58 protein-coding genes and 1 pseudogene (2 of these 59 only partly in view) are annotated in these 55,495 nt (G+C 69.5%); 35 read left to right on the top strand and 24 right to left on the bottom strand.

Annotation, left to right across the window (positions count from 1 at the left end; genetic code table 11):
- The 3 genes in view from iniA to PGN37_RS03520 are tightly spaced (at most 48 nt apart) and all read left to right on the top strand, a layout consistent with a single transcriptional unit that may run on beyond the window.
- Positions 1-842, top strand: the end of a protein-coding gene (gene iniA / locus PGN37_RS03530; RefSeq protein ID WP_335329630.1) for an isoniazid-induced dynamin-like GTPase IniA. 988 nt of this gene lie to the left of the window's left edge; 842 of the gene's 1,830 nt are visible here — the last part of the coding sequence; its start codon lies beyond the left edge, outside the window; its stop codon occupies positions 840-842.
- Between the two features lie 28 nt (positions 843-870).
- Positions 871-2,352: a dynamin-like GTPase family protein gene (locus PGN37_RS03525; protein ID WP_335329778.1), complete on the top strand. Its 1,482-nt coding sequence runs from the start codon at positions 871-873 to the stop codon at positions 2,350-2,352.
- A 48-nt stretch (positions 2,353-2,400) separates the two neighbouring features.
- Entirely contained in the window at positions 2,401-4,152 is a 1,752-nt protein-coding gene (locus PGN37_RS03520) for an Hsp70 family protein (RefSeq protein ID WP_335329629.1), read from the top strand.
- On the opposite strand, the gene PGN37_RS03515 is transcribed toward PGN37_RS03520, so the two are convergent.
- The 6 genes from PGN37_RS03515 to PGN37_RS03490 are packed head-to-tail and all read right to left on the bottom strand — an operon-like array spanning position 4,085 to position 8,682.
- Positions 4,085-4,603 carry a hypothetical protein gene (locus tag PGN37_RS03515; protein ID WP_335329628.1) on the bottom strand — a complete coding sequence of 173 codons (519 nt, stop codon included), beginning with the start codon at positions 4,601-4,603 and terminating at the stop codon, positions 4,085-4,087. The genes PGN37_RS03520 and PGN37_RS03515 overlap by 68 nt on opposite strands.
- Positions 4,604-4,628: 25 nt before the next feature.
- Positions 4,629-5,075, bottom strand: coding sequence for a hypothetical protein (locus PGN37_RS03510; protein WP_335329627.1), 447 nt, complete (start codon positions 5,073-5,075; stop codon positions 4,629-4,631).
- A 40-nt stretch (positions 5,076-5,115) separates the two neighbouring features.
- A complete protein-coding gene (locus PGN37_RS03505; RefSeq protein WP_335329626.1) occupies positions 5,116-6,048 on the bottom strand; it encodes an LLM class F420-dependent oxidoreductase in 933 nt (310 codons plus the stop codon).
- A gap of 14 nt (positions 6,049-6,062) precedes the next feature.
- Positions 6,063-6,686, bottom strand: coding sequence for a TIGR03085 family metal-binding protein (locus PGN37_RS03500; RefSeq protein WP_335329625.1), 624 nt, complete (start codon positions 6,684-6,686; stop codon positions 6,063-6,065).
- A 9-nt stretch (positions 6,687-6,695) separates the two neighbouring features.
- Entirely contained in the window at positions 6,696-8,105 is a 1,410-nt protein-coding gene (gene zwf, locus PGN37_RS03495; protein WP_335329624.1) for a glucose-6-phosphate dehydrogenase, read from the bottom strand.
- 37 nt (positions 8,106-8,142) lie between these two features.
- Positions 8,143-8,682, bottom strand: a complete 540-nt coding sequence (locus PGN37_RS03490; protein ID WP_335329623.1) for a hypothetical protein — start codon at positions 8,680-8,682, stop codon at positions 8,143-8,145.
- A gap of 425 nt (positions 8,683-9,107) precedes the next feature.
- Between PGN37_RS03490 and dnaK the strand changes: the two genes are divergently transcribed.
- The 5 genes from dnaK to PGN37_RS03465 all read left to right on the top strand — a co-directional run bounded on the left by dnaK (position 9,108) and on the right by PGN37_RS03465 (position 14,518).
- The gene (gene dnaK, locus PGN37_RS03485; protein ID WP_335329622.1) at positions 9,108-10,973 is read left to right on the top strand and encodes a molecular chaperone DnaK; all 1,866 of its coding nucleotides are present in this window, start codon (positions 9,108-9,110) and stop codon (positions 10,971-10,973) included.
- Positions 10,970-11,593 carry a nucleotide exchange factor GrpE gene (gene grpE / locus PGN37_RS03480; protein ID WP_335329621.1) on the top strand — a complete coding sequence of 208 codons (624 nt, stop codon included), beginning with the start codon at positions 10,970-10,972 and terminating at the stop codon, positions 11,591-11,593. The genes dnaK and grpE overlap by 4 nt, the downstream gene beginning before the upstream one ends.
- Before the next feature lie 39 nt (positions 11,594-11,632).
- A complete protein-coding gene (gene dnaJ / locus PGN37_RS03475) occupies positions 11,633-12,817 on the top strand; it encodes a molecular chaperone DnaJ (protein ID WP_335329620.1) in 1,185 nt (394 codons plus the stop codon).
- Entirely contained in the window at positions 12,799-13,188 is a 390-nt protein-coding gene (locus tag PGN37_RS03470; RefSeq protein WP_442932841.1) for a heat shock protein transcriptional repressor HspR, read from the top strand. Before dnaJ ends, PGN37_RS03470 begins: the two co-directional genes overlap by 19 nt.
- A gap of 70 nt (positions 13,189-13,258) precedes the next feature.
- Positions 13,259-14,518, top strand: coding sequence for a DoxX family protein (locus PGN37_RS03465; RefSeq protein WP_442932840.1), 1,260 nt, complete (start codon positions 13,259-13,261; stop codon positions 14,516-14,518).
- On the opposite strand, the gene PGN37_RS03460 is transcribed toward PGN37_RS03465, so the two are convergent.
- The 3 genes from PGN37_RS03460 to PGN37_RS03450 are packed head-to-tail and all read right to left on the bottom strand — an operon-like array spanning position 14,511 to position 17,305.
- Positions 14,511-15,413: an aldose 1-epimerase gene (locus tag PGN37_RS03460; protein ID WP_335329617.1), complete on the bottom strand. Its 903-nt coding sequence runs from the start codon at positions 15,411-15,413 to the stop codon at positions 14,511-14,513. The genes PGN37_RS03465 and PGN37_RS03460 overlap by 8 nt on opposite strands.
- Positions 15,414-15,437: 24 nt before the next feature.
- A complete protein-coding gene (locus PGN37_RS03455) occupies positions 15,438-16,598 on the bottom strand; it encodes an FAD-binding oxidoreductase (RefSeq protein ID WP_335329616.1) in 1,161 nt (386 codons plus the stop codon).
- 35 nt (positions 16,599-16,633) lie between these two features.
- Positions 16,634-17,305: a GAP family protein gene (locus tag PGN37_RS03450; RefSeq protein WP_335329615.1), complete on the bottom strand. Its 672-nt coding sequence runs from the start codon at positions 17,303-17,305 to the stop codon at positions 16,634-16,636.
- 33 nt (positions 17,306-17,338) lie between these two features.
- Between PGN37_RS03450 and PGN37_RS03445 the strand changes: the two genes are divergently transcribed.
- Genes PGN37_RS03445 through PGN37_RS03435 form a run of 3 tightly spaced genes read left to right on the top strand, consistent with a single transcriptional unit; the run spans position 17,339 to position 19,173 of the window.
- Positions 17,339-18,298 carry an antibiotic biosynthesis monooxygenase gene (locus tag PGN37_RS03445; protein WP_335329614.1) on the top strand — a complete coding sequence of 320 codons (960 nt, stop codon included), beginning with the start codon at positions 17,339-17,341 and terminating at the stop codon, positions 18,296-18,298.
- Between the two features lie 35 nt (positions 18,299-18,333).
- Positions 18,334-18,687, top strand: a complete 354-nt coding sequence (locus PGN37_RS03440; RefSeq protein WP_335329777.1) for a VOC family protein — start codon at positions 18,334-18,336, stop codon at positions 18,685-18,687.
- A 57-nt stretch (positions 18,688-18,744) separates the two neighbouring features.
- On the top strand, positions 18,745-19,173 hold the full coding sequence (locus PGN37_RS03435) for a GtrA family protein (protein WP_335329613.1): 429 nt from the start codon (positions 18,745-18,747) through the stop codon (positions 19,171-19,173).
- Here the strand turns inward: PGN37_RS03435 and PGN37_RS03430 are convergent.
- Positions 19,170-19,788: pseudogene (locus PGN37_RS03430) on the bottom strand (CYTH domain-containing protein). The gene PGN37_RS03435 and the pseudogene PGN37_RS03430 overlap by 4 nt on opposite strands.
- 172 nt (positions 19,789-19,960) lie before the next feature.
- Here PGN37_RS03430 and clpB point away from each other — a divergent pair.
- Positions 19,961-22,507: an ATP-dependent chaperone ClpB gene (gene clpB, locus PGN37_RS03425; protein WP_335329612.1), complete on the top strand. Its 2,547-nt coding sequence runs from the start codon at positions 19,961-19,963 to the stop codon at positions 22,505-22,507.
- A 72-nt stretch (positions 22,508-22,579) separates the two neighbouring features.
- Here clpB and PGN37_RS03420 read toward each other — a convergent pair whose 3' ends face one another.
- Complete coding sequence (locus PGN37_RS03420) at positions 22,580-23,251, bottom strand: SDR family NAD(P)-dependent oxidoreductase (RefSeq protein ID WP_335329611.1); 672 nt, start codon at positions 23,249-23,251, stop codon at positions 22,580-22,582.
- A gap of 108 nt (positions 23,252-23,359) precedes the next feature.
- Here PGN37_RS03420 and ttfA point away from each other — a divergent pair, with 108 nt between their 5' ends.
- The 4 genes from ttfA to PGN37_RS03400 are packed head-to-tail and all read left to right on the top strand — an operon-like array spanning position 23,360 to position 26,468.
- On the top strand, positions 23,360-24,133 hold the full coding sequence (gene ttfA, locus PGN37_RS03415) for a trehalose monomycolate transport factor TtfA (RefSeq protein ID WP_335329610.1): 774 nt from the start codon (positions 23,360-23,362) through the stop codon (positions 24,131-24,133).
- A 14-nt stretch (positions 24,134-24,147) separates the two neighbouring features.
- Positions 24,148-24,924, top strand: a complete 777-nt coding sequence (locus tag PGN37_RS03410) for an SDR family NAD(P)-dependent oxidoreductase (protein WP_335329609.1) — start codon at positions 24,148-24,150, stop codon at positions 24,922-24,924.
- A 6-nt stretch (positions 24,925-24,930) separates the two neighbouring features.
- Positions 24,931-25,818: a hypothetical protein gene (locus PGN37_RS03405; protein WP_335329608.1), complete on the top strand. Its 888-nt coding sequence runs from the start codon at positions 24,931-24,933 to the stop codon at positions 25,816-25,818.
- Positions 25,815-26,468, top strand: a complete 654-nt coding sequence (locus PGN37_RS03400) for a TrmH family RNA methyltransferase (protein WP_335329607.1) — start codon at positions 25,815-25,817, stop codon at positions 26,466-26,468. The genes PGN37_RS03405 and PGN37_RS03400 overlap by 4 nt, the downstream gene beginning before the upstream one ends.
- On the opposite strand, the gene PGN37_RS03395 is transcribed toward PGN37_RS03400, so the two are convergent.
- Both PGN37_RS03395 and PGN37_RS03390 read right to left on the bottom strand, forming a co-directional pair.
- Positions 26,361-27,953, bottom strand: coding sequence for an MFS transporter (locus PGN37_RS03395; protein WP_335329606.1), 1,593 nt, complete (start codon positions 27,951-27,953; stop codon positions 26,361-26,363). The genes PGN37_RS03400 and PGN37_RS03395 overlap by 108 nt on opposite strands.
- A complete protein-coding gene (locus tag PGN37_RS03390) occupies positions 27,950-28,486 on the bottom strand; it encodes a TetR/AcrR family transcriptional regulator (RefSeq protein WP_335329605.1) in 537 nt (178 codons plus the stop codon). The genes PGN37_RS03395 and PGN37_RS03390 overlap by 4 nt, the downstream gene beginning before the upstream one ends.
- A 72-nt stretch (positions 28,487-28,558) precedes the next feature.
- Between PGN37_RS03390 and PGN37_RS03385 the strand changes: the two genes are divergently transcribed.
- Together PGN37_RS03385 and nhaA are read left to right on the top strand one after the other, a co-directional pair.
- Positions 28,559-29,665, top strand: a complete 1,107-nt coding sequence (locus PGN37_RS03385) for a glycoside hydrolase family 76 protein (RefSeq protein WP_335329604.1) — start codon at positions 28,559-28,561, stop codon at positions 29,663-29,665.
- Complete coding sequence (gene nhaA / locus PGN37_RS03380) at positions 29,662-31,506, top strand: Na+/H+ antiporter NhaA (protein ID WP_335329603.1); 1,845 nt, start codon at positions 29,662-29,664, stop codon at positions 31,504-31,506. The genes PGN37_RS03385 and nhaA overlap by 4 nt, the downstream gene beginning before the upstream one ends.
- Here the strand turns inward: nhaA and PGN37_RS03375 are convergent.
- Entirely contained in the window at positions 31,481-32,905 is a 1,425-nt protein-coding gene (locus PGN37_RS03375) for an MFS transporter (RefSeq protein ID WP_335329602.1), read from the bottom strand. The genes nhaA and PGN37_RS03375 overlap by 26 nt on opposite strands.
- Positions 32,906-32,954: 49 nt before the next feature.
- Between PGN37_RS03375 and PGN37_RS03370 the strand changes: the two genes are divergently transcribed.
- The gene (locus PGN37_RS03370; protein WP_335329601.1) at positions 32,955-33,563 is read left to right on the top strand and encodes a TetR/AcrR family transcriptional regulator; all 609 of its coding nucleotides are present in this window, start codon (positions 32,955-32,957) and stop codon (positions 33,561-33,563) included.
- Here PGN37_RS03370 and PGN37_RS03365 read toward each other — a convergent pair.
- Positions 33,560-34,234, bottom strand: coding sequence for a DedA family protein (locus PGN37_RS03365; RefSeq protein ID WP_335329776.1), 675 nt, complete (start codon positions 34,232-34,234; stop codon positions 33,560-33,562). The two genes, PGN37_RS03370 and PGN37_RS03365, sit on opposite strands and share 4 nt — an antisense overlap.
- A gap of 57 nt (positions 34,235-34,291) precedes the next feature.
- Here PGN37_RS03365 and PGN37_RS03360 point away from each other — a divergent pair, with 57 nt between their 5' ends.
- Complete coding sequence (locus PGN37_RS03360) at positions 34,292-35,305, top strand: alcohol dehydrogenase catalytic domain-containing protein (protein ID WP_335329600.1); 1,014 nt, start codon at positions 34,292-34,294, stop codon at positions 35,303-35,305.
- A gap of 51 nt (positions 35,306-35,356) precedes the next feature.
- Entirely contained in the window at positions 35,357-36,391 is a 1,035-nt protein-coding gene (gene fbaA / locus PGN37_RS03355) for a class II fructose-bisphosphate aldolase (protein ID WP_335329599.1), read from the top strand.
- Positions 36,392-36,394: 3 nt separating this feature from the next.
- Here the strand turns inward: fbaA and PGN37_RS03350 are convergent, their stop codons facing one another.
- The gene (locus PGN37_RS03350; protein WP_335329598.1) at positions 36,395-37,144 is read right to left on the bottom strand and encodes an Rv0361 family membrane protein; all 750 of its coding nucleotides are present in this window, start codon (positions 37,142-37,144) and stop codon (positions 36,395-36,397) included.
- Positions 37,145-37,231: 87 nt separating this feature from the next.
- Between PGN37_RS03350 and PGN37_RS03345 the strand changes: the two genes are divergently transcribed.
- Positions 37,232-37,648, top strand: coding sequence for a DUF3151 domain-containing protein (locus PGN37_RS03345; protein WP_335329597.1), 417 nt, complete (start codon positions 37,232-37,234; stop codon positions 37,646-37,648).
- Here the strand turns inward: PGN37_RS03345 and PGN37_RS03340 are convergent.
- Genes PGN37_RS03340 through PGN37_RS03325 form a run of 4 tightly spaced genes read right to left on the bottom strand, consistent with a single transcriptional unit; the run spans position 37,645 to position 41,507 of the window.
- The gene (locus tag PGN37_RS03340; RefSeq protein ID WP_335329596.1) at positions 37,645-39,213 is read right to left on the bottom strand and encodes an FUSC family protein; all 1,569 of its coding nucleotides are present in this window, start codon (positions 39,211-39,213) and stop codon (positions 37,645-37,647) included. The genes PGN37_RS03345 and PGN37_RS03340 overlap by 4 nt on opposite strands.
- On the bottom strand, positions 39,192-40,091 hold the full coding sequence (locus tag PGN37_RS03335; RefSeq protein ID WP_335329595.1) for a cation diffusion facilitator family transporter: 900 nt from the start codon (positions 40,089-40,091) through the stop codon (positions 39,192-39,194). Before PGN37_RS03335 ends, PGN37_RS03340 begins: the two co-directional genes overlap by 22 nt.
- 42 nt (positions 40,092-40,133) lie before the next feature.
- Positions 40,134-40,925, bottom strand: a complete 792-nt coding sequence (locus tag PGN37_RS03330) for a site-2 protease family protein (RefSeq protein WP_335329594.1) — start codon at positions 40,923-40,925, stop codon at positions 40,134-40,136.
- Positions 40,926-40,934: 9 nt separating this feature from the next.
- A complete protein-coding gene (locus PGN37_RS03325) occupies positions 40,935-41,507 on the bottom strand; it encodes a peptidase M50 (RefSeq protein ID WP_335329593.1) in 573 nt (190 codons plus the stop codon).
- Positions 41,508-41,597: 90 nt separating this feature from the next.
- Between PGN37_RS03325 and PGN37_RS03320 the strand changes: the two genes are divergently transcribed.
- From PGN37_RS03320 to PGN37_RS03305, 4 genes are read left to right on the top strand one after another with little or no spacing between them, the layout of a single operon-like run.
- Complete coding sequence (locus tag PGN37_RS03320; RefSeq protein ID WP_335329592.1) at positions 41,598-42,887, top strand: adenylosuccinate synthase; 1,290 nt, start codon at positions 41,598-41,600, stop codon at positions 42,885-42,887.
- Positions 42,884-43,492, top strand: a complete 609-nt coding sequence (locus PGN37_RS03315) for a PaaI family thioesterase (RefSeq protein WP_335329591.1) — start codon at positions 42,884-42,886, stop codon at positions 43,490-43,492. Before PGN37_RS03320 ends, PGN37_RS03315 begins: the two co-directional genes overlap by 4 nt.
- A 19-nt stretch (positions 43,493-43,511) precedes the next feature.
- A complete protein-coding gene (locus PGN37_RS03310; RefSeq protein WP_335329590.1) occupies positions 43,512-44,606 on the top strand; it encodes a GGDEF domain-containing protein in 1,095 nt (364 codons plus the stop codon).
- Positions 44,603-45,235: a hypothetical protein gene (locus tag PGN37_RS03305; RefSeq protein ID WP_335329589.1), complete on the top strand. Its 633-nt coding sequence runs from the start codon at positions 44,603-44,605 to the stop codon at positions 45,233-45,235. Before PGN37_RS03310 ends, PGN37_RS03305 begins: the two co-directional genes overlap by 4 nt.
- Here the strand turns inward: PGN37_RS03305 and PGN37_RS03300 are convergent.
- The 3 genes from PGN37_RS03300 to PGN37_RS03290 are packed head-to-tail and all read right to left on the bottom strand — an operon-like array spanning position 45,177 to position 48,666.
- The gene (locus PGN37_RS03300; RefSeq protein ID WP_335329775.1) at positions 45,177-45,335 is read right to left on the bottom strand and encodes a 4Fe-4S domain-containing protein; all 159 of its coding nucleotides are present in this window, start codon (positions 45,333-45,335) and stop codon (positions 45,177-45,179) included. The two genes, PGN37_RS03305 and PGN37_RS03300, sit on opposite strands and share 59 nt — an antisense overlap.
- Before the next feature lie 50 nt (positions 45,336-45,385).
- Entirely contained in the window at positions 45,386-46,612 is a 1,227-nt protein-coding gene (locus PGN37_RS03295) for a cytochrome P450 (RefSeq protein WP_335329588.1), read from the bottom strand.
- 29 nt (positions 46,613-46,641) lie between these two features.
- Positions 46,642-48,666 (bottom strand): MMPL family transporter, encoded by a 2,025-nt coding sequence (locus tag PGN37_RS03290; RefSeq protein WP_335329587.1) that lies wholly within the window; start codon positions 48,664-48,666, stop codon positions 46,642-46,644.
- A 60-nt stretch (positions 48,667-48,726) separates the two neighbouring features.
- On the opposite strand from PGN37_RS03290, the gene PGN37_RS03285 reads away from it, so the two are divergent.
- From PGN37_RS03285 to PGN37_RS03260, 6 genes are read left to right on the top strand one after another with little or no spacing between them, the layout of a single operon-like run.
- Positions 48,727-49,209 (top strand): MarR family winged helix-turn-helix transcriptional regulator, encoded by a 483-nt coding sequence (locus PGN37_RS03285; protein WP_335329774.1) that lies wholly within the window; start codon positions 48,727-48,729, stop codon positions 49,207-49,209.
- A 24-nt stretch (positions 49,210-49,233) separates the two neighbouring features.
- On the top strand, positions 49,234-50,358 hold the full coding sequence (purT, locus tag PGN37_RS03280; RefSeq protein ID WP_335329586.1) for a formate-dependent phosphoribosylglycinamide formyltransferase: 1,125 nt from the start codon (positions 49,234-49,236) through the stop codon (positions 50,356-50,358).
- A complete protein-coding gene (locus PGN37_RS03275) occupies positions 50,355-50,795 on the top strand; it encodes an Rv0361 family membrane protein (protein ID WP_335329585.1) in 441 nt (146 codons plus the stop codon). Before purT ends, PGN37_RS03275 begins: the two co-directional genes overlap by 4 nt.
- 19 nt (positions 50,796-50,814) lie before the next feature.
- Positions 50,815-51,228, top strand: a complete 414-nt coding sequence (locus PGN37_RS03270) for a rhodanese-like domain-containing protein (RefSeq protein WP_335329584.1) — start codon at positions 50,815-50,817, stop codon at positions 51,226-51,228.
- Positions 51,229-51,255: 27 nt separating this feature from the next.
- Positions 51,256-52,431: an O-succinylhomoserine sulfhydrylase gene (locus PGN37_RS03265; RefSeq protein WP_335329773.1), complete on the top strand. Its 1,176-nt coding sequence runs from the start codon at positions 51,256-51,258 to the stop codon at positions 52,429-52,431.
- Complete coding sequence (locus PGN37_RS03260) at positions 52,432-52,836, top strand: hypothetical protein (protein ID WP_335329583.1); 405 nt, start codon at positions 52,432-52,434, stop codon at positions 52,834-52,836.
- Here PGN37_RS03260 and PGN37_RS03255 read toward each other — a convergent pair.
- Entirely contained in the window at positions 52,800-53,660 is an 861-nt protein-coding gene (locus PGN37_RS03255) for an alpha/beta fold hydrolase (protein WP_335329582.1), read from the bottom strand. The two genes, PGN37_RS03260 and PGN37_RS03255, sit on opposite strands and share 37 nt — an antisense overlap.
- Positions 53,661-53,721: 61 nt before the next feature.
- On the opposite strand from PGN37_RS03255, the gene PGN37_RS03250 reads away from it, so the two are divergent.
- From PGN37_RS03250 to PGN37_RS03240, 3 genes are all read left to right on the top strand, one after another.
- Positions 53,722-54,354, top strand: a complete 633-nt coding sequence (locus tag PGN37_RS03250; RefSeq protein WP_335329581.1) for a TetR/AcrR family transcriptional regulator — start codon at positions 53,722-53,724, stop codon at positions 54,352-54,354.
- A gap of 225 nt (positions 54,355-54,579) precedes the next feature.
- Positions 54,580-55,254, top strand: coding sequence for a hypothetical protein (locus PGN37_RS03245; protein ID WP_335329580.1), 675 nt, complete (start codon positions 54,580-54,582; stop codon positions 55,252-55,254).
- Positions 55,255-55,267: 13 nt separating this feature from the next.
- On the top strand, positions 55,268-55,495 hold the 5' portion of the coding sequence (locus tag PGN37_RS03240; protein ID WP_335329579.1) for a hypothetical protein. 651 nt of this gene lie beyond the right edge of the window; 228 of the gene's 879 nt are visible here — the first part of the coding sequence; the start codon lies at positions 55,268-55,270; its stop codon lies beyond the right edge, outside the window.

Below are 55,495 nucleotides of genomic sequence, written 5' to 3'. Positions count from 1 at the left end.
CCGCGCTGTGGCAGCAGGTGCTCTCCGACGGGATCGCCGACCTGACCGCCGACGTGGATCACGATCTGCGACAACGGTTTCGAACCATCACCTTCCACACCGAGGCGGTGATCGACGCCGGCGATCCGACTCTGCAGTGGGCCGAGATCGGTGCCGAACTCGAAGACGCGGTGGCCACCGCGGTCGGCGACAACTTCGTCTGGGCCTACCGGCGTGCCGAGGCGCTGGCTGCCGAAGTGGCCCGCACGTTCTCCGAGGCCGGGCTCGACGCCGTCCGCATGCCCGCCCTGGACCCGCGCGCCATGGGCGCGGAGTTCGCCGAGTTCTCCTCTCTGTCGCACCTCGAGGCGAAGCCCATCAAGTTCGGCCACAAGGTCGTCACCGGCATGCGCGGCTCCTACGGCGGCGTGCTGATGTTCGGCATGCTGACCTCGTTCGCCGGGCTGGGCATGTTCAACCCGCTGTCGCTGGGCGCCGGCTTCGTGCTGGGCCGCAAGGCCTACAAGGAGGACATGGAGAACCGGATGCTGCGGGTGCGCAACGAGGCCAAGAGCAACGTGCGCCGGTTCGTCGACGACGTCGCGTTCGTCGTCGGCAAGGAGTCCCGCGACCGGCTCAAGGCGATCCAGCGTCAGCTGCGCGACCACTACCGCGACATCGCCAACCAGACCAGCCGCTCGCTCAACGAGTCGCTGCAGGCGACGCTGGCCGCGGCCAAGGTTGCCGAGACCGAACACGCCGGCCGGGTCAGGGAACTCGAACGGCAGCTCAACATCCTGCGCCAGGTCGTCGAGCACGCCGACAAACTCGCCGCCGAAGGGTCACTAAGCTCGAGGAGCTAGACAGTCGGGCGAGCAGGACGGGACGGCACTGAGCACCAGCGACCGCGTGCGGGCGATCCTCGGCGGCACCATCGCCGCCTACCGCGCCGACCCTGCCTACCGTGAGCATCACGCGCTGCATCACGAGCTCGCTCGCGTCGGCCACCGGCTCAACCAGCCGATGCGCATCGCGCTGGCCGGCACCCTCAAAGCCGGCAAATCCACGCTGGTCAACGCCCTCGTCGGGGACACCATCGCGCCCACCGACGCGACCGAGGCCACCCGCATCGTCACGTGGTTCCGGCACGGGCCCACCCCGCGGGTGAGCGCCAACCACCGCGACGGCCACCGGTCCAACGTGCCGATCACGCGTGACCCGACCGATCGCGGTCTGACCTTCGACCTGGCCCGGCTCGACCCGGAGGACGTCGTCGACCTCGACGTCGAGTGGCCGGCGGCCGAACTGGTCGACGCGACGATCATCGACACCCCCGGCACGTCATCGCTGTCGCGCGACGTGTCCGCCCGCACGCTGCGGCTGCTCGTCCCCGCCGACGGGATACCGCGGGTCGACGCGGTCGTGTTCCTGCTGCGCACCCTCAACGCCGCCGACATCGCGCTGCTCCAGCAGATCGGTGACCTGGTCGGAGGCTCGGCCGGGGCCCTCGGCGTCATCGGGGTCGCGTCCCGGGCCGACGAGATCGGGGCCGGCCGCATCGACGCGATGATGTCCGCCCGCGACGTCGCCCAGCGGTTCACCGCCGAGATGGACCGCACCGGGATCTGCCAGGCCGTGGTGCCGGTGTCGGGCCTGCTCGCGCTGACCGCGCGGACGCTGCGGCAGAGCGAGTTCGTCGCGCTGGAGAAACTGGCCGGGGTCGAGGGCGCAGAGCTGGCGAAGGCGATGCTGTCGGTCGACCGGTTCGTCCGCGAGGACAGCACGCTGCCCGTTGATGCCGCCACCCGCGCCGCGCTGCTCGACCGCTTCGGCATGTTCGGTATCCGGATCTCGATCGCGGTGCTGCGCGCCGGGGTCAGCGACTCGGTGGCCCTGGCCGACGAGCTGCTGGAGCGCAGCGGGCTGGTCGCGCTGCGCGAGGTGATCGACCAGCAGTTCGCCCAGCGCTCGGAGCTGCTGAAGGCGCACACGGCGCTGTTGACGCTGCGGGAGATCGTGACCCGCAACCCGATCCCCGCGACGCCGCACATCCTCGCCGACATCGAGCCGCTCCTGGCCGACACGCACGCCTTCGAGGAGCTGCGGTTGCTCAGTGCGCTGCGATCCCGCCCGACGACACTGAACCCCGACGAGATGGCCTCGCTGCGACGGCTGATCGGCGGCTCGGGCGCGGACGCCGCAAGCCGCTTGGGCCTGACGCCCGAGACGGCCGACGACGGTCCCCGGGCCGCGTTCGCCGCGGCGCAACGCTGGCGTCGCCGCGCCGAGCACCCGCTCAACGATCCGTTCACCACGCGTGCCTGCCGGGCCGCGGTGCGCAGCGCGGAGGCGCTGGTCGCCGGGTATTCCTGAGACCGCTTCGGGGCTTAACGTTTCGGCCCCGCCGAGCGATGGACAGGTATGCGTTCTTCTGTGGGGATTTCGCTGGGTTCGGCGATCCTCGTCGCGGTGGCCGACGGACGGCCGATCGTCCGGCCCACGGCGGTGACGGTCCGACCCGGCGTGACGGTGACCGGTTTCCTCGACCGTGTCGGTGACCCGGTGCCCATGCTGGCCGCCGACGGTTCCGCGCACCACCCCGACCGCCTGGCTGCCGCCGCGATCGAGGCCGCCACCCGGCGGGCAGCTCCTCGGCAGCGCCCGCAGGTCGGCGCCGTCGCGGTGCCCGGGCACTGGACCGCCGGGGCGGTCGCCGCGCTGAGCGCCGCCGCCCCACACCTGCGTGTCGTGCCCGACACGACCGCCGCTCTGACCGCGGTCGCGGCCGGTGCCGGCCTGCCCACGCGAGGCGCGGTGCTGCTGTGCGACCTCGGCGCGGGCGGCACGAACATCACGCTCGCCGACGCCGGTGCCGGGTTCGCGCCGATCGGGCCGACCGTGCGCAGCGACGACTTCTCCGGCGACCTCATCGACCAGGCGGTGCTGCGCCACGTGCTCGCCGACCTGGAGGTCGACCCGGCCGGTACCGCTGCTGTGGCCTCGCTGCACGACCTGCGCGTCGAGAGCCGGGCCGCCAAGGAGCGGCTCTCTCAGGTGACGGCGACCGCGCTGGCCGGTGCCCGCGGCCCCGTCCGCATCACGCGCGGCGAACTCGAAGCGCTGATCGCCGAGCCGCTCGACCGCCTGATCGCGACGATCGTCGACATCGTGCACCGCGCCCGCATCGTCCCGGTCGCCGTCGTCACCGTCGGCGGCGGAGCACGCATTCCGCTGGTGACACAACGGTTGTCCGAGGCGTTGCGCTGCCCGGTGCGCACCACTGCCCACCCGCAGATCGCTGCGGCCGCCGGCGCTGAATTGCTGGCTCTGCGCGGTGTCGAGCAGCAGGCCGCCACCGTTGCGGTGCCGGCCGCCGCCACCATGCTCGCGCCGGCCGTGCCCGCGCTGGCCTGGTCGGCCGAGGAGGACGACGCTGCCGAGACCGAATTCGCCATGCCCGCTGCGGACACCGGGGCGGCGCGACCTGTCGTGCAGTTCAGTCACGAGGGCGCGGAGGAGAGCCCGGCGAAGAAGCGGGTGGGCGCACCGGTGTGGCTCGCCTGTGCGGCGTGCGCCGCGGCGATCGCGACGGCGGCGGTGATGCTGACCACGCAGATCGCCCGCAGCGACGAGACCACATCGGCGTCGGGCATCAGCACGCCCGTCGCCATGCACGCGCTGGAACCGTCCGCGGCACCCCCGGCGGCGGCACCGCCGGCCGACACCGTCACCCAGACTGTCGAGGCGGCCGCACCGGCCCAGCAGCCCGTTGTCGTCCAAGCCGCCCCCGCGCCGGCGGCTCCGCAGGGTCAGGTGGTCGCCAAGGAAGCCGCGCCCGCGCCGGTTCCCGCTGCGCCCGCCCCGGTTCCCGCCGCGCCCGCGCCCGCCCCGGCTCCCGCTGCGCCCGTATGGCCGCGAATACCGTTGCCGCAGTTCACATTCCCAGCACCGACCCCGAAGGCGAGCCCCGCGCCGTCGTCGGTGCCGTCGTCAACTCCAGAACCGACCCCGACCCCGACCCCGACTCAGACGTCGACGCAGGCGCCGGAGCCGTCGACCCCGGCCCCTTCCAGCGAGGCGCCCTCCAGCGAGGCGCCCGTGACGACTACGGCGTCGCAGGCGGCGGAGCCGACGACTGCGTCACCGTCTGTGTCTGAGTCTCCGTCTGCGTGACGGTGCTCGTACTGGTACTCGTGCTCACCGACGTCGAGGGCGTCGTCGTTGCCGTGGTGGTCGTCGGCGGGGTGGTTTCGGTGGTCGTCGGCGTCGTTGTGGTCGTCGGCGCGGTGGTCTCGGTGGAGGTCGCGGTGGTCTCGTCCGCAGTCGAACTCGGCGCGACAGCCGGCGCGGAACTCGACGTCAGCGGGGTCAGCGACGTGTTGGTCGGCTCCGACGGGGCGTCCCCGGTGATGGCTTTGGCCAGCCCGTAGATGATCAGCGCGACGATGACGGCGCCGAGCGCACCGAACCCGACCAGCGCGGCGGGCTTGCGGTACCAGGGTGTCGGCTGAGCGTATTCAGCCTGGTAGTCGTCCTGATAGCCGGTCTGGCCGTAGTTGCTGAGCTGGGTCGCATCGTCGTCGGAGTAGTAGTTGTCGTCGTCACCGGATCCGTATCGCGCCACGGATCCCGATAGTAGGCTCTCGCCGCTACGTCCCCGGGTACAGCGTGCGTGTCACGTTGGTCCTCGGCCGTTTGCGCGTCGTCGTGGTGTCGCCGTCGTCGTCCTCGTCGCGGGTACGTGAGGTGCGGGGTGGCCGGGATGTGCTCGACGTATCGGAATCCGTGGTGGTCGGCGGCGTGGATTCCGGGTTGATGTCGGTGGTCATCGGTGGGCTGGTGCTGGTGATCGTCCCCGTGGTGGTCGGCGTCGACGACGCCGGCGCGGAGTTCGACGAGAACGTCGGGTCGACGTAGTTCAGCGGTGCCTGGGCGGGCTCGGTGAACTGCCGGCCGAGCCACAGTCCCCCCGCGACCAGCGCCGCGATGACCGCCAATCCCACGATGCTGACGCCGAGCAGCGTCGAGGTGCGGTTGTGCCACGGAACGTCCGACGGATCGCGATTCGCGCCCTCGTCTCGATCCGGCCTGGTCACGGCCACCGATAGTAACCGCGGGCCGCCGTGATCCGCTGGGTCAGCCGAACTGGGGGATGACGGACTCGGCGAAGAAGTCGACGTGCTCGAGGTCGGACATGTCGAGGAGCTGCAGGTACACGCGCTGAACGCCGGCCTCGACGAAGGGGCCGAGCTTGTCGACGATCTCGTCAGGGGAGCCCACGGTGGGGGAGTTACTGCGCAGTTCGTCGACCTCGCGGCCGATGGCAGCGGCCCGCCGGGCCACCTCGTCGTCGTCGCGGCCTGCGCACACCACGAACGCTGCGGAGTACACGATCGAATCCGCCGGGCGCCCCTCCGCCTCGACCGCATCGGCCACGCGCGCGAACTGGGTGGTCACCGTGTCGAGCGGCGAGAACGGGATGTTGAACTCGGCCGCGAAGCGTGCCGCCAACGCCGGTGTCCGCTTGGCGCCGCCGCCTCCGATGATGATCGGCGGATGGGGTGACTGCACCGGCTTGGGCAGAGCGGGTGAGTCCGTGATGCTGTAGTGCGTGCCGCTGTAGTCGAAGGTCTGGCCGGCCTCGGTGGTCCACAGACCGGTGATGATTTCGAGCTGCTCGGTCAGCCGGTCGAACCGCTCGCCCAGCGGTGGGAACGGGATCGCGTACGCCTTGTGTTCGGCCTCGAACCATCCCGCTCCGATGCCGAAATCGACGCGCCCACCGCTCATTTCGTCGACCTGGGCGACCGAGATGGCCAGCGGTCCCGGGTGGCGGAACGTCGCCGAGGTGACCATCGTGCCGAGCCGGATCGATGTCGTCTCGCGGGCCAGCCCCGCGAGCGTCACCCAGGAGTCGGTGGGGCCGGGCAGCCCGTCGCCGCTCATCGCGACGTAGTGGTCGGATCGGAAGAAGGCGGAGTAGCCGGCGTTCTCGGCAGCCTGAGCGACGGCGAGTTGATCGGCGTACGAGGCGCCCTGCTGGGGTTCGACGAAGATGCGGAAGTCCACGATTCTCTCCTCTGTCACAGACCGCCGCGGGCGGCCTTCACGGTGGCCACCAGCTCCGGCGGCCCGTCGAACTCGACCTGGGCCTCGTCGCGGCCGGTGATGAACAGCAGAAGCTCACCCGGCTCCCCGATGACCGTCAACGTGGGGCCGCGCCCCGCCGTGGCGAGCCGGTCGCCCTGCGTCGTCTTCAGGACCACGTTCGCGGGGGAGCGGCGCAGCGTCATCCGCGCCATCATCGCGACGGGTCGTCGCAGCGCGGAGACCGTCTGATCGTCGAGGGGACGCGGCTCCCAGCCCGGGTGCGCCCGGCGGACGTCTTCGTGGTGGATGAACATCTCGGCGACGTTGGCGATCGGGTCCAGCAGCTTGAACGGGGAGTAGAGCGGGGGACCTTCCGCCACCTGGTCGACCAGCGCATCCCAGTCCGTCGCCGCGGACACCTGCTTCTGCACCCGGTCGGTGTATCCGGCGAGAGCGGGGATGAGGATGCCCGGCGCGGCGTCGAGACGGCGTTCCCGCACCACCAGATGGGCGGCCAGTTCCCGGGCGTCCCACCCGTCGCAGAGCGTCGGGGAGTCCGGTGACAACGTGCGGAACGTGGACACCAAGGCGGCGCGTTCTCGCTGGGCGACGGTCATGGGTGCAGCCTAACCGTCGCTCTGATCAGGTAGCCGCCAACCGCGATCACCAGGCAGTTTCACCGCGGATTCCGGCCCCCACGAACCCTTTTCGTAGGGCTGCACCTTCGGGGGATTGTCCAACAGGGGTTGGCACACCTGCCACAGCCGGTCGACCTCGTCGGAGCGGGCGAACAGTGTCTGATCGCCCCGGATGACATCGAGCAGAAGGCGTTCATAGGCGGCGAGCGAGTCGTCCGCGTGGTCAGACGGGGTGAGCTCGAGTCGCGAGCTGAGCCGCTCGGTGGCGAGCTCAGGACCCGGGCGCTTGACGTTGACGTCCAGCGTCGCGACGGGAGTGTCGGTGAGATCGAGTGCGAGCTCGTCAGGTTCGGGACGTTCCCCAGGAAACGGCGACGGTGGCGTTCGAAATGTCAGGGTGACGGTTCTGCGCTTGTCCGCCAACGCCTTTCCGGTACGCAGATAGAACGGCACACCGCGCCACCGATCGTTGTCGACGTAGGCTTCCGCGGCGACGAACGTCTCCACCTGTGAATCGTCGTCGACGTCCTCCTCGCCGCGGTATCCGTCGAATTGGCCGAACACGACCCGCTGCGGATCCAGCGGGCGCATCGCGTCGAACACGGCGGCCTTGGCCTCGCGGAGATCTCGGGCCTCCAGTGTGGCGGGCGGTTCCATCGCGACGAAGCCGAGCACCTGGCACAGATGCGTGGACACCATGTCGCGCAGGCACCCGGTGGCCTCGTAGAAGCTGCCCCTGCCCTCCAACCCGAGTGTCTCGGGGACGTCGATCTGCACGGACTCGACATGTGTTGCGTTCCAAGCGGGTTCGAGTAGGCCGTTGGCGAAGCGCAGCGCCAGGATGTTCTGCACGGCCTCCTTGCCGAGGAAGTGATCGATCCGATAGATGTGGTCCTCGTCGGCCACCGACGTGATGGTCTCCTGCAGCGCTCGCGAGCTCTGCAGGTCGATGCCGAACGGCTTCTCGACCACCAGACGCGCACCGTCGGCGAGACCTTCGCGGCCCAGCATCGCGATCATGGACTCCATCGCCGTCGGCGGCACCGACAGGTAGATCAGCGTCGTCGCATCCGGCCCCAGTTTCTCCCGTGCCTGCCGCACTGTGTCGGCCAACTCGGACCCGTCGTCGGCACTGGATGACTGGAAATCCAAGCGTTGCAACAACTTCTGGACGACGTCGTCATCCAGATCGTCCACGGACTCGGCCAGCGCGTCGCGTATGGAGTCGCGGAACTCGTCGACGCTGTCCGGTGCGGTGCGTCCCGATCCGATGACCGCGTAGTCGTCGGGCAGCCGCCCCGCCGCGGCCAACCGGTAGAGGCTCGGGAACAGCATGCGGCGGGCCAGGTCACCGCGGGCGCCGAAGAGCACCAGCACGACGGGATCGGGTGAGGTCATCCCAGCGCTGTTCCCGGCGCACCGGGCGAGTCAAACCCTAGAAGCTCTGGACGCCCTCGGTGCTGATCGTCATGCCGTGCCCGGTGCCGTCGTTGGTGAACGTGGTGCCGTCCTCGGTGGCGTCGATCGTCCAGCCGAGTGCGGAGTAGGTGCTGTAGTCCAGGGTGACGGCGGGAATGGCGCCGAGATTGCCCAGCACCCAGCTGACCCGGCCGTCGGCGGTCAGGCGCACGCCGTTGGCCGGCTCGCCCTCGACCTCGGGCGCATCGGTGAACGCCGACTCGCAGCCGACCTCCTGCTCGTCGAGCTGGCAGCGGGTCTTGCCGGACTTGGTCTGGATGAACACGTAGCCGTTCTGCGGGCTGAGTACCTCGCCCGATGGCGCGCGAGTGGTCGTCGACGGCGGCGCAGGTGGGGGCGTGCTCGGCGGCGGCGTGGAGCGGCTGGGCCGGGGGGTGGGGAAGTTCGGCTCGATGCCGGTGTCGGGGCTGCGGGTGGCGGTGCCATCGATCGAGGACTGGCAGCCGCTGAGCGCGGCGACGGCCAACATGCCTGCCGCCACGAGCCGCGTGTTCACCTGCCCCAGGGTACGCAGCATGTGACCTGTGTGACGGGAGTGACTCGCGGACGCGCGCAGCCTTCGCGAAAGTGCCCTGGCGGTAGCGCAAGGCGCCTCGGGACGACGCTGAGTGCACTTTCGCGACGGCGTGCGCCCGGTGAGAAGCCATGGTCGTGAATCGCGTGCGATCGCAGCCGTGAGTGCGCCCGTGATGGCAGGGCTTCCGCGAAAGTGCCCTGTCGGTAGCGCAACGCGCCCCGGGACGACGCTGAGTGCACCTTCGCGACGACCCCGGGGAACAAATCCCGCAACCGCCCCGTTGACCACTTCGACAGTTGAGTGACACAGACTCAAGTTCTGCTTGACAGGCCCCGCCTCCAGAGAGCAGTCTTGAGCCCGGTGCACTCAGTACACACGTTTCGTCTAATCAGGAGGCAGTAACTATGGCTCGTGCGGTCGGCATCGACCTCGGGACCACCAACTCCGTCGTCGCAGTTCTGGAGGGTGGCGACCCCGTCGTCGTCGCGAACTCCGAGGGCTCCCGCACCACCCCGTCGGTCGTGGCGTTCGCGCGCAACGGCGAGGTGCTGGTCGGTCAGCCCGCCAAGAACCAAGCGGTGACCAACGTCGACCGGACCATCCGTTCGGTCAAGCGCCACATGGGCTCCGACTGGAGCGTGGAGATCGACGGCAAGAACTACACCGCGCAGGAGATCAGCGCCCGCGTGCTGATGAAGCTCAAGCGCGACGCCGAGTCCTACCTGGGCGAGGACATCGCCGACGCGGTGATCACCGTGCCCGCGTACTTCAACGACGCTCAGCGCCAAGCCACCAAGGAAGCCGGCCAGATCGCCGGCCTCAACGTGCTCCGCATCGTCAACGAGCCGACCGCGGCCGCGCTGGCCTACGGCCTGGACAAGGGCGAGAAGGAGCAGACCATCCTGGTGTTCGACCTCGGCGGCGGCACGTTCGACGTGTCCCTGCTCGAGATCGGCGAGGGTGTCGTCGAGGTCCGCGCGACCTCCGGTGACAACCACCTCGGTGGCGACGACTGGGACGACCGGATCGTCGAATGGCTCGTCGACAAGTTCAAGAGCTCCGCGGGCATCGACCTGACGAAGGACAAGATGGCCATGCAGCGGCTGCGCGAAGCGGCCGAGAAGGCGAAGATCGAACTCAGCTCGAGTCAGTCCACCTCGATCAACCTGCCCTACATCACCGTCGACGCGGATAAGAACCCGCTGTTCCTCGACGAGCAGCTCACGCGCGCCGAGTTCCAGCGCATCACGCAGGATCTGTTGGACCGCACCCGCAAGCCGTTCCAGCAGGTGATCAAGGATGCCGGCATCGCCGTCGGCGACATCGATCACGTCGTGCTGGTCGGCGGTTCGACCCGCATGCCCGCGGTGTCCGAACTCGTCAAGGAGATGACCGGTGGCCGGGAGCCCAACAAGGGCGTCAACCCCGACGAGGTCGTCGCCGTGGGCGCCGCGCTGCAGGCCGGCGTGCTCAAGGGCGAGGTCAAGGACGTGCTGCTGCTCGATGTCACCCCGCTGAGCCTCGGTATCGAGACCAAGGGTGGCGTGATGACCAAGCTCATCGAGCGCAACACCACGATCCCGACCAAGCGGTCGGAGACGTTCACCACGGCCGACGACAATCAGCCCTCGGTGCAGATCCAGGTGTTCCAGGGTGAGCGCGAGATCGCCTCGCACAACAAGCTGCTCGGCTCCTTCGAGCTGACCGGTATCCCGCCGGCCCCGCGCGGCGTGCCCCAGATCGAGGTCACGTTCGACATCGACGCCAACGGCATCGTGCACGTCACGGCCAAGGACAAGGGCACCGGCAAGGAGAACACGATCAAGATCCAGGAAGGCTCTGGCCTTTCCAAGGAAGAGATCGACCGGATGATCAAGGACGCCGAGGCGCACGCCGACGAGGACCGCAAGCGTCGCGAAGAGGCCGACGTCCGCAACCAGGCCGAGTCGCTGGTCTACCAGACGGAGAAGTTCGTCAAGGAGCAGCGCGAGGCCGAAGGTGGGTCGAAGGTCTCCGAGGACACGCTGACCAAGGTCGACGGTGCGATCGCCGAGGCGAAGTCCGCGCTGGCCGGCACCGACATCTCGGCGATCAAGTCCGCGATGGAGAAGCTGGGGACCGAGAGCCAGGCCCTGGGCCAGGCGATCTACGAGGCCACTCAGGCCGAGCAGGGCTCCGCGGGCGGCGACGCCCCGGGTGGCTCGAGCTCGAGCTCCAATGACGACGTCGTCGACGCCGAGGTCGTTGAGGACGATCAGGAGCGCAAGTGAGTGACGAGCAGGAACCGATCACCGTCACCGACAAGCGCCGGATAGATCCGGAGACCGGCCAGGTGCGCGACGCACCTGAGCCGGCCTCCGGCCCGGCCGGGGAGGTGCCGACCGTGTCGGAGGAGTCGCAGGGCCAGGCGGCCGAACTGCTCGCCGACTTACAGCGGGTGCAGGCCGATTTCGCGAACTATCGCAAGCGGTCGTTGCGCGATCAGCAGGTGGCCACCGAGCGGGCCAAGGCTCACGTGGTGACCCAGCTGCTGCCCGTGCTCGACGATTTCGAGCGTGCCCGCGCACACGGCGATCTCGACTCCGGGCCGCTCAAAGCCGTTGCGGACAAGCTGGTTTCGACCCTCGAAGGGTTGGGGCTCAAGCCGTTCGGCGAAGAGGGTGACGCCTTCGACCCGTCGCTGCACGAGGCTGTGCAACACGAGGGCGACGGCACCCATCCGGTGGTCGGGACGGTCATGCGGCGCGGTTACACCGTCGGTGATCACGTGGTCCGCCACGCGATGGTCGGCGTCGTCGACACCGTGCCTGACTCGGGGCCGGACTCGGCACCCGACGCGGCCGGATCGGCGAATGCCGACCAAGAGCCGCAAAACCCATCAGAATCATAGGAATTGACCACCGCGACAAGCGTGAGGAGGTGACGCGGTATGGCCCAGCGTGAGTGGGTTGAGAAGGACTTCTACAAGGAGCTCGGCGTCGCCTCCGACGCCGCCCAGGACGAGATCAAGCGGGCTGCCCGCAAGATTCTCGCCGAGAACCACCCCGATAGGAATCCCGGCAATGCCGCGGCCGAGGAGCGGTACAAGGCCGCCTCGGAGGCCAAGGAAGTGTTGACCGATCCCGCCAAACGCAAGGAGTACGACGAGACCCGTCGACTCTTCGCGGGCGGCGGGTTCGGCCGGGGTCGCTACAGCGGCGGTGGTGGCGGATACGGCGGGTTCGGCGGAGGCGACGGTCAGGACTTCAACCTCAACGACCTGTTCGACGCCGCCGGCCAGACCGGCGGTGCGAACATCGGTGACCTGTTCGGTGGGCTGTTCGGTCGCGGTGCACAGCAGCCGCGGCCGAGCCGCCCCCGGCGGGGCAACGACCTCGAGACCGAGACCGAGCTGAGTTTCCTCGAGGCGACCAAGGGCGTGGCGATGCCGTTGCGGCTCACCAGCCCTGCCCCGTGCACGAACTGCCACGGCAGCGGTGCCCGCCCGGGCACCAGCCCGAAGGTCTGCCCGAACTGCAACGGCGCCGGCGTGGTCAGCCGCAACCAGGGTGCCTTCGGATTCTCCGAGCCGTGCACGGAATGCCGTGGCAGCGGGTCGATCATCGAGCACCCCTGTGAGGAGTGCAAAGGTACCGGCGTGACTACCCGCACCCGCACGATCAACGTGCGGATTCCACCGGGAGTCGAAGACGGACAACGCATCCGGCTCGCCGGACAGGGTGAGGCCGGGTTACGCGGCGCCCCGTCGGGTGACCTCTACGTCACCGTGCACGTGCGCCCCGACAAGGTGTTCGGGCGCAATGGCGACGATCTGACGGTCACCGTGCCCGTCGCCTTCCACGAGTTGGCTTTGGGTACAACGTTGTCCGTGCCGACGCTGGAAGGCAAGGTCGGGGTTCGGGTGCCCAAGGGGACGTCGGACGGACGCATCCTGCGGGTGCGTGGCCGCGGTGTGCCCAAGCGCTCCGGCGGCAACGGCGACCTACTGGTCACCGTCAAGGTGGCGGTGCCGTCGAACCTCGAAGGTGAGGCCGCCGAAGCGTTGGAGGCCTACGCCCAAGCCGAGCGCGCCAGCGGCTTCGATCCGCGGGCGGGATGGGCCGGTGTCCAGTGAGCCCCGGGCGCAAAGACCAGAATGACCAGGCCAGGACGTTCCTGATCTCGGTCGCCGCCGAGCTGGCCGGAATGCATGCGCAGACGCTGCGTACTTACGACCGGCTCGGCCTGGTCAGCCCCGAACGCACATCCGGTGGGGGACGGCGCTATTCGCAACGCGACGTCGACCTCTTGCGTGAAGTTCAGCGGCTGTCGCAGGACGAGGGCGTCAACCTCGCCGGTATCAAGCGCATCATCGAGCTGACCAATCAGGTCGAGGCGCTGCAGGCGCGCCTGCGTGAGCTCACGGCCGAGGTCGAGCACCTCCGGGCTCAACCTCGGCCCAAGAGCACGGCGCTGGTCGTCTGGCAGCCGCGCAACCAGCGCTGAGCGTGGGGGTCAACCCCCACGCCGTCGCGGGGGTGATCCTGGTTGATCTCCGCAGCCGCCGAGGGCCACGATGGACTGTGTGTCCACGCCCTGGCATCCGCTGACACGCATTGCCTTCCGCTTCTGCGTCGTCTACTTCGGCCTCTTCTGCCTGCTGTTCGCGCAGATCCTCTTCGTCTACGTCGGCGTCCTCGCCCGGTGGTTGCCGTCTGAGGCGGTGATCTGGCAGATGACGCTGATAGAACCGGCGTTGACGTGGGTCGGGCAGCACGTGTTCGGCGTCGACGCGGTGCTGCATCGAGATTCGGGAAGCGGCGATCAGGCCGTCATCTGGGTGATGCTGTTCGTCCTCCTGGCGATCTCGGTTCCGGCCACCGTGGTGTGGTCGATCGTGGACCGCCGCCGAGAGAGCTACCCGCGTCTGTACGCGTGGTTCTCGGTGTTCGTCCGGCTGTGTCTGGGCGGGCAGCTGCTGTTCTACGGCATCGCGAAGGTGATCCCGACCCAGATGCCCGCGCCGCCGTTGGCCGCGCTGCTGCAGCCGTTCGGTGAGCTGACGCCAGCCTCCGTGCTGTGGCTACAGGTCGGCACCTCACTGCCTTACGAAATCGCCCTGGGCACAGTCGAGCTGGTTGCCGGGCTACTGCTGTTCTGGAACCGGACGGCCACGCTGGGCGCACTCGTCGCGGCAATGGCGATGGCCCAGGTTTTCCTGCTCAACCTCAGCTATGACGTCCCCGTGAAGATCCTGTCCTCACACCTGCTGCTGCTGAGCCTGTTCCTGCTCGCACCGCAGGCCCGCAGACTGGCCGACCTCCTGGTGTTCCAGCGGCCCACCGACCCCGCGATCCCGCCTCCGCTGTTCGTTGACGCCCGCAAGAATCGGATCGCTGCCACCGTCGTAGCTGTGCTGGGGGTGTGGGCGCTTGCCGGATGCGTGGTCGGGGGCGTGGCGGCCTGGCGCGACTACGGGGGAGGGCGAGAAAAGCCCGAGCTGTACGGGATCTGGGAGGTCACCCGCCCAGAAGCCGCTGAGAGTGATTGGCGCCGTGTGGTTTTCGATCACCCCGGCGTGCTCACCTATCAGCGCGCGGACGGTGTGCTGCGCGACGAGGCGGTCACGGTCGGTCCTGACGGGACGATGAGCGCCGAGAACCTGCAGCTGCGCCCCCTGCGACAGGGCCCGGATCGACTTCAGCTGGCCGGCCGAATCGACGGCCGCCCCGCCACCCTGACGTTGCATCTGATCGATCCGGAGTCTTTTCCGTTGCGCAGCACCGAGTTCCGTTGGGTGCAGGACTACCCGCGATTCGCCGGGCAGATCAACTGACGACGACGCGGAACACCGCCGAGACCGATTCTCCCGGCGCCACCTCGCGGTACCCGCCACGGCGCAACGCATCGGTCGGCGCGGCCATCGGCTCGAAGCACACCACGTCGTCCTCGCCGGGTGCGAACACCTGCGCGGCGGTGTAGCCCTCGTCGTAGAGCACCTCGATGCGGCGGCCGCCGCCGGAGAGCGCGAACACCGAGCCCGGCTCCACCTCGTCGAAGCCCTCGTCGATGAACCTGTCGCCCAACAACTCCGAGGCGGCCGGCCGCGGTTCCACACGGCCGGTCGGAATGCCCCAGGCGTTGACCGGCTGATACCGCATCGCCGGCGTCTCGATCAGCCACTGAGCTCGCGGCACCCCGGGCAACTGCAGGTAGGGGTGGAAGCCGAAACACAGCGGCACCCGCGAACCCGTCGTCGCGGTCACCGTCGTCGTCACGGTCAACGTGCGGTCACGCAGCGTCACGTCGAGCGTGAGCAGGTGCGGGAACGGGAACGTGGTCAGCAGCGCCGGGCGCGCCGCGAAATCCAGTTCGGCCGTCAGCTGCGACTCCAGCGCCGTCGTCACGGTCCAGTCGGGGTAGGCCGCCAACGTGCCGTGGATCGGCACCCCGTGCTCGTCGGTGCGGACCCCACCCGTGCCCGGCGTCAACGTGACCACGGCGCCGTCGACCCCGTAGCCCATGCTGCTCAACCGGTTGGCCCATGGATAGAGGATCGGGATGCCCATGGTCTTGTGGTTGGACACATAGGCCTGCAGCCCCCGCCGCTGGCCCAGGAATTCCACACCGTCGTCGTTCAGTGAGCTGGCCACCATTCCCGCGCCCGGAACGTAGGTGGCGGTCAGCGCCGAGGACGGATCACGCAAAGTCACGGTTTCGAACGTGTCCATGGCCACCGATACTGCCACGTGCGGTCAGCTCGCCAGAGGATCGTGGCGAATTCGGTGCGCAGGCGCGCCTTTCGCGATCAGCGCCGCCTTCGTGGCCGCAACCATCTCCGGTCGGCCGCACACGAGGATCTGGCGATCGCCCCAGCTGCCGTAGCGGGTCACCACCTCGGGCAGCCGCCCGGTCTGACGGACGTGCAGGCCCCGCGGCGGCGTCACGTCGGGGTACTGCGCCGCCCACGGCGGATCGAAGTCGAACTCCGACACCGGCGTCACCGACAGCCACGGATTGGTCGCCGCGATCTCCCACAGCGTGCGCAGATCGTAGAGCTCACAGGGGTGCTTGGCGCCGAAGAACAGGTGCACGCGCGGGTTCTCCCCGAACCGGGTCAGGTCCATGATCAGGGCGCGCAGCGGCGCCAGACCGGTGCTGCCGGCGACCATCAGGACGTCGCCGTCGTCGCGGTCGACCTCCAGCGCGCCGTGGGGGTTGGACACCCGCCAGCGGTCACCGGGGCGCGCCTCGCCGACGATGGCCCTGCTGACCATGCCGCCCGGAACCGACCGCACATGGAACTCGACGTACCCGGCTGGGTCGGCCGGGATCGACGGGCTCAGGTAGCGCCACCGCCGCGGCCACTGGGGGATCTGCACGGGCACGTACTGGCCGGGGTGGTAGCCGAGCGCGCGGTCCATCTTGAGCCGGATCACCGAGACGTCGCGGGCCGGCCGCAGGTGTTCGAGCACCGTGCCGTCGCAGAACGGGGGACTGGTCTCCGCGTCGGCGGCACCACTCATCACACCCACCATCAGCGACACCACGTCGGTGACCGCTTCGGAGAGGCGTCGATCCCACCGGTCGGCCAGGTGGCTGCGCAGCGTCGCCAGCAGCGCGGGCTGCAGCGTCTCGTAGTGCGCGGACGTCACGCCGTACTTGCGGTGATCTCGCCCGAGCTGTGCCAGGAACGCCACGGGCTCCTCGGCCCGCTGGGCGATCAGCTCGTCGCACAGCCAGGTCAGCGCGTGTCCGAACACCTTGCGCTGGGTGGCCATCTCCGGGGGGAACAGGTCACGCGCCGACAGGTCGGCGGCAAACCAGCGGGTGTAGAAGTCGCCGACGAGCACATCGTCGTCGGTGTCGAACGCACCCCGCAGGATGTGCATCGACTCGCGATCTTCCAGGCCCACGCCGCACGATCCTAGGTCACCGGCGGCGGGGTCACCTATAGGCCGTGAATGCCCTTGTAGAGCACCAGGATTCCGATGACGACGAAGATACCGGCGATCAGCGCCGCGTGCTGGCGCTCCAGCCACGCCCGGATCCGGGCCAGCGTCGGGTCGAGCCGCTGCCCGGACACCGCGTAGGCCAGCACGGGCAACAGCACCGTGGACCCGGCGACCAGCACGTACCAGGCGACCGCCGCGTACACCGTCGGGACGCCGATGCCTGCCGACCCGATCGCCAAACCGGCTGCGGCGCAAAGAAACAGCACCTTGGGGTTGACGACGGTCAGGGTCAGCGCGGTCGCCGCGGCCTTGGGTGGGGTCAGGGAACTCATCCGGGTCATCCAGCCCGGCATGTGCTCCGACTTGGCCCGGTTGATCCAGCGGTACACGCCGAGCGCGATCAGCGCCGCCCCGACGACGATGCGCAGCCATGACGCCCAGCCCGGCGGTTTGGTGCCGATGCCGCCGATCAGGTTGGACAGCTCGAGGAACACCGAGGTCAGCGCCGCGAGGCCGACGATCCAGCCGACCAGGAAGGCCAGCCCCGTGGGCCGAGGGTGCGGGGTCTGCAGCACCAGCACCCCAGGGATGATGGTCACCGGGGACAGCGCGACGACGAGGCCAAGCGGGATGAGCTCGGTCAGAACGGATCCCCACGACACCGGCAAAACCTAGCAAAGCCCCGCCGGTATCGTCGTCTAATGACTCAGCCCGGTCCGCGTCCGGCGACAGCGGTGACGGTCTTCCACGCCGACGGTGACGACGCGGAGTTTGCCCGGTGGGCGGGCGAGCTGCTGGCCTCGGCGCGCGACGCGGACGGGTACCGGTCGGGACGGGTCTCCGACGTCGTGGACCCGACCTCGGATCGTGCTGTGGCCGTGACGTTTTCCGGCGACACGACACTGCACCGATGGCTGGACAGCCCTGGTCGCGCGGAGGTGCTGCGCGACGGGCGCGCTCGGGGATTCTGGACCGCGACCACCGACCTGGTCACCTCGGCCGAGAACCTCGACGCGTCGGGCATCAGCGTATTCGGGCATGTCGTATCCGCGGGCCGCGACGACGAATTCCGGGCCACCCAGGCCCGGCTGTCGTCCGCGGCGGCTGCGTTACCGGGCTACCTGGGCACTGTCTTGGTGGCGGGCGAGCGGGACGGCGAGTGGACCTCGGTCGTGCGGTTCCGCACGGGCACGCAGCTGGCGCAGTGGCTCGCCTCCGCCGAGCGCGGCGCCGCCCTGGACCGGATGCGCGGCACCCTGAGCAGAGACTTCAGCACCGGCACCACGCCGTTCGGCACCACGGTGCGGGTGCAGGACGGGCGGACGCTGATGACGCCGAACTGGAAGTCGGCGATGCTGGTCCTCGCCGTGCTCTACCCGACGGTGATGCTGCTGTCCCGCTTCCTCGGGCCTGTGGTCGATCACGCGGGTGCGCCGCCGTGGCTGGGCCTGTGGATCAGCCAGATCGTCAGCATCGTCGCCATGCAGTGGTGGCTCATGCCCGCGGCGTCGCGCCCGCTGCGCCGGTGGCTGGACCCGGTCGACGGTTCCGGTGCCGGCGTGAGCGCGACCGGGGTGGCGGTGATTGTCGCGGTCTACGTGGTGACGTTGACGGTGTTCGCGACGGTGCACGAGCTCCAGTTCTGGGATTACGCGTCGTGACGATGAGTCCCGGCGGTGGTGAGAGTCAGCAGGGTATGGCTTTCACCCACCTTCTCGCTGTTCTGCCCGTCACCGATGTCGAGGCCAGCCGCCCGTGGTTCACCGCGCTGTTCGGCAGGCCCGAGGACAACAACCCGATGCCCAGCCTGATCGAGTGGCAGGTGCTGCCCGGGGCGTGGCTGCAAGTGTTCTGCGACGAGAACCGCGCCGGATCGGGGCTGTTCAACCTTGCCGTCGAGGACCTCGATGCCACGATCGCCGGCCTGCGGGAGCGGGGGCTCGAGCCCGGTGAGCTCGTCGAGGCGAACAAGGGTGTGCGGTTGTGCGCGCTCACCGATCCGGACGGGAACACGATCACCGTGATCGGCGGATTCCGCGCGAACTATTGACCCTGGCGTTGGGCTGGCGCTCACCCTCGCGTCATCTGCCGGTGCCACAGTGACCCCATGTCGGTCGGAGCGCAGTCGCGCCCCGGGCTGCGCCGGCTCGTCCCGCCCACGCTGATCGGCTTCTGTCTGATCAACTCGTTCACCTTCGGGATCGACCTGATGCTGCTGATCGGGCTGCACAGTGGACTCCGCGTTCCGTACCCGCTGGCGGTCACAGTGGCGTACGCGTGCGCGTTCGGACTCAGCTATGCGCTCAACCGCCGCCTGAACTTTCGCTCGCACGCCCCGGTCGGTCCGGAGCTGAGCGTCTACGTCGCTGTGGTGGTGCTCAACTACCTGGTCTTCATCCTGGCGCTGTCGACACTTCTGACCGGGCTGGGCCTCGACTACCGGCTCGCCCGGCTGACGGTGGGCGGATGCGAGGCCGTGTTCATGTACTGCGCGCTGCGGTGGGTGGTGTTCCGGTCGCGTCGGCAGGTCCGCTAGGCGCCGTCGAACCGGTTCTGTCCGAGGCTGTCGACGAAAGCCGGCCCGCGCGAGTCGAATTCACGCAGATACTCCGCCGACCACGACCCGAACGGGTGGTGGGCCAGGTACTCGTTGCGGAACCGGTCGTCCTCGGACACCTCGGTGGTGCAGAACGCGGGTATCGCGAGATCGACGACGGGGCCGTCGCGTTCGACCTCGGCCACCAGCAGCGGGGGCGTTGGCGCCCAGGAAGCGGTCGATCACCCACCCGTCCTCACCGAGCCAGACCGACGAGCGGATCTTGACCACGACGTGGTCGGCGCGCGCGACGATCTGGCCCGCCACCAACGGATCGAGCTCGCGCTCGGCCTCGTAGCGGGTTCCGCCGGCGGCCGGCCCTTTGGCGGTCATGGTGCCCATGGCCTCGTCACCCAGGGCGGTCACCAACTGTGCCGGCGTCGCTTCGAGGTCTGCGGGGGCCGGTCCCTGCAGGCGGACCCGCACCGCGTAACCGTCGGAGACGAACAGGTACGCCTGCGCGATGAGCAGCGGGGTGGGGTCGGACGCGGCGACGGCCGGCATGTCGCGAACGAAGAATTTCCGTTCGAACTCGAAGTCGCCGTTGTCGGACATGCCTTGACGGTAAACCCACCCACAGGCCAGGCCGGGGACTTGAGGCCTCTGGTGTGGCGGCAGGAAAAAAGTTAAAGTTGAGCGGAACAGACTCAAGGTTGTTCGCGTTGATTCTGTCGACAAGCAATTTTCGGGCCACCCGTGTGGCCCAACGGACCTGAAAAGGAGTGTCGTGGACTCGTTCAACCCGACGACCAAGACCCAGGCGGCCCTGACGTCGGCGCTGCAGGCGGCAACGGCCGCGGGCAACCCGCAGATCACGCCCGCTCATTTGTTGATGGCGCTGCTGACTCAGAACGACGGCATCGCCGCCCCGCTGCTGGAGGCTGTCGGCGTCGATCCCGCGACCGTCCGCGCCGAGACGCAGCGTCTGCTCGACCGGCTGCCCAGCGCGTCCGGATCCGCGTCGCAGCCGCAGCTCGCCCCGCAAGCCGTCTCGGCGATCACCAATGCCCAGCATCTCGCCACCGAGATGGACGACGAATACGTCTCCACCGAGCACCTGCTCGTCGGCCTGGCTGGAGGCGACAGCGACGTCGCCAAGCTGCTGTCCGGACACGGCGCATCGCCCCAGACTCTGCGTGAGGCGTTCACGAAGGTCCGCGGCAGTGCCCGCGTCACCAATCCCGACCCCGAGGGCAGCTACCAGGCACTCGAGAAGTACTCGACCGACCTGACCGCGCGCGCCCGTGAGGGCAAGCTCGATCCGGTCATCGGTCGTGACACCGAGATCCGTCGCGTCGTGCAGGTGCTCTCCCGTCGCACCAAGAACAACCCGGTGCTGATCGGCGAACCCGGCGTCGGCAAGACCGCGATCGTCGAGGGTCTGGCCCAGCGCGTGGTCGCCGGTGATGTGCCGGAGTCGTTGCGGGACAAGACCGTCATCTCGCTCGACCTGGGCTCGATGGTCGCCGGTGCGAAGTACCGCGGTGAATTCGAGGAGCGCCTCAAGGCCGTCCTCGACGACATCAAAAACTCGGCCGGGCAGATCATCACGTTCATCGACGAGCTGCACACCATCGTCGGCGCCGGTGCGACCGGCGAGTCCGCGATGGACGCCGGCAACATGATCAAGCCGATGCTCGCCCGCGGCGAGCTGCGGCTGGTCGGCGCAACCACGCTCGACGAGTACCGCAAGTACATCGAGAAGGACGCCGCCCTCGAGCGGCGCTTCCAGCAGGTGCTGGTCGGCGAACCGTCCGTCGAGGACACCGTCGGCATCCTGCGCGGGCTCAAGGAGCGCTACGAGGTGCACCACGGCGTGCGGATCACCGACTCCGCGCTGGTGGCCGCCGCGTCGCTGTCCGACCGGTACATAACCTCCCGGTTCCTGCCCGACAAGGCCATCGACCTCGTCGACGAGGCCGCGTCCCGGCTGCGCATGGAGATCGACTCCCGGCCCGTCGAAATCGACGAGGTCGAGCGCCTGGTCCGTCGCCTCGAGATCGAGGAGATGGCGCTGGCGAAGGAAGAGGACGCCGCCTCGAAGGAGCGGCTGGAGAAGCTGCGTGCCGAACTCGCCGACTACAAAGAGAAGCTCTCCGAGCTCACCACCCGGTGGCAGAACGAGAAGAGCGCCATCGACGTCGTCCGCGAGCTCAAGGAACAGCTCGAGGAGCTGCGCGGTGCGGCCGACCGGGCCGAACGCGACGGCGATCTGGCCAAGGCCGCCGAGCTGCGGTACGGCCGCATCCCGGAGGTCGAGAAGAGGCTCGACGCGGCCGTTCCTCAGGCGGAAGCCCGCGAGGACGTGATGCTCAAGGAGGAGGTCGGGCCCGACGACATCGCTGACGTGGTGTCGGCCTGGACCGGAATCCCGGCCGGCCGGATGCTCGAAGGCGAGACCGCCAAGCTTCTGCGCATGGAGGAGGAGCTGGGCAAGCGCGTCATCGGGCAGCGCAAGGCCGTGGCCGCCGTGTCCGACGCGGTGCGCCGGTCGCGTGCCGGAGTCGCCGACCCGAACCGTCCGACGGGCTCGTTCATGTTCCTGGGCCCGACGGGTGTCGGTAAGACCGAGCTCGCAAAAGCGTTGGCGGAGTTCCTGTTCGACGACGAGCGGGCGATGATCCGCATCGACATGAGCGAGTACGGCGAGAAGCACTCGGTGGCTCGGCTCGTCGGCGCGCCTCCCGGCTACGTCGGCTACGACCAAGGCGGTCAGCTGACCGAGGCGGTGCGCCGCCGCCCCTACTCGGTGATCCTGTTCGACGAGATCGAGAAGGCCCACCCGGACGTGTTCGACGTGCTGCTGCAGGTGCTCGACGAGGGCCGGCTGACCGACGGCCAGGGCCGCACGGTCGACTTCCGCAACACCATCCTCATCCTGACGTCCAACCTGGGCGCCGGCGGAACCGAGGAGATGGTGATGGCGGCGGTGCGCTCGGCCTTCAAGCCCGAGTTCATCAACCGGCTCGACGACGTGATCATCTTCGACGGGCTCAACCCCGAGGAGTTGGTCTCCATCGTCGACATCCAGCTACAGCAGCTGGCCAAGCGGTTGGCGCAGCGGCGGCTCACGCTCGAGGTGTCGCTGCCGGCCAAGAAGTGGCTCGCCGATCGCGGCTTCGACCCGCTCTACGGCGCGCGTCCGCTGCGGCGGCTCGTGCAGCAGGCCATCGGCGACCAGCTGGCCAAGCAGCTGCTCGCGGGAGAGGTGCACGACGGCGACATCGTGCCCGTCAACGTGAGCGCGGACGGCGACCGGCTCGTGCTGGGCTAGTTGTAACTCGCCGAGACTGCGGTCAGATCACATTTCGCGAGAGAATTGCGATCTGGCCGCAGTTTCGCGCCGTCAGAACGCGGTGCTCGGTACGTCCGTCTCGTCGCTGAGCAGCGCCTCGACGATCCGCGCGGCCACCGCGTCGGGGTCCAACCCCTGCGGCAGCCGCGGCGGGTCCCCGGCGATCGCCCGGTCCGCGAGCCCGGTCTCGGTGTGGGGCGGCCGCACGTCGACGACACGGACTTTGCGCCGACGCGCCTCGCTGCGCACCGCGGTGAACAGCGCGGCCGTCGCCGCTTTGACCGCCGAGTACACCGCCATGTTCGGCAGCGGCTTCTCCGCCACGACCGCGCTGATGCCGAGGATCACCCCACCGGGTTCCAGCACCGGCAGCGCGGCCCGCATCACCCGCAGCGGAGCGAGGAAGTCGACCAGGACGAGGTCGTCGACGGTGTCGTCGTCGACCTCGGTAAACGGCCCGAACGCCACCGCACCGGCCGCGATGACGACGCCGTCGAGCCGGCCGTGCTGCTCGCGGGCCGCCTCGACGACGGTCCGTCCGGCGTCGGGCTCGCGCAGGTCGGCGGTGACCACGTGCGCGTCGCCGACCTCGGCGAGCGCGTCGGCGTCGCGGCCCGTCACCGTCAACGCCGCCCCCTGGTCGGCCAGCCGACGCGCGATCCGCGATCCGAGCGCCCCGCTGGCCCCGACGACGAGGTAGGACCTGCCGGTCAGATCGGTCATCGGGCCAGTATGCGTGGCCTGCGCCGACGATCGATCCCGGAGAAGGTGACCGGGTTGTGACCCATTCGGATTCGGACCGGACCCCCGGAAGCGGATACTCTGGTCGCAATGGTTCCGCTCTGGTTCACGCTGTCCGCACTCTGTTTCGTGGGTGCGGCAGTTCTGCTGTACGTCGACCACGACCGCCGCCGCGGTCTGGGCCGGCGCCGCAAGTCGTGGGCGAAGTCGCACGGCTTCGACTACGAACCCGAATCGACCGACATCGTGGCGCGCTGGAAGCGTGGCGTGATGTCCACCGTGGGCGATGTCGCGGCCAAGAACGTCGTCCTCGGCCAGATCCGCGGCGAGGCGGTGTTCATCTTCGACCTCGAGGATGTCGCCACCGTCATCGCGCTGCACCGCAAGGTCGGCACCAACGTCGTCGTCGACATGCGGCTCAAGGGCATCAAGGAACCGCGCGAGAGCGACATCTGGCTGCTGGGCGCCATTGGCCCCCGCATGGTCTACTCCACCAACCTCGACGCCGCCCGGCGGGCCTGCGACCGTCGCATGGTGACGTTCGCCCACACCGCGCCCGACTGCGCCGAGATCATGTGGAACGAGCAGAACTGGACGCTGATCAGCATGCCGGTGACCAGTACCCGCGCCCAGTGGGACGAGGGCCTGCGCACCGTGCGGCAGTTCAACGACCTGCTGCGCGTGCTGCCGCCGGTGCCGTCGGCCGCGGCCGGTCAGCCCGTCGCACGGCGTAGCGGGTCCCCGAGCCGGCCGCTGACCCCGACCCCGCCGCGCCCTGAGCCGCAGCGCCGCCCCGCGCCGCCGGTGCCCCCCGGGCCGCCCGGGCAGCGCAACGGCCGGCAGTCGCCGAACTATCAGCGGTAGCTATCCTCTGGGGCATGCCCCGCCCCGTCGCCCTGATCACCGGGCCGACCTCCGGAATCGGTGAGGGTTTCGCGCGCCGCTACGCCGCCGACGGCTACGACCTGGTTCTTGTCGCCCGCGACACCGCCCGGCTCGACCGGCTGGCCGACGAGCTTCGGCAGCGGCACGGCACCGGAGTCGAGACCATCACCGCCGACCTGTCGTCGGCTGCCGACCGCGACACGGTCGCCGAGCGCCTGCGCGCCGGGGTCCGGGTACTGGTCAACAACGCCGGTTTCGGTACCGCCGGCGAGTTCTGGTCGGCCCCCTACGAGAAGCTGCAGGCGCAGCTCGACGTCAACGTCACCGCCGTCATGGCCCTCACCCACGCCGCGCTGCCGGCGATGATCGCCGCAGGCACCGGCACGGTGCTGAACGTGGCCAGCGTCGCCGGTCTGCTGCCCGGCAGGGGTTCGACGTACTCGGCGTCCAAGGCGTGGGTGGTGTCGTTCTCCGAAGGCCTCGCCAACGGTCTGGGCGGTACGGGTGTCGGTGTGCACGCACTCTGCCCGGGATTCGTGCGCACCGAGTTCCACGCCCGCGCCGGCATCGACATGGCCGGCACCGCGTCCTTCCTCTGGCTGGAGGTCGACGACGTGGTGGCCGAGACGATGTCCGACATGGCCAAAGGGAAGGTCGTCATCATCCCCGGCCTGCAGTACAAGGCGCTGACCACCGGCGGCCGCATGGTGCCGCGCAGCCTGGTGCGTGTGCTGACCCGAACCGTGGGCAAGGGCCGTGGCCGGACCTGAGATGCCGTGCGGCTGATCGCGCTCCTGGTGGTCCTGGTGCTGACCGCCACCTCGTGTTCGAGTGACGACGACCGCCCCGACGTGTATTCGGCGCTGACCGCGACGATCGGCGAATCGCTGGCCGTGCTCGGCTGGAACATGTCGGTGACGGACCTGCGTTTCGACGCCGACTACGTGCTCGTCGACATCGACGCGGCTCCGTCGCAGCAGGGTGCACCCCACGCCGCACCGCGCGATGTCCGCTTCGGCCTCTACGGAGCGCTCGACCATCCCGTGGAAGCCAATGCGATCGGCGGCTGCGAGGATGTGACAACGCTTGCGCTGCAACCGGTTTCGGCAGAGTCTCCGGACCGGATGACAGGCACCGTGTGCATCGGGCCGTTCCGAGACCAGAGCCAGGTGCGCGGGGTGTACGCGTATTCCCCGCGCGACCGCATCGCCGGGTCGACCGTTGCCTATCCCGTCGCGTTTCCCGTCGGGCTCCCGGAGGTCAACGCCAACGACACCGGATTGGACCTCACGGCCACCAGCCTGGACGCCTTCCGCGCTGACGGCACCGCCCTGAACCCGACCGCGCTGGGCGATCCGAATGCCTTCAGCGGCAAGGGATACATGCTGATCGGGCTCGACATATCCGGCCTGGCCGCCCGATACCGTGACGACGCCGCCGCCCGCGGCGGGCCGCTGATGGTGGTCGCCGCTCCGACGGTGCAGGGCCGAGGCCTGAGCCACGCCTGCGACGTCTACGGCGCGTCGGTGCTGGTCCTTCCGGAGGCGTCGCGCGACGGGGTGAACGTGCGGGCGTCGCTGTGCACCCAGGGGGAGATCAACCAGGCGCTGCTGTACGCCACGGTGTCGGTGATCGGCACCCACGCGGCGTTGTGGACGCGATGACCGAGCCGGTCGTGCCGCCCGGACCCACCGAGTGGGGCGAGGGGCCGGGCGTCGGCCCGTGGTCCGGCCCTCTGCCCGACGATCCCCGGTACGACCCGAACCTGTTGCGCGAGGGCGACACTCGCAACGTCGTCGACGCGTACCGGTACTGGACGCGGGAGGCGATCGTCGCCGACATCGACGCCCGCAGGAACCCCCTCCACATTGCCATCGAGAACTTCGGCAACGACGCCAACATCGGCGCCGTGGTGCGCACTGCGAACGCGTTCGCCGTGCACACCGTGCACATCGTCGGCCGGCGGCGCTGGAATCGCCGCGGCGCCATGGTGACCGACCGCTACCAGCGCCTGCGCCACCACGACAGCACGGCCACACTGCTCGACGCCGCGGCGCAAGACGGGTTGACGCCGGTGGCCGTCGACAACGTGCCGGGTGCGGTGCGCATCGAGGAGGTGACGCTGCCGCGGGCGGCCTTGCTGATCTTCGGCCAGGAGGGGCCCGGCATCACCGATGACGCGAAAACCGGTGCGGCGCTGACTGTCTCAATCGCGCAGTTCGGCTCCACACGGAGCATCAACGCGGCGGTCGCTGCCGGCATCGCGATGCACACCTGGGTCCGCCAGCACGCCGACCTCGGCCGGGCCTGGTGATTTCAGCAGGATCCACACGGCGACAGCCGAGGAGAGCAGCAGCAGCGCGCCCACCCCGGAGGCCACCGACAACCCGTGCGTGAACGCGGTGCGTGCCGCATCGAGCAGGCTCTCGGCCTGCGCGGGAGGTAGCGTCTGCGCCGCGTGGACCGCTTGCGCCAGCGAGTCCCGGGCCTGGTCCGCGGTCGCCGACGGGATGGCGGCAGGCACGACGACGGTGCGATAGACCGCGGTCACGATCGAACCCAGCACGGCGATACCCAGCGCCATGCCCAACTCGTAGGCCGTCTCCGAGACTGCCGCGGCCGCACCGGCCCGTTCCTTCGGCACGCTGGCCAGGATGACGTCGCTGGCCACCGTGAACGCCAGCCCGAGCCCGACGCCGACGACGAAGAGCGCCAGTCCCAGTGGCAGATACGGCGCGACCGGAGTGAACACCAGCAGGGAGACCATCAGCCCGGCCATCGCGATGCCGACCATCGCCAGGCCGGCCGACAACACCGCGCGGTGCGAGACGTAGCGCACCAGCACGCCTGCGAGCACACCGAACACGGTGGCCGTCAGCGCGCCGGGCAGCTCGGCCAGGCCGGCTTTGAGCGGGCTGTACTCGTGCACCAGCTGGAAGTACTGCGACAGGAAGAACAGCAGACCCGACAGTCCGAGCACGGCCAGCAGGTTGCCCGCGACGACGCCGGAGAACCGCGGGTTGGCGAAGAGCCGGACGTCGATCAACGGGTGCGGCAACCGCAGCTGCCGGCGCACGAAGGTGACGAGTGCCGCAATACCGAGGACGCCCGCCACGACGACGTCGCCGCCGATGCCGTGCACCAGGCCGGTGAACCCTTCCTTGATCGCGTAGACGACGGCGAGCATGCCGACCATCGACAGACCCACGCTGGGCAGGTCCCACGGGCCGGGCTGAGGGTCGCGGTGCTCGGGCAGCAGGAGCAGGCCGCCGACGACGAGCACGACCATCACCGGCAGGTTGATCAGGAACACCGATCCCCACCAGAAGTGTTCCAGCAGAACGCCGCCCACCACGGGGCCGAGCGCGGCGCCGGCCGAGAACGCCGCGGCCCAGATGCCGACCGCGATGCTGCGCTCGCGCTGCTCGGTGAAGATTCCACGAATCAGTGCCAGGGTCGCGGGGGCCAGCGTCGCGCCGGCCACGCCCAACAGTGCGCGGGTGCCGATCAGCATCGGAGCGCTCGTCGAGTAGGCGGTGATCACCGAGATGACCGCGAATGCCGTTGCACCGCAGAGCATGAGCCTCTTGTGGCCGATGCGGTCACCGAGGCTGCCCATGCTGATCAGCAGCGCGGCCAGCACGAAGGAGTAGATGTCGCCGATCCAGAGGACCTGGGTGCCGGTGGCGTCGAGGTCGGCGGTGAAGAACGGGGTGGCGAGCGAGAGCACGGTGCCGTCGATGCCGATCAGCAGGACGGCAAGGGTCAGGACGCCGAGTGCGAGCCAGCGGCGAGTCATGAGGTACGTACTCCGTTCAAGAGAAGGTCGAGGATCAGTCGGGTGCCGTCGCGGGCGGCGACGCGACCGGCGCGGATGGACCAGTCGGTCGCGGCGACCAGGCTGTAGAAGGATTCGGTCAGCCAGGCAGCGGGGAGATCGGGCCGGAACAGTCCGTCGCGCTGCCCACGCAGGAAGAGCTCGCTGATCGTGCCGTCGATCTCGCCCCACACCTCGATGCAGGCGGTCACGTCGTCCTGGCTCTGGCTGTACAGCAGCGCGAGGTAGGGGGCGATCGGCTCGCACGCCGTCACGAGCCGGCGCAGCGCCTCGTCGGCGGGTCCCTCGTGCAGGCGGACGGCGGCCAGCACCGCAGTCATTTCGGTGATAGCGAGCTGCTCGAGTGCCGACACCAGCGCGGCGCGGCCGGAGAAGTGCCTGTGCAGCGTGGCGCGGCTGACGCCGACCGCCGTGGCGATCTCGTCCTGTGTCGCGTTCGGCCGCCGGCCGAGGTAGTCGGCGGCGGCGCGCAGCAGATCTTCGCGCGTCGTCATGAGACGACTGTAGCTCATATGAGACATATTTGTCTCATGCTTTTTTGGCGGGCTGTGAGGCAGGATCGACCCATGGATCAGATGTGGGCCAACCGCGCGGCCAGCGCCGAGGCTGCGGTCACCCAGCGCCACCTCCGCAAGCTCTGGGGGCTGCCCGGCACCCAGCTCGGCGTGGTGGCGTGGCCGGCGACCGGTGGGCAGCGCCGCTTCGGCACCTGGCACTACTGGTGGCAGGCCCATCTGATCGACAACCTCGTCGACGCGCAGGTCCGCGACCCGCAGCCCGAGCGGCTGACCCGCATCGCCCGCCAAATCCGCAGCCACCGGCTGCGCAACATCGGCCGGTGGACCAACGACTACTACGACGACATGGCCTGGCTGGCGCTGTCGCTCGAGCGCGCCGGCCGGCTCGCGGACGTCGCCCGGCCCAAGGCGCTGGACACGCTGGCCGACCAGTTCGTGACCGCGTGGGTGCCCGAGGATGGCGGCGGCATCCCGTGGCGCAAACAGGACCAGTTCTTCAACGCCCCCGCCAACGGGCCCGCCGGAATCTTCCTGGCCCGTTTCGAGGGTCGGCTCCGCCGCGCCCAGCAGATGGCCGACTGGATCGACGAGACGCTGATCGACCCCGAGACGCACCTCGTCTTCGACGGCATCAAAGGCGGGTCGATGGTGCGCGCCCAGTACACGTACTGCCAGGGCGTGGTGCTGGGCCTCGAGACCGAGCTCGCCACCCGCACCCAGGACCCGCGGCACGCCGAACGCGTGCACCGGCTTGTCGCCGCGGTCGCCGAGCACATGGCGCCCGACGGCGTGCTCAAGGCGGCGGGCGGTGGCGACGGCGGGCTGTTCCACGGCATCCTCGCGCGCTACCTCGCGCTGGCGGCGACCGCGCTGCCCGGCGACTCAGCCGAGGACGAGGCGGCCCGCGCCACCGCACGATCGCTGGTCGTGTCCTCAGCAGAGGCGGCCTGGGACAACCGGGCGACGGTCGAGGATCTGCCGCTGTTCAGCGCGTTCTGGGAGCGCGAAGCGCAGCTGCCGACGGCCACCTCCGGTGACGCGCAGTTCGTCGAAGGCGCGGTGAACTCCTCAGAGATCCCGGAGCGCGATCTCTCGGTGCAGCTGGCAGGGTGGATGCTGATGGAAGCAGCCCACACCGTCGCCAGTCAGCCGTGACCGAACCGGCCACCCAGCCGCGCGGATTCCCGCTGCGGCCCTCCCGCCTGAGTCGCGGGAGCGCCACCAACCGGACGACCGACAACACCGCCGCTGCACTTCTGCTGATCGCGACCGTCATTGCGATCCTGTGGGCGAACTCGCCGTGGGCTGACGCCTATGCGGCGCTGCTGCACACCGAGGTCGGCCTGACCGTCGGCTCGTTCCACGCCGAGATGTCGGTACAGCACCTGGTCAACGACGCTCTGATGACGTTCTTCTTCTTCATCGTCGGCCTCGAGGTGACGCGGGAGTTCACCATCGGCGAGCTGACCGACCGGTCCCGCGCCGCGGTCCCCGTCGTCGCCGCGATCGCCGGCCTCGTACTCCCCGCCGTCGTGTTCCTCGCGCTCAACCCGTCGGGCGAGAACGCGCAGGCGTGGGGTGTGGTGATCTCGACCGACACCGCGTTCCTCGTCGGGGCGTTGGCGATCATCAAGCCGGTGTTCCCCGCCCGGGTCCGGCTGTTCCTGCTGACCCTGGCGGTGGTGGACGACGTGGGCGCGCTCGGGGTGATCGCGCTGTTCTACTCCGACGAGATTCAGTGGGTTCCGCTGTTGGTGGCCGCGGTGCTGCTGGCCGCGCTGGCCGCTGTCCGCTACCTGCCGAAAGCGCACGGACCGGCCTACGCGGTGCTCGGCCTGGCGTTGTGGATCGCGCTGTACATGGGCGGCGTGCATCCGACCCTGGCCGGTGTCGCCGTCGCGCTGCTGATCCCTGTGTTCACCCCGGAGCGCCAACCGGTCGAGCGTGCCGTCGAGCAGATCCGCGCGTTCCGGCAGTCGCCGAATTCGCGCTACGCCCGCGCGGCCAGTCGCTCACTCCAGGAGTCGATCTCGATCAACGAGCGGCTGCAGACGGCGGTCGGGCCGGTGGTGTCGTTCGGGATTCTGCCGCTGTTCGCGCTGGTCAATGCCGGAGTCAAGCTCGACGCGGCGAGCGTGGGTGCCGCGCTGCGGTCACCGCTGACGTGGGGCATCGTGGCCGGCCTGGTGATCGGCAAGTTCATCGGCATCACCGGGGCGACGTGGTTCATGCGCCGCACCGGGCTCGGCGTGCTCGCGCCGGGGCTGACGCTGCGACGGGTGATGGGTGGGGCGGCCCTGTCGGGCATCGGCTTCACGATCTCGTTGTTCATTGTCGACATCGCGATCGAGGACCCGGGCCGTCAGGACCAGGCGCGCATCGGCGTGCTGGCCGCGTCGGTGCTGGCGTTCGTGTTCGGCTGGGCGATCTTCCGGATCACCGACTGGCTGAGCCCGCCCGAACCCGTCGGCCTGCACCTGCTGCGGCCCGTCGATCCGGACCGGGACCATGCGCGTGGACGGCCCGACGCGCCGCTGACGCTGGTCGAGTACGGCGACTTCGAGTGCCCGTTCTGCAGCCGTGCGACCGGCGCCATCGACGAGGTCCGCAAGCACTTCGGCGACGAGCTGCTGTACGTGTGGCGGCACTTCCCGCTGGAGCGGGCGCATCCGCGGGCGTTCGACGCGGCGCGGGCCAGCGAGGCGGCGGCGCTGCAGGGCCGGTTCTGGGAGATGTCGCGGCAGCTGTTCGCGCATCAGGACGATCTCGACTGGGCTGACATCTACCGCTACGCCGTTGCCGCGGGCTGCGACATCGAGAAGTTCGACCACGACGTGCGGCTGCACTCGTCGAAGGTGCTGCACCGGGTGACCGACGACGCCGAAGACGCCGAGGCGATGGACCTGAACGCGACGCCGACGCTCTTCGTCAACGGAGTCCGGCACAAAGGGCCGTGGGACGCCGCGAGCCTCATCCGCGCGCTGGAGCAGCGCTGATCCCGAACGCGACCAGCGCCGCAGCGATCCCGGTCAACGCGAGCCCTGCAATCGTGACCGCATCCCGGAACTCCGTGGTCTGACTTGCGGTCCAATGCGCGGCGGTGATCGTGCCGGTGAACATCGCGGCCAGGATCGTCCCGCTGACCGCGATGCCGACTCCAGACGTCACTTCGCTGGACGTGTCCACCAGCGCCGTGCCGATCGTCGTCCGATTCTCGGGCAGCCCGCGCAACACGTTGAGCGCGGCGACGACCCCGACCACCCGCAGGCCCGCCGCGACGAGCACGAGTGCCGTGGCGACCCACGGATAACCGAACCGACCCAGCACCGCATAGACCGCGAGCCCGACGACGACAGCCGACGCGCTGAGCCACGCGGCGCGTTCCGGCCCCACGCGCTTCACGAACGGGTTGACGACGAAGCTGCCTGCGATGAGCACCGCGACCTGCGGCAGCATCCCGATCGCGGCGAGCGCCGGCGGCCACCCCCAGTCGAGCTGCAGCTGGAGCGTCACCAGGTAGCCGAGGCCCGCGATCGCCAGCCCCGCAGCGGCCTTGAACGCCAGCCCACTCGACACCAGCGGGTGCGCAACGAGCTGCAGGGAGATCAGCGGGAAGCGCGCGGTCCGCTCCCTGATGACGAACGCCACGCACGCCGCCAGCGCCAGCGCCGCCGTCACCCAGGGCAGCCACGCACGAACGCCGTCCTCGACGAACAGCGTCGGCGCGACCAGCGCGCACGCGATCGCGGCCGTGCCCAGAACGCCACCCGCGACGTCCACCGGATCGCGATGCAGATCCTCGAGACGGTCGGCGGCGATGCCGAAACGCACGCCGGCGATCGCGAGCAGCGCGATCGGCACATTGACCAGCAGCAGCACCTGCCAGGGTGCGACCTCGACGACGAACCCGCCGACCGTCGGGCCGATCGCGAGACCGACCAGGCCCACGGTCGAGATCAGCGTGATCGCACGCAGGCGGAGTGTGTCGTCGTCGAACAGCCGGAAGGCCAGCGCCATCGACCCCGGCGTCGTCATCGCCGCCGCGACACCGGTCAGCACGCGCACGGCGATCAGCTGCTCGGCCGTCGTCACGAACGCGGTTGCCAGGCTCGCCGCGGCCAGCAGGACGAGGCCCAGGAGCATGACGCGGCGCCGCCCGACACGGTCGGCGACGGCCCCGAACGCCAGCATCAGCGCGCCGAACACGACGGCGTAGGCGCCCGTCACCCACTGCAGTGCGGTGGTCGATGCGTGCAGGTCCCGGCCGATCGTGGGCAGGGCGACGTTCAGGATCGAGTTGTCGAGCATCTCGAACAGGAACACGGCCGACAGGCCCAGGAGCGCGGGCCAGGCTTGGGTGAGTGAGCGAGGAGAGACAATGCTCGAAGCGGTCATGGCACTAAGTTAAGTGACTAAATTTAGTGAGTCAACACAGCGAGGTGGTATGCCCAGAACATCGGAGCGCGGCGGACCGATGACCCGCCGGAAGATCTCGGATGTCGCGACCCGGATGTTCCTTGATCGCGGCTTCGACGAGGTGACGGTCGCGCAGGTCGCCAAAGAGGCCGGAGTCTCGAGCGTCACGGTGTTCAAGCACTTCCCGCGCAAGGAGGATCTGCTCTTCGACCGCGTCGACGACGCCGTCGAGATCCTGCGCGCGGCAGTGCGGGACCGTGGGGCGGGCAGCGCCGTGCTGGCGTCGCTGGGTGACGCGGCGTTCCGCCTCGTCGACGAGCGGCATGCGCTGTCGGGCGTCAAGGACGGGTCGATCCCGTTCTATCGGACGGTCGCAGGATCGCCGGTGCTGATCGCTCGGCTGCGCGAGATCGCCGCCGAACTCGTGCAGGCGCTTCGTGATGCGCTCGATGACGACCCAGAATTCACGGCCGACCCGGGACTGTTCGCCACCCTCGTCATCGCCGGATACTCCACCGTCCTGACCGGCACCGCGCAGCGCGTCGTCGCCGAGGGGTCACCGGACCCCGTCGTCGAGGATCATCGGCACCGACTGGGCCTGCTCTTCGATGCGTTGCAGAACGGGCTCGCCGGTTAGGCCTGCTCTTCGGCGTCCATCGGAGGCGTCGGGATGCCAGCCGCCTTGGCTGCTTTGCGGCGCTTGTACCACTCCCAGAGCATCGGGGTGATCGACGCGACCGCGATCAGGATGAAGATCGGCTCGAGCAGCTTCTGCACCACCTCGAACTGGCCGAGGCCGTAGCCCATCAGCACCAGCCCGACACCCCACACCACCGCCCCGAGCACGTTGAACGCGGTGAACAGGCCGTAGTTCATCTTCGCCGCGCCCGCGGTGATCGGCGCGAGCGTGCGCACGATCGGCACGAACCGGGCGATCACGATCGCGAACGGTCCGCGCTGCTCGAAGAACAGGTGTGCTTCGTCGAGGTAGCGCTGCTTGAGGATGCGCGCATTGGGCTTGAACATCGCGGTGCCCAGGCTGCGGCCGATCCAGTATCCGACTTGGCCGCCGAGGACGGCCGCGACGGGAATGAACACCAGCAGCTGCCAGAGGTGGAAGTTCGCGTCGACCGTCGCGGCTTCGGCTGCTGTGCCCGCCGCCAGCATGCCCGCCACGAACAGCAGGGTGTCGCCCGGCAGGATCGGGAACAGCACCCCGGATTCGACGAAGACGACGACCAGGATGCCGATCAGCGCCCAGGTGCCGAAGTACCCGATGAGTTTGATCGGGTCCAGAAAGTCGGGCATCAGCGCGAGATTGTCGACGACCACGGCTATGAGGGTACCGGCGGCTTAGGCTGAGTCATGCCCACGCATAAGGCAGTACAGGTTCCCGAAGCCAACGCCGCGCTGACCGTCGTCGACGTCGACACGCCGTCGCCGTCGGCGGGTCACGTCCGGCTCGACGTCGCCGCCTGCGGCGTCTGCGGCACCGACCGCGAGTTCTACGCCGGGCACTTTCCGGGACTGCAGTGGCCGCTGACGCTGGGCCACGAGATCGCCGGCACCATCGCCGAGCTGGGAGACGGGGTCGAGGACTTCACCGCCGGTGACCGGGTCGCGGTCGGCTGGTTCGGCGGCAACTGCAACCGCTGCATCCCGTGTCGGCAGGGCCACTTCATGCAGTGCGTGCGCATGGAGGTGCCGAGCTGGCACTACCCGGGCGGGTACGCAGAATCGGTGAACGTGCCGGCCACCGCGCTGGCTCGCATCCCGGACGGGTTGTCGTTCGTCGAGGCGGCACCGATGGGCTGCGCCGGAGTGACGACGTTCAACGGGCTGCGGCAGACGCGCGCCAAGGCCGGCGACGTCGTCGCGATCCTCGGCGTCGGCGGCCTCGGCCACCTCGGCGTGCAGTTCGCCCGGGCGATGGGCTTCGAAACGGTCGCGATCGCCCGCGGCACCGGCAAGGCCGAGGAGGCCACCCGACTCGGTGCTCACCACTACATCGACTCCACCGCCCAGGACGTCGCGGCCGAGCTGCAGAAGCTGGGCGGGGCCGCGGTGGTCCTGGCGACGGCGAACAACGCCGAGGCGATGGCGGCGACGGTGGGTGGCCTGCGGCCCGAAGGCGAGCTGGTCGCCGTCGGCGTCACGCCCGAGAACCTGCCGATCAGCCCGCTCGACCTGATCAACTCCGGGCTGTCGGTGACCGGTCACCCGTCGGGCACCTCCCGCGACGTCGAGGAGACCCTGCACTTCGCCGTGCTCAGCGGCGTGCGGGCGATGATCCAGGAACGGCCGTTGGCCGAGGCTGCCGAGGCGTTCCAGATGATGGATTCGGGCAAGGCCCGCTATCGCATGGTTCTGACCGTGTGAGCTTTCACCACACCTGAGATACTCCAACCACCCCAGCCGAGAGGAACAGTCATGCCCATCGCAACGCCCGAGGTCTACGCCGAGATGCTCGGCCGGGCCAAGGAGCACTCCTTCGCATTCCCCGCGATCAACTGCGTCGGGTCGGAGAGCATCAACGCCGCGATCAAGGGCTTCGCCGACGCCGGCTCCGACGGCATCATCCAGTTCTCGACGGGTGGCACGGAGTTCGCGTCCGGGCTCGGGGTGAAGGACATGGTCACCGGCGCGGTCGCGCTGGCCGAGTTCGCGCACGTGGTCGCGGCCAAGTACGACATCACCGTCGCGCTGCACACCGACCACTGCCCCAAGGACAAGCTCGACGGCCTGGTCCGGCCGCTGCTCGCGATCTCCGCCGAGCGCGTCGCCAAGGGACAGAACCCGCTGTTCCAGTCGCACATGTGGGATGGCTCCGCAGTGCCGATCGACGAGAACCTCTCGATCGCGCAGGAGCTGCTCAAGCACGCCGCCGCCGCCAAGATCATCCTCGAGATCGAGATCGGCGTGGTCGGCGGCGAAGAGGACGGCGTCGAGGCCGAGATCAACGACAAGCTCTACACCTCGCCCGAGGATTTCGAGAAGACCATCGACGCGCTCGGCGCCGGTGAGCACGGCAAGTACCTGCTGGCCGCCACGTTCGGCAACGTGCACGGCGTCTACAAGCCGGGCAACGTCGTCCTCAAGCCGGAAGTGCTGGCCGAAGGTCAGAAGGTCGCGGCCGCCAAGTTGGGCTTGCCCGAGGGTTCCAAGCCGTTCGACTTCGTGTTCCACGGCGGATCGGGCTCGCTGAAGTCCGAGATCGAGGACTCACTGAAGTACGGCGTGGTGAAGATGAACGTCGACACCGACACCCAGTACGCGTTCACCCGGCCGATCGTCGGGCACATGTTCAGCAATTACGACGGCGTGCTGAAGGTCGACGGCGAGGTCGGCAACAAGAAGGTCTACGACCCGCGGAGCTACTTCAAGAAGGCCGAGGCGTCGATGAGCGAGCGCGTGGTCGAGGCCTGCAACGACCTGCACAGCGCGGGCCGCAGCGTGAGCGCTTAGCGCCTAGCTGCTCGGGGCCTGGCAGATCTTCCACTGCTCGTCGGTGAACTCCAGGTCGAAGCTGCGCGTGGAGCGGGTCTGCGGCGCGTAGGCCATGAACGTGGTCACGTTCGCTTCGGCGTGCTCACCGTTGACGACGACCTGGTCGACGCTGGCGACGACGGGGTACTGCTTTGCTGCGGCGACACGGGCGTGGGTCTGCTCCCACGCCTTGTCGTTGTAGGCGACGTAGCTGTCGCGGGTGCTGCCGCAGGTGATGCTGCGCAGCGCCGCCAGGTCGCCGTTCTGCACAGCGACGTCGAAGTCGGAGATGGTGGACCGGACCTGGTCTTCTTGTGAGGCGGCGGGCGACGACCCGCGGGTCAGCAGGATGGTGCCGAGGATCGCGACGGCCGCGAGCGCGGCGATCACCAGCACGATCGCGATGACCCAGCCCCAGCTGCGCTTCTTCGTGGGCGGTTTCGGGGCGTCGTCGCGGGCCGGAATCTTTTGTGGCGCAACGTTTTGCGCGGTGAAGGCCTCCGTCTCGGCGGTGCCGCCGGTGCCGAAGATCTCGGTGGCCGGCTCCTGCGGCCGGTTGATGATCTGCGTGGACCCCGCGTCGAATCCCGACGGTGCGGTGAAGCGTCGCTCACCCTCCGGCGGGTCGGTGGGCTGGGCGCCGGGATCGGCCGGCGCGAACACCTCGGTGGCGGGCTCGTCCTGGGGGTGGGTGGGATCGTCCGGCTGATCCGGGCCAGTGGGGTTCGACATCGGTGCTGCGGTCCTCCTGACGGCTACGGGCGAAGCTTATCCATCCACGGTGACGACTCGGTAACCCCGCACGGCACAATGGGGGGCATGACTCGGATGGGCGATCTCCTCGGACCGGAACCTGTACTGCTGCCTGGCGATCCCGAGGCCGAAGCCGAGCTTGACGCCTCGGAGAACCCGGCGATCGTCGCCGCCGCGCACCCGTCGGCGTCGGTGGCATGGGCGGCGCTGGCCGAGGATGCGCTCGACAACGATCAGGCGGTGACCGCCTACGCCTACGCGCGCACCGGCTATCACCGCGGCCTGGATCAGTTGCGCCGCAACGGCTGGAAGGGTTTCGGTCCGGTGCCTTACGCCCACGAACCCAACCGCGGCTTCCTGCGCTGCGTGGCGGCGCTGGCCCGCGCGGCCGACGCGATCGGTGAGGAGCCGGAGTTCCAGCGCTGCCTCGACCTGCTCGACGACTGCGATCCGGCGGCGCGCGGCGAGCTCGGCCTCGCCTAGAGCCACAGCGCGGCGATCGTCTCCGACGCCGCCCGCTCGACGGTCTGCACATCGGGTCGCAGCCGGGCGGCGGCCTCCCGTTGATCCCGCGGCCCGGCCTGCGCGGCGTCGAGGACGTCGAGCATGTCCAGCGTCGTCCGCTGAAGATCTCGCCGCGCGGTGCGCGCCTGAAGGCTGGCGGTGTCGCTCGCCGCGACGAACTGCTCGGCGAGCGTGAGCGCTGCCCGCGTGGCTGCCAGCGCGTCCGGGAGCCGCTGGATTTCCTGCCGGCGGGCGAGTGCCAGATAGACCGCCAGCCCGATCGCGCAGCCGATCATCGTGTCGATGCCGCGGGTCAGCAGCAGGTGTCCGACCTGCCCGGGCTCTAGCGGGTGGCTCGCCGTGCCGATGGTGAGCGCGGTGGCGGTGATGAACACCGAGGCCAGCAGGTAGTTGCGGACCACGAGCATCTCGATGGCGAAGTTCAGCAGCGCCAGCACCGCGGCCAGCAGCCAGCCCTGCGGATGGATCACGATGATCGCGGCGGCCAGGGCCAGGCCGATCCACGTGCCGAGCAGGCGCTCGGCGCCGCGGCGCAGCGCATGCCACAGCGGTGCGCCCTGGTGCAGGATCAGCACCGCCGCGGCCATCGCCCAGTAGGCCCGGTCGACGCCGAGTCCGACGGCGGCGAACCCGGCCAGCGGCACCCCGATCGCGACCCGGATCATCACTCGCCGCGTCTGCGAGCCGGTGCGCAGTGCTGACCGCAGAAGGTGGCGCGCGGGTGCCGGCGCGGGCGGGCGCTGAGCCGGGTCGCGGTAGGCGACCGCGTCGGGATCGGCTTCGAGTCGTCCGACCGCACGTGCCAGGTCGGCGGAGTCGGGATCGGCGCGGGCGAACAGGACGTGCACCGCGTGGTTCGCCGCCCGCAGGCGATGCAGCCGAGGGCTCACCGACGCGGTCGGCTGCTGGTCGATCAGCGCCGTCCACGCCTGGTGCAGCGCATGCGCCGCGCGATGCCGGGTGGCCTCCTCGTCCGGTCCGCCGATGGCGTCGAGATAGTCGGCGACGCTGTCGGCCGCTGTCTGCACCACGGCCCGCTCCGGGCGCCGGAACCCCGTCACCGCGCCGACCATCTGGACCGTCCAGGCCACCGCGCCGCCGGCCAGGACGAGTCCACCGATCTGCCAGGGGCTCAGCCGGGACGCCGAGACGCCGATCCCCGCGGCGCAGGCGACGACGAACACGTAGGCACCCGGCGGCCCGACCCTCAACGCGCTGCACATCCACACCGCGATGACCGCGACGGCGGAGACGGTCAGCACTCCGACCCACGCGACGTCGGAAGCCCAGGAGCCGGCGGCGACCGCCACTGCCAGCGCGATCGCCACCAGGGCGAGTTGGACGGCGCGGCTCAGGTAGGGGCGGCCGACTCCGAACCGCGACGTGAACGCGCCGAGGGTGGCGATCAATCCGGCGCCGAGATTGCCGGCGGCCACGCCGAGGAGGACGGGGATGGCGGTGCTGACCGCAGCGCGCAGCGCGACGGGCAGCCGTGGCGGGGCTACCGGTTCTGGCTTTCGCACTCGCAGTCGGCGGCCGAATCCGGCGGCTCGACCTGCACGGTCGCGTGGTCGAGCCCGCGCGCGGTCAGCACGGCGCGCGCGTCGTCGAGGACCCGGGCGGAGTCGCGCCCGCTGGTCAGGTGTGCGGTCACCATGTCCTTGCCGGGCACCAGCGTCCACACGTGCAGATCGTGCACCTCGGTGACGCCCTCCACCGCACAGAGCGCGGAGCGCAGTTCGTCGACGTCGATGTGGCTGGGCGAGGACTCCGACAGGATGCGCAGCGCGGCGCGGGCCAGCGCGATCGCCCGGGGCAGCACCCACAGTGCGACGAGTACCGCGACGACGACGTCGGCGTAGGGCCACCGCGTGGTGACGGTGACGATGCCGGCGATGAGGACCCCGATGCTGCCGACGGTGTCGGCGACGACCTCCATGTAGGCGCCCTTGACCGCCAGGCTGGTCTCGGATTGTGAGCGCAACAGCAGCACCACGGCGGCGTTGGCGAGCAGGCCGGCCAGTGCGACGACGATCATCGGCACCCCGGGCACGTCCGGCGCACCGCCGAGGCGTTCGAACGCCTCGTAGAGGATGAACCCTGCGACGCCGATCAGCAGCACGGCGTTGGCGACCGCGGTGAACACCTCGGCGCGGTGCCAGCCGTACGTGCGGGCGGCCGAGGTGCTGCCGCGGCGGGCCAGGAGCACCGCGGTCAGGCCCATGAACATCGCGACCAGGTCGGTGAGCATGTGGCCGGCGTCGGCCAGCAGGGCGATCGAGTTGATGGCGAGCGCGGTGCCCAGTTCGATCACGAAGAACACGGTCAGGATCGCCGCGGCGATCACCATCCGGGAGACGCGGGCGTCTTTCCCATGGCTGTGGTCATGTCCCGCGCCCATGCCGGCGAATATATGCGTACTAACGCATATATGGCAAGGCTGCTACTGCCAGGCCGACCAGAATCGCGTCAGTTCGCCACCGACAGCCGACAGATACGCAGGCACCCCGGACAGCTCGAACAGGGTGTAGACCGCCGAGAAGAACCACTGGTTCACCCCGGGGGCGAACAGCAGGAGCACCAGCAGCAGAAATCCCCACTGCTTGGCCGGCGCCACCGCACGCTGGGTCTGCGGGCTCAGGTGCGGCTCGAGTGCGCCGTACCCGTCGAGCCCGGGGATCGGCAGGATGTTGAGCAGGAACGCGGTGATCTGCAGGAACCCCAGGAACGCGACGCCGGCCCAGAACACCGAGTGCCCCGGGTCGTAGAACAGCCGGGTCGCGGTCAGCAGCAACACAGCACAGACGACGTTCGCCGCCGGGCCGGCGAGGCTGATCAGCGTCCGCTGCCACTTGCCCATCCAGCCGGTCTGCAGATACACCGCGCCACCGGGCAGCCCGATGCCGCCGAGCGCGATGAACAGCACCGGCAGCCCGAGCGACAGCAGCGGGTGGGAGTACTTGAGTGGGTTGAGCGTCAGGTAGCCGCGCGCCTCGACGTCGCGATCACCGAAGCGCCACGCCGAGTAGGCGTGCCCGAACTCGTGCAGACACAGCGAGATCAGCCAGCCGAAGATCACGAACACGAATACACCGAGATAAGCCATCGGGCCCACCTCGGCTGCCGACAGCCACGCCGCGACCCCGCCGGCAGCCGTCGCGGCGATCAAGACGAGGAACAGGGGGCTCGGCCGTACCGACTGGCGCAGCGGGCCCCCGCCTCTGATGACGCTCACGAACCCACGCTACCTGCGGCCGACGCGCAACCAGCCCTGCGTGTGACGGTAGAACGTAGAGCGCCGCACCGGCCGCGCCCCGGCCACGCCGTCGCGCAGCACCAGCGCGCCGGAGGTGCCCAGCTGCGCCGCACGGCCGGCCACCCAGCGCCGCGGCCGCCACCGACCGGTCTGCACCGCGGCGCGTAACCCGGGCAGCACCCCGATCGGCTCCACACGAACTCCCGCCACCTCGCCGTCGAACAGCACGGTGTCGTCGACGACGGCCTCACCGTGCAGGGTGCGCTGACCCTCGGGCGGCTTCCACAGCGCGGCGCCGACGAGGACGGCGCCGGTCTCGTCCCTGATCAGCGGTACCCGGGTGGCCGGGGCGTGCAGGGACCGGCGGGCACCGAGCACCCGGCGGACGTGGGCGACCTCGACGTCGAGACGGTCGGCGCGCAGTAGTGCCTTCAACGCGGCGGCGAGATCGGCATCCGGGCCGACGACCACGACGCGGCGCCAGGCCCCGATTCCGTCCAGATCGGTGCGCGGGAGGTCGCGCAGCGGACGCGGCAGCCGGGCATCGCCGAGGTTGCACACCGCGACAGAGGGGGGTGCAGCGCGCGATCGGATAAGGTAGCTCACCGGCTGCACACACTATGCACAGCATTCGAGCGGAAGAGGCGCGGCATGCCGGCAATCGTCCTCATCGGCGCCCAGTGGGGCGACGAGGGCAAAGGTAAGGCCACCGACCTGCTCGGTGGGCGGGTTCAGTGGGTGGTGCGCTACCAGGGCGGCAACAACGCCGGCCACACGGTGGTGCTTCCGACGGGGGAGAACTTCGCCCTGCACCTCATTCCGTCGGGCATTCTGACGCCCGGCGTGACCAACGTGATCGGCAACGGCGTCGTCGTCGACCCGGGCGTGCTCCTGACTGAGCTGCGGGGCCTCGAAGACCGCGGCGTGGACACCGGGCGACTGCTCCTGTCGGCCGATGCGCATCTGCTGATGCCGTATCACGTGGCGATCGACAAGGTCGTGGAGCGCTACGCGGGCAGTAAGAAGATCGGCACCACCGGCCGCGGCATCGGTCCCTGCTACCAGGACAAGATCGCGCGGCAGGGTATCCGGGTCGCCGACGTTCTCGACCCTGACTTGCTGGCCGAAAAGATCGAGGGCGCACTGGAATTCAAGAACCAGGTGCTCGTCAAGATCTACAACCGCAAGGCGCTCGACGCGGGCGAGGTGGTCGACAACCTGCTGGCCCAGGCCGAGGGTTTCCGGCATCGCATCGCCGACACCCGGCTGCAGCTCAACACCGCGCTCGACCAGGGTGAGACGGTGCTGCTCGAAGGGTCGCAGGGCACGCTGCTCGACGTCGACCACGGCACGTATCCCTTTGTCACGTCGTCGAATCCGACGTCCGGCGGCGCGGCCGTCGGCTCCGGGATCGGACCCACCCGCATCACGACGGTGCTGGGCATCCTCAAGGCGTACACGACACGCGTGGGCTCAGGCCCGTTCCCGACCGAGCTGTTCGACGAGTACGGCGAGTACCTGGCCAAGACCGGCGGGGAGATCGGCGTGACGACCGGCCGGCGGCGTCGCTGCGGCTGGTTCGACGCCGTCATCGCCCGGTACGCCACCCGCGTCAACGGCATCACCGACTACTTCCTGACCAAGCTCGACGTGCTCTCCAGCCTGCAGACCGTGCCGATCTGCGTCGGCTACACCGTCGACGGGAAGCGCACCGACGAGATGCCGATGACCCAGAGCGACATCGCCCGCGCCGAACCGATCTACGAGGAACTGCCCGGCTGGTGGGAGGACATCTCCGGCGCGCGCGAGTTCGACGACCTGCCCGCCAAGGCGCGGGACTACGTGCTGCGCCTGGAGGACCTCGCCGGGGCCCACGTGTCGTGCATCGGCGTGGGGCCGGGCCGCGACCAGACCATCGTGCGCCGCGACGTGCTGGCGTGACCGACTCGACCCGGGGCGGATTTCCGGATCTCCAACCGATCACCCCGCCCCCCGGGTTCGGCAGGTTCCTGGCGGCCATGCGCCGCGCCCAGGACCTCGCGGTGTCGGCCGCTCCGGACGACGCGACGTGGGACGAGGCCGCCGATCAGGTGGAACGACTTGTCGACCTGCTGACGCCCTTCGAGGCCGACGAGGGGGTGGGCCCCGCGAGCCGGGCGCCGTCGCTGCCGGGCATGGGTAGCTTGCTGATGCCGCCCTTTCGCGTCGTCGAGTTCACTGACGCTGGCGTCGAACTGCAGGTAGAGTTCAGCCGGTTCTCGGTGGGCGGGAACCACGCCGTCCACGGTGGGGTGTTGCCGCTGCTGTTCGACAGCGTCTTCGGAATGGTGATCCACGCGACCGGGCGCCCTATCAGCCGGACCGCGTTCCTGCACGTGGACTACCGCAACGTGACGCCGATCGACACGGTGCTGACCGCCAGGGGCTGGTTGCGCGAGGCGCAGGACCGCAAGGCGTTCGTCAACGCCGAGCTGCGCAGCCCGGACGGCACCCTGCTCGCCGAGGCGAACGGACTGATGGTCCGGCTGCTCCCCGGGCAGCCGTAGCGCTGCTCACAGGGGGGCGATGGACAAGGGTTTACGCGAGTACCTGCAGATCTGGTGGCAGCAGCCGTTCGACTTCGAGTGGACGAAGCGGCATCTGCGCTCTCGCGGAGTGCTCCGTCTCCACGCGATGTTCATCGGCGTGTTCTCGCTCGTGTACGGGCTGATCGCGCTGTTGACGGTGATGTGGGGAGCGCACGACGGCGGCGCGGTCAACGGCAGGCCGATCGTGCTCATCGTGGCGGCCAGTTCCGCGGTACTGGGTGTGCTCTGGATCTTCGGCCCGTTCCCGTCGGAGACCCAGTCGAGACTGTTCGCGGTGTACGCCGACCTGGCGGTGCTGACGGTGATCGCGTGCTACCAGGACGCGTTCACCGCGATGCCCGGCCTGGCACTGCTCGCGACGAACGGGATCTACGTCGTGGTCGTGCACGGGCCTCGCGCGCTGGCACTGCATCTGGCGTTCACCGTCGCGGCGTTCGCGGTGCTCTACGGGATCGCTCTGGCGCAGGACACCCAGGCCACCAGTGTCATCACGGTGCGGCTGCTGGTGTTGCTGCCGACCGTGCTCGGGGTTCCGGTGATCGTGCAGTCGTACCTGCTGGCGTTGCGGATGGGGGCGGTCGACTCGCTGCACGATCCTCTGACCCGGCTGCTGAACCGGCGGGGACTCGACGACGAGATCGTCGGCCTGGTCCCTGTCGGGGGCGCCCACCTGGGGGTGCTGGCCGTCGACATCGACAAGTTCAAGGCGATCAACGACGGCCACGGCCATGACGCCGGGGATCAGGTTCTGGTGTCGGTGGCCAACGGTATCCGCGACGCCGTGGCGGCCGCCGGGGTGCAGTCGCTGATCGCGCGCACCGGCGGTGAGGAATTCGCGGTGGTGCTCGATGCCCCTCCGGCCGTGGTGCGTTCGGTTGCCGTGCAGCTGCACGACGCGGTGGCCCGCTGCGACGCCGCGGTGGTACCGACGGTCAGCGTCGGCGTGGCGACGGCGTGGACCAGCGACCGCAACGCCTCCGCCACCGTGCGCTCCCTGCTCGAGCAGGCCGACGGCGCGATGTACCGGGCGAAAAGCGTGGGCGGCAACCAGACCGTGGTGGTGGGCGCGTGACGGAGCCCGCGGCGCGCCAGCTGCGCAGCCTCACCACCCCTCGCGCCGCGGCGTTGGCCGGGGTGGTGTTCGCGCTGCTGTTCTCCGTGGTGCTGGTGGCGCTGCGGCTGCCGGAGCCGACGACCAGCACCCGGTTGCGGATCGTGGTCGTGCTGACGCCCTTCGCCGGCATCGCGTTCCTGTGGTTCATCGGCGTGGTCCGCGACAGCCTGGGCCTGGTGGAGGACCGGTTCTTCACGACTGTGTTCCTCGGCAGCGGGCTGCTGTTCCTGGCGATGGTGTTCGCCGGGACCGCCGTCACGGCCGGTCTGCTGGCAGGCCGGAGGGCCGGCATCGAGGCCGACCCCGAGGTGCTGGCGTTCGCCCACGGGTTGCTGCTCGCGTTGACCAACACCTACGCGCTGCGGATGGCCGCCGTGTTCATGATGTCGCTGGCCACCATCTGGCTGCGGACCCGCCTGATGCCGCGGTGGCTCGTGGTGACGACGTACCTGGTCGCCGTCAGCGTGCTCGTCGCCGGTGACGTCAGCCCGTGGATGACGCTGACCTTCCCCGCCTGGGTGCTGGGGGTCAGCCTGCTGATGTTGCGTCGTGCTGCAGCTCCAACGCGGCTGCCGGACAGAGGTTGACGGCCTGACGCGCCCGCTCCTCGGCGTCACCGTTCACCTCGTCGGTGAGCACCACGACCACGCCGTCGTCGTCCTGGTCGAACACGTCGGCGGCCACCATCACGCAGTTGCCCGCCTGGATGCAGACCTCGCGGTCGGCGCTGACCCGGCTCACCAGCGCACCCCCAGCGACGCCACGCCGTAGATGAAGTGGAAAGAGCGGAACGCGATGTCGTCCATGTCTTCGGTGAGCGTCAGCGTGGGGAATCGACGGAGCAACGCCGGGAACGCGATCTGCATCTCCATCCGCGCCAGCGGCGCACCGAGACAGTGGTGCACGCCGTGGCCGAACGCCAGATGCCCCGGCGCCCCTCGGCTGATATCGAGCGTTTCCGGCTCGGAGATGACGTGGGGATCGCGGTTGGCGGCGGGCAGCGAGGCGAACACCAGCCGGCCGGCCGGGATGTGCACCCCGGCGAGCTCCACGTCGGTGGTGGTGATGCGCGGGATCGAGGTGTGCACGATCGACAGGTAGCGCAGAAGTTCCTCGATTGCCGGGCCCACCGCCGCGGGATCGTCGCGCACAGCGGCCATCTGCTCGGGATGGCTCAGCAGCGCCACCGTGCCGAGCGCCAGCATGTTCGAGGTGGTCTCGTGCCCGGCCAGCAGCAGCAGCCCCGCGATGCCGATCAGCTCGTCGTCGGTGAGTTCGGCGCCGTGCTCACGCACCAGCATGCCGAGGATGTCCTCGCCCGGCGCGGCGCGGGCCCGGTCGACGAGCGATCCCATGTAGGCGCGGCCCTCCTGCTGCAGCTCCAGGCGTTCCGGGATCGGGATGGACAGGTCGAGCTGGCGGGCGCTGCGGCGCTGGAAGTCGTCGCGATCGGCATAGGGCACGCCGAGCAGCTCGCAGATCACCAGCGAGGGAACCGGCAGCGTGACGTGCTCGACGAGGTCGGCTGGGGAGCCGGCGGCTTCGAGCGCGTCGAGCTGCGCGTCGACGATCTCGACGATGCGGGGCGCTAGCCGCTGGATCCGCCGGATCGTGAACTCCGGGGTCAGCATGCGTCGAAGTCGTTGGTGCTCAGGGGGATCGAGGCCCAGCAGGTTACCGGCGCGGTTGCGCGCGGCATCCTCCTCGTCGATCGGGGGAGCGCCGGCGACGACGAATCCGGGCGGCCTGCCGTTGGAGAACCGCGCATGATCGCTGAGCACGGTCTTGACGTCCTCGTGGCGGGTCACCAGGAACACCTGCATGCCAAAGGCATTGGTGACGCTGGCGACGCCGACGCCGTCGCGGATCTGTGCCAGCATCGGCGTCGGATCGAGGCCGTCGCGGCGCATGTGCAGCGGCGGCAGCCCGGCGTCCGGTTCGGTGCGGGTGTCGGCCTGACTCATGTCTCGACGCTACCTGAACGTTAGCCCAGCTACCTTTCCGCGCGCAGCGCCGGCCACCAGATCTTCGGGCCGATGAGCGTGAACAGCGCCGGAATGACGACGGTGCGCACGACGAACGTGTCCAGCAAGATGCCCAACCCGACGATGATGCCGACCTGCGTCAGCGCGATCAGCGGCAGCACGCCCAGCACGCAGAACACCGCTGCCAGCACGATTCCCGCGCTGGTGATCACCGCTCCGGTCGCCGAGACGGCGCGGACGATGCCGTCGCGGGTGCCGTGTTCGGGCGTCTCCTCGCGTGCCCGGGTGACCAGGAAGATCGTGTAGTCGACGCCGAGGGCGACGAGGAACAGCAACGCGAACAGCGGCACACTGTTGTCCAGTGCGGGGAAGCCGAACACGTGCACGCTGGCCCAGCCGCCGAGGCCGAGCGCCGCCAGTGCACTGAGCACGGTGACCGCGACCAGGATCACCGGCGCCAGCGCCGAGCGCAGCAGCACGAACAGCACCAGCAGTACGACCGCGAGGATCGCGGGCACCACGAGGGTGCGGTCGCGTCCGGCGGCGCCCGCCGCGTCCCGGGCCTTGGCGTCGGAGCCGCCGACGAGGCTGTCGGGATCGGCGCCGTGCACAGCGGAACGCAGCGCGTCGACCGTGTCGAACGCCTCGTCGGAGGCGGGTTCTGCGGCCAGCACCACCGACCATTGGCTCAGGCCCCGCGGGGAGGTGCCGGCCGGGGTGGCGGAGACGACGCCCGGGGTGGCGGTGATCGCCTGCTGGACCTGGGCGGCGCGATCGGTCGAGGCGATGACGAGCGTGGGATCGGTGACGCCGCTGGGGAAGTGCTCGGCCAGGGTCTCGAAACCACTCACCGATTCGGCTTGCACGCGGAACTGTTCGGTCTGCGACAACCCGATCGGCATGCTCAGCAGACCGGTGCACAGTAGCCCCAGCACCCCGATCGCGACGACGGATACCGCGGCGGGCTTGCGCGCCACCCCGTCGGCGACGCGATGCCACGCGCCGCCCTCGGTCAGAGCTGTTGCCCCTGTGCGGGGAATGAAGGGCCAGAACAGCTTCCGCCCGAAAAGATCGAGGAACGGCGGCAACACCAGCAGGACGAACACGGCGGCGACGACGAGGCCGGACGCGGCCTGGACCCCGAGGCTGCGGGTGCTGGGGGAGGAGGCGAGCAGCAGGGTCAGCAGCGCCAGCACCACGGTCGCGTTGCTCGCGATGATCGCGGGCCCGGCCCTGCGCACCGCCGTGGTGAGCGCGGTATGGTGAGATTCGTTGCTGCCCAGCTCTTCTCGATAGCGGGAGATGAGCAGCAACGCGTAGTTGGTGCCCGCACCGAACACGAGCACGCTGGTGATGCCCGCCGTCGACCCGTCGGGGGACATGCCGAGTCCTTCGGCGACGGCCGTGCCCACCACGCCGCCGACCCGGTCGGCGAACGCGATCACCAGCAGCGGTACGAGCCACAGCACCGGTGAGCGGTAGGTGATGATCAGCAGCAGGGCCACCACCGCCGCGGTGACGGCGAGCAGCGTGACGTTGGCGCCGGAGAACGAATCGGCGATGTCGGCACCGAATGCGGGCCCGCCGGTGACCTGTGCGCGCAGCTGCGGGTCCAGGCCGTCGGTGGCCGCGGTGCGGAGTTTGGTGACCTCGTCGCCGAGCGCGAACCCGGACAGGTTTGCCGCCAGCGGGACGACGGTGATCGCGGCCTCGCCGTCCTGGGAGATCTGCACCGGTGGGCCTCCCGGACCGTTGTCGGCCGCGGCCAGCATGCGCTCCCGCGCCGCGTCGGCGGCCGCCCGGTCTGCCGGGGTGAGTGCGGCGCCGTCGGTGCGGGTGAGGACCAGCAGCACCGGAGCCTGATCGCCGCCGGGGAAGTCGGCGCGCAGCGCATCGGCGCGCGTCGACTCGGCGCTGGCCGGTACCGGCACCGGGGACTGCTCCGCGGAGGAGCCACCGCTGCTCAACCCGAGGAAGGCGCCGGAGGTGACGATGATCGCCAGTGCGATCACCCACGACAGTCGTCTGCTCATGCCGACAAATATTTCAGATACTTAACCGTTAATCAAATGAACAACCTGTACGATGTCGACATGGCCGACGAGGACCGCGCAGAGCTGGAAGAGCTCATCGCCGCCGACGTCCGCGCACTCACCGCACAGTCCGACCAGATCGGTCATGCCTTTGCCGCCCATCACGGGTTGTCGGACAACGATTTTCGGGCCCTGCTGCATGTGATGGTGGCCGAGACCACCGGCGAGCCGCTGGCCGCGGGCGGCTTGCGTGCGCGGATGGGGATGTCCGGCGCGGCGATCACCTATCTGGTCGAGCGGATGATCGCCTCGGGCCACGTCCTGCGCGAACCCGATCCCGACGACCGGCGCAAGGTGAAGCTGCGGGTGGCCGAACACGGCATGGACGTGGCCCGCGAATTTTTCACTCCGCTCGCCGACCATCTCACCGGCGCGCTGACCGACGTGCCCGACGCCGATCTGCGGGCCGCCCACCGAGTGTTCGGCGCCATCGTCGAGGCGATGAGCGGGTTTCACGCCGATCTGCACGTCACCTCCGAGTGAGGGTTCTGGCAGGCTGGATGCTCGATGAGTGAGACGACTGCGGCCGAGATGACATCGGTGCTGCTCCTGCGGGGTGGCGAGCACACGCATGACCTGGCGCTGGCCTTCGAGCGGCTGGGCGCGCGGGTGACGGTGTCCGACGACATGGCCGCGATGACGGATGCGGACGCGTTGACCGCGCTGATCGATGCGACCGGGCCCCGAGTGGTCGTCGCCGATGCCGACGGGGTGGCCACCGACGCGCTGCTCGCCGCCGCCGACCGCGACGACGTCGAGGTGGTGCCGACCCCGCGCGCATTGCGGCTGTCGGTGGACGGGGAAGCACTGCGCCGGCTCGCCGCCGACGAGCTCGGATTGCCCACGGCGCCGTTCTGGTTCGCCGGCTCGGTCGCCGAACTCACCGCGGTCGCCCAGCACGCCGGATTCCCGCTGCTGGTCAAGCCGGTGACCGCCGCGCCCGGCGAGGGCGAATCGGTCGTGCTGCGGGCCGACGACATCGAGCCGGCGTGGCGCAGCGCCGTCGCGGGCGGACAGCTGAGCCTGCAGCGCGTGCTGGCCGAGACCGTCGTGGAGATCGACGTCGCGGTGACACTGCTGACCGTGCGCACCACCGGGCCGTCGGGGCCGGTCGTCAGCTTCTGCGAACCCATCGGCCACCACCGCGAGTCCGCCGAGACATTGGAATCGTGGCAACCGCAGCACCTTTCGGCTGCCGCGTTGGACGCGGCCAAGTCGATCGCGGCGCGGATCGTCAACTCCCTCGGCGGTCGCGGCGTGTTCGCGGTCGAGCTGCTGGTGCGCGGCGACGAGGTGTACTTCAGCGATGTCGCTCCCCGGCCGCAGGACAGCGCACTGGTGACGCTCCGTTCGCAGCGCTTGTCGGCCGTCGAGCTGCATGCCCGGGCGATCCTCGGGCTTCCCGTCGACACGATCATGATCTCGCCGGCGGCGATGGAGATCTCTTCTGACGGGCACGACGTCGCCGACATGCCGTGGCGCGCCGCGCTGGGCGCAGCGCTCGAGGTCGCGGAGAGCGACGTGCGGTTGTTCCCGTCGCAGCGCTGGCTGGCGACCGCGACCGCGCCCGATCCGATCGTCGCCCGCGACCGCGCCCGCCGCGTCGCGTCGGCGCTGCGCAGGCTGACGTGACCGAGCCCGACGAGTCGACCGGCAGGTCGGCCGCGCCGTTCCTGGGCGCACTGGCCATCTTTGTCGCCATCGTGATCACAATCTGGCTGTTCAACCTGTTCTCCGGCGGCGAGCTCACCGACGAGCAGCAGATCGGCCGCGCGGCCGCCGGCCAGAACGACGCTCTGCAGCGTGACTCCTATGCCGATTTCCGCAGCTTCACGTGCGCCGCGCAGGTCGGGACCGAGTCGGACATCCTTGCCAGGCAACGCGATTCGAAGGCCAAGCAGGGTGAACGATTCCTCGACGGAGTGACGAGCGTCAAGGTCGACGGGGATCGCGCCACAGCGTCGGTCACCTATCACTTCGCCAATGCGCCGGACGCCAAGCAGACCTCGGACATCCCGTTCGCGCGGGAAGACGGGGCGTGGAAGGTCTGTTCGACCGGCCCCAGCTAGCTGTGCGACACTCACGACCGTGAGTTATGCCGGAGACATTTCGCCGGAGGAGGCCTGGAAGCTCCTGAGCGAGAACCCCGATGCCGTGCTGGTCGACTGCCGCACCGATGCCGAATGGCGCTTCGTGGGGGTACCGGATCTGTCGTCGCTTCAGCGCGACACCGTCTACATCGAGTGGAACCGCACCGACGGTTCCCGCAACGACGGGTTCGTCGACGATCTGCTGGCCGCCGGCATCACCCCCGGGGAGCGTCCGGTGGTTTTCCTGTGCCGATCCGGCAATCGCTCGATCGGTGCCGCCGAGGCGGCGACCGGGGCGGGCATCGAGCCGTCGTACAACGTCCTGGACGGCTTCGAGGGCAATCTGGACGAGCACGGTCATCGCGGCGGCACCGGCTGGAAGGCCGTCGGCCTGCCGTGGAGGCAGTCATGACCGAATCGGTCCGCACCCCCGGCCGAGCTGCCCGAGGGCGTCAGCCAGGCCACCGTCGGCGTGCGCGGTGGCCTGCTGCGGTCCGGGTTCGAGGAGACCGCGGAGGCGCTGTACTTGACGTCGGGATACGTCTACGAGTCGGCAGCCGACGCGGAGAAGGCGTTCACGGGCGAGATCGACCGCTACGTGTACTCCCGCTACGGCAACCCGACGATCTCGATGTTCGAGGAGCGGCTGCGACTGCTCGAAGGTGCGCCGGCCTGTTTCGCGACGGCCACGGGTATGTCGGCGGTGTTCACCGCGCTGGGCGCGCTGCTGGGTGCCGGCGACCGACTGGTGGCCGCGCGCAGCCTGTTCGGTTCCTGCTTCGTGGTCTGCAGTGAGATCCTGCCCCGCTGGGGAGTGGAGACGGTCTTCGTCGACGGCGACGACCTGTCGCAGTGGGAGGAGGCACTGTCGGTTCCCACGCAGGCGGTGTTCTTCGAGACCCCGTCCAACCCGATGCAGTCGCTGGTCGACATCGCCGCGGTGTGCGACCTCGCCCATGCTGCAGGCGCACAGGTGGTGTTGGACAACGTCTTTGCCACCCCGATCCTGCAGCAGGGTTTCCCGCTAGGCGTCGACGTGGTGATCTACTCGGGCACCAAGCACATCGACGGGCAGGGCCGCGTGCTCGGCGGCGCGATCTTGGGCAGCAAGGACTACATCGACGGTCCGGTGCAGAAGCTGATGCGCCACACCGGACCTGCGCTGAGCCCGTTCAACGCGTGGACGCTGCTCAAGGGTCTGGAGACACTGGCTTTACGTGTGCAGCACCAGAATTCGTCGGCGCACCGCATCGCCGAGTTCCTGGAATCCCATCCGTCGGTGAGTTGGGTGAAGTACCCACTCCTGGAGTCGCACCCGCAGTACGACCTCGCCAAGCGGCAGATGACCGGCGGCGGCACAGTCGTCACCTTCGAACTCGCCGGCGGCACGAAGGAACGCGCTTTCGAGGTGCTCGACAAGCTGCGGATCGTCGACATCTCGAACAACCTCGGCGATTCCAAGTCGTTGATCACGCATCCGGCAACCACCACCCACCGTGCCATGGGCCCGGAGGGTCGTGCGGCGATCGGGCTGGGCGACGGTGTCGTCCGCATCTCGGTGGGACTGGAGGGTACCGAGGATCTCATCGGCGACCTCGACCAGGCGCTGTCCTAGGTGTCACGCCGCTCCGAGCAGAAGAAGGCCCGCCGCAAGAAGCGGCAGGGCGCGCGCGAGGAGGGCTGGATCCCGGCCCGCGTGCTCGAGCAGCTCGAAATCGCTTCTGATCTGGAGGATTTCGACGCTCGACTGAGCGAGCGCGGTTGGGAGTTCTCCGAGGACGTCGATGACGAGACCGGTGCGGCCTGGTACTGGGTGCCGTCGGAGGCCGACGTTCGCGACGAGGACGAGGTCGTCAACGTGACGGTCGCGTTGCTGACGCCTGAGGACGACGGCGAGATCGTGCATGTGGTGTTCGTCGGGACCGCCGACGACTACCAGTTCGGTGTCGAGGAATTCTTCACCCACCTCGACGCCATCGAGGCCTATCGACTCGGCGATCCGATTCCGGAGTTCGCCTGACGGGCGATCGCCGCGGTGACGGCCGCCGGGGCATCCAGCGGCACGAAGGTCGAGGCGCCGGGCACGTCGATCACGGTCGAGTGGGGGAACAGCGCTGCCAGACGACGGCCCAAAGACGGTGTGAAGCAACGGTCGTCGGCGCCCCACACCACGGTCACGGGCTTGGTGAAACGGTGCAGGCGGGGTGCGACCGCGGTCAGGTCGGTGCGCCCGATCCCGCGCGCCAGCGCTGCGAAGTCACCGGCGATACGTCGATCGGTGCGGGCGGGGGCGAGCCATGACGCCGTCAGCGCGGGATCGAGCTTCTTCGCGAGCAGACCGAAGCCCACGGGAGAGTGACGCAGCGCCGTGATGCCCATGGGTGCCATCAACGCGCTGACGGTGGCCCGGGTCCGCATCGCGGCGAACACCGCGTTGAACGGAAACGGTGGAAACGTGTCGAAGGCATCGCAATTGGTGAGAACGAGCCGGCCGATCCGGTCGGGGTGCGCGTCGATCAGGAATTGGCAGATGCCGCCGCCGGTGTCGTTGCCGACGAGGATCACGTCGTGCAGATCCAGTTCGACGAGGAACTGGTGCACCATCTCGGCCACGCCCTCGGGCGTGAGCGCGGCGCGGTCCCGCACCGGGATGCGGTGTGCGCCCAGCGGGAGATCCGGTTGTAGGCAACGGAATCTGCGTGCGGCGAGGTCGGCGGCGACGGTGTCCCATAGCCGCGAGTCGACGAGGGCGCCGTGCACGAACACCACCGGCGGATAGGCGGAGTCCGTGGGGCCCGACTCGCGGTACTCGATGGTGGCGGCTGACAGCTCTACGGTGGGCATCCCGGTTATCCTTTGCGTCGACACTTACGAACACTGAGTACGAAAGCTACGTGCAGCCTGTATGGAAGTCAACCCCCGGCCCCGCCGTACGCAAGCCGAGCGCACCGCGGCGACCCGCGCGAAGCTGGTGGCCGCATCGCGAGAGCTGTTCGCTGTCAACGGTTTTGCCGACGTGCCGACGCAGGAGATCGTTGCGGCGGCTGGGGTGACGCGCGGCGCGCTCTACCACCAATTCGCCGACAAGACGGAGCTGTTCGCGGCGGTGTACGAGGACGTGGAAGCCGAGCTGGTCGCTCGGATCGCCGCCCGGATCGCCGAGGCCGAGCCGGCCGATCACCTCGCGGCGATGCGTACGGGGGCGCGGCTGTTCCTCGATGTGTGTTCCGCGCCTGATGTGCAGCGGATCGTGCTGATCGATGCGCCTGCAGTGCTCGGCTGGCAGCGGTGGCGCGAGGTGGGGATGCGCTACGGCCTCGGTGTGGTCGAGGCGATGTTGGCGCAGGCGATGGCCGACGGTGCGATCCCCCAGCAGCCGGTACGGCCGACGGCGCATGTGCTGCTGGGCGCGCTCGACGAGGCGGCGCTGTTCATCGCCAGGGCGGCAGATCAGGCCGCGGCGAAGAGCGACATGTACGCGGTCTGCGACCGTCTGATCAACGGCATCGCAGCGAACTCGATAGCCAGTAACGATTGATCTTGAAGCTACCGCGACGATCAGCTGAATATTGTCGCTAGCGTCGTTTCAAATCCTCTTAACTGGGAATTTGCTCGGTCAAGGTGTTCCTGTGGAGACGTGCAGCGAATTCATATCAAAGCCTTGACCACGGTGTGAGCAAAGTCATACATTCCAGCTGTCAGCGCTCTCAGCTGATTGTCAGGGTCCGCGTTCGCGGGGCTCCAACGGGGGAAAGGCCTCTCTATGTCCGAACATCACTCTCAGCGCCTACTCCGGCACTATCTGACCGCGGGGATCGGAAGTGCTGCTGTCGTCGGGGTGGGTCTGCTGACCACCGGCCTCGATGCGGCTGATTCGGCGCCGCCGAAGCGCGAGATCGCTGTGCAGTTGGCGTCGACGGACGCGGACTGGTGGTGGTTGTACGGGCGGCATGACGCGGCCGACGCTCCGTCGGGTGCGGCCATCGATTCCGCCCGGATTGCTCTGCAGGCCGCAAATGCCAACGGCTTCAACCTTTTCCGGCCGTTCGGTGACGGCGGCTGGCTGATCGGCAACGGGCTCGACGCACAGGAGGGCTGCGAAGGCAGGGCCTGCAACGGCGGCAATGCAGGCCTGTTGTTCGGGACCGGCGGCGACGGCCTCAACGGCGGCGACGGCGGCAAGGGTGGCCTGTACTTCGGCGTCGGCGGAGTCGGGGGCGAAGGTGTGGCGGGCGGTGTCGGTGGACGCGGTGGCGACGGCGGCTTCTTCTTCGGCGTCGGCGGTGCTGGCGGCCAGGGCGGCACCGGCGCGGATGGCACCGATCCCGGTGAGGACGGTCAGGCCGGCGGTAAGGGTGGTGCCGGGGGACGTGGCGGCTTCCTGGGCCGGGGAGGCACCGGCGGCAAGGGGGGGTACCGGCGGCGACGGCTTCAGTGATCCACTCTCGACCTTGCCCCCGGGCGACGGCGGTGCGGGCGGTGACGCCGGTGAGGGAGGCGCCGGGGGTCTGTTCGGGCAGAAGGGCTCCGACGGCAACGGCGGTGACGGCGGCAAAGGCGGTGACGGCACCACCGGAGTCGACGGTCCGGGCAATCAGGGCGGCAGTGGCGGCGACGGCGGCGACGGCGTCGTCGGCGGTACCGGTGGCGAAGGCGGCCTGGGTGGCCTCGGTGACGAG

The organism is Mycobacterium kyogaense, from assembly GCF_036946525.1.
GTDB classification, from domain to species: domain Bacteria; phylum Actinomycetota; class Actinomycetes; order Mycobacteriales; family Mycobacteriaceae; genus Mycobacterium; species Mycobacterium kyogaense_A.
This window is presented reverse-complemented; position numbering and strand designations above follow the sequence as displayed.

Excerpts from the sequence above, each read along its gene's own strand:
- PGN37_RS03520 (WP_335329629.1), top strand. The coding sequence starts at position 2,401 with ATGCGTTCTTCTGTGGGGATTTCGCTGGGTTCGGCGATCCTCGTCGCG.
- PGN37_RS03500 (WP_335329625.1), bottom strand. The coding sequence starts at position 6,686 with ATGACCGTCGCCCAGCGAGAACGCGCCGCCTTGGTGTCCACGTTCCGC.
- zwf (WP_335329624.1), bottom strand. The coding sequence starts at position 8,105 with ATGACCTCACCCGATCCCGTCGTGCTGGTGCTCTTCGGCGCCCGCGGT.
- dnaK (WP_335329622.1), top strand. The coding sequence starts at position 9,108 with ATGGCTCGTGCGGTCGGCATCGACCTCGGGACCACCAACTCCGTCGTC.
- dnaJ (WP_335329620.1), top strand. The coding sequence starts at position 11,633 with ATGGCCCAGCGTGAGTGGGTTGAGAAGGACTTCTACAAGGAGCTCGGC.
- PGN37_RS03470 (WP_442932841.1), top strand. The coding sequence starts at position 12,799 with ATGGGCCGGTGTCCAGTGAGCCCCGGGCGCAAAGACCAGAATGACCAG.
- PGN37_RS03465 (WP_442932840.1), top strand. The coding sequence starts at position 13,259 with ATGGACTGTGTGTCCACGCCCTGGCATCCGCTGACACGCATTGCCTTC.
- PGN37_RS03460 (WP_335329617.1), bottom strand. The coding sequence starts at position 15,413 with ATGGACACGTTCGAAACCGTGACTTTGCGTGATCCGTCCTCGGCGCTG.
- PGN37_RS03445 (WP_335329614.1), top strand. The coding sequence starts at position 17,339 with ATGACTCAGCCCGGTCCGCGTCCGGCGACAGCGGTGACGGTCTTCCAC.
- PGN37_RS03440 (WP_335329777.1), top strand. The coding sequence starts at position 18,334 with ATGGCTTTCACCCACCTTCTCGCTGTTCTGCCCGTCACCGATGTCGAG.
- PGN37_RS03435 (WP_335329613.1), top strand. The coding sequence starts at position 18,745 with ATGTCGGTCGGAGCGCAGTCGCGCCCCGGGCTGCGCCGGCTCGTCCCG.
- PGN37_RS03420 (WP_335329611.1), bottom strand. The coding sequence starts at position 23,251 with ATGACCGATCTGACCGGCAGGTCCTACCTCGTCGTCGGGGCCAGCGGG.
- ttfA (WP_335329610.1), top strand. The coding sequence starts at position 23,360 with ATGGTTCCGCTCTGGTTCACGCTGTCCGCACTCTGTTTCGTGGGTGCG.
- PGN37_RS03410 (WP_335329609.1), top strand. The coding sequence starts at position 24,148 with ATGCCCCGCCCCGTCGCCCTGATCACCGGGCCGACCTCCGGAATCGGT.
- PGN37_RS03400 (WP_335329607.1), top strand. The coding sequence starts at position 25,815 with ATGACCGAGCCGGTCGTGCCGCCCGGACCCACCGAGTGGGGCGAGGGG.
- PGN37_RS03395 (WP_335329606.1), bottom strand. The coding sequence starts at position 27,953 with ATGACTCGCCGCTGGCTCGCACTCGGCGTCCTGACCCTTGCCGTCCTG.
- PGN37_RS03390 (WP_335329605.1), bottom strand. The coding sequence starts at position 28,486 with ATGACGACGCGCGAAGATCTGCTGCGCGCCGCCGCCGACTACCTCGGC.
- PGN37_RS03385 (WP_335329604.1), top strand. The coding sequence starts at position 28,559 with ATGGATCAGATGTGGGCCAACCGCGCGGCCAGCGCCGAGGCTGCGGTC.
- PGN37_RS03375 (WP_335329602.1), bottom strand. The coding sequence starts at position 32,905 with ATGACCGCTTCGAGCATTGTCTCTCCTCGCTCACTCACCCAAGCCTGG.
- PGN37_RS03370 (WP_335329601.1), top strand. The coding sequence starts at position 32,955 with ATGCCCAGAACATCGGAGCGCGGCGGACCGATGACCCGCCGGAAGATC.
- PGN37_RS03365 (WP_335329776.1), bottom strand. The coding sequence starts at position 34,234 with ATGCCCGACTTTCTGGACCCGATCAAACTCATCGGGTACTTCGGCACC.
- PGN37_RS03360 (WP_335329600.1), top strand. The coding sequence starts at position 34,292 with ATGCCCACGCATAAGGCAGTACAGGTTCCCGAAGCCAACGCCGCGCTG.
- fbaA (WP_335329599.1), top strand. The coding sequence starts at position 35,357 with ATGCCCATCGCAACGCCCGAGGTCTACGCCGAGATGCTCGGCCGGGCC.
- PGN37_RS03350 (WP_335329598.1), bottom strand. The coding sequence starts at position 37,144 with ATGTCGAACCCCACTGGCCCGGATCAGCCGGACGATCCCACCCACCCC.
- PGN37_RS03345 (WP_335329597.1), top strand. The coding sequence starts at position 37,232 with ATGACTCGGATGGGCGATCTCCTCGGACCGGAACCTGTACTGCTGCCT.
- PGN37_RS03335 (WP_335329595.1), bottom strand. The coding sequence starts at position 40,091 with ATGGGCGCGGGACATGACCACAGCCATGGGAAAGACGCCCGCGTCTCC.
- PGN37_RS03320 (WP_335329592.1), top strand. The coding sequence starts at position 41,598 with ATGCCGGCAATCGTCCTCATCGGCGCCCAGTGGGGCGACGAGGGCAAA.
- PGN37_RS03310 (WP_335329590.1), top strand. The coding sequence starts at position 43,512 with ATGGACAAGGGTTTACGCGAGTACCTGCAGATCTGGTGGCAGCAGCCG.
- PGN37_RS03300 (WP_335329775.1), bottom strand. The coding sequence starts at position 45,335 with ATGGTGGCCGCCGACGTGTTCGACCAGGACGACGACGGCGTGGTCGTG.
- PGN37_RS03295 (WP_335329588.1), bottom strand. The coding sequence starts at position 46,612 with ATGAGTCAGGCCGACACCCGCACCGAACCGGACGCCGGGCTGCCGCCG.
- PGN37_RS03290 (WP_335329587.1), bottom strand. The coding sequence starts at position 48,666 with ATGAGCAGACGACTGTCGTGGGTGATCGCACTGGCGATCATCGTCACC.
- PGN37_RS03285 (WP_335329774.1), top strand. The coding sequence starts at position 48,727 with ATGGCCGACGAGGACCGCGCAGAGCTGGAAGAGCTCATCGCCGCCGAC.
- purT (WP_335329586.1), top strand. The coding sequence starts at position 49,234 with ATGAGTGAGACGACTGCGGCCGAGATGACATCGGTGCTGCTCCTGCGG.
- PGN37_RS03255 (WP_335329582.1), bottom strand. The coding sequence starts at position 53,660 with ATGCCCACCGTAGAGCTGTCAGCCGCCACCATCGAGTACCGCGAGTCG.
- PGN37_RS03250 (WP_335329581.1), top strand. The coding sequence starts at position 53,722 with ATGGAAGTCAACCCCCGGCCCCGCCGTACGCAAGCCGAGCGCACCGCG.
- PGN37_RS03245 (WP_335329580.1), top strand. The coding sequence starts at position 54,580 with ATGTCCGAACATCACTCTCAGCGCCTACTCCGGCACTATCTGACCGCG.